The 57,671-nt window shown below is 42.0% G+C and carries 48 protein-coding genes, 1 pseudogene and 1 CRISPR repeat array (2 of these 50 running past the window's edge); of the genes and pseudogenes, 26 read left to right on the top strand and 23 right to left on the bottom strand.

Annotated elements, in window-relative coordinates; all coding sequences use genetic code 11:
* From CDC37_RS14425 to CDC37_RS14405, 5 genes are all read left to right on the top strand, one after another.
* Positions 1-200, top strand: the 3' portion of a protein-coding gene (locus CDC37_RS14425; RefSeq protein WP_096622637.1) for an ArsR/SmtB family transcription factor. Its footprint begins 130 nt before the window's first position; 200 of the gene's 330 nt are visible here — the last part of the coding sequence; its start codon lies off the left edge, out of view; it ends in the stop codon at positions 198-200.
* Entirely contained in the window at positions 197-529 is a 333-nt protein-coding gene (locus CDC37_RS14420) for a cupin domain-containing protein (RefSeq protein ID WP_096622636.1), read from the top strand. The genes CDC37_RS14425 and CDC37_RS14420 overlap by 4 nt, the downstream gene beginning before the upstream one ends.
* Positions 530-1,124: 595 nt before the next feature.
* Positions 1,125-2,438 (top strand): HlyD family efflux transporter periplasmic adaptor subunit, encoded by a 1,314-nt coding sequence (locus tag CDC37_RS14415; protein WP_096622635.1) that lies wholly within the window; start codon positions 1,125-1,127, stop codon positions 2,436-2,438.
* 86 nt (positions 2,439-2,524) lie between these two features.
* Entirely contained in the window at positions 2,525-3,685 is a 1,161-nt protein-coding gene (gene devC, locus CDC37_RS14410) for an ABC transporter permease DevC (protein WP_096622634.1), read from the top strand.
* Between the two features lie 751 nt (positions 3,686-4,436).
* Complete coding sequence (locus CDC37_RS14405) at positions 4,437-5,249, top strand: DevA family ABC transporter ATP-binding protein (protein ID WP_096622633.1); 813 nt, start codon at positions 4,437-4,439, stop codon at positions 5,247-5,249.
* 256 nt (positions 5,250-5,505) lie between these two features.
* On the opposite strand, the gene CDC37_RS14400 is transcribed toward CDC37_RS14405, so the two are convergent.
* From CDC37_RS14400 to CDC37_RS14390, 3 genes are read right to left on the bottom strand one after another with little or no spacing between them, the layout of a single operon-like run.
* The gene (locus tag CDC37_RS14400) at positions 5,506-5,934 is read right to left on the bottom strand and encodes an NUDIX hydrolase (RefSeq protein WP_096622632.1); all 429 of its coding nucleotides are present in this window, start codon (positions 5,932-5,934) and stop codon (positions 5,506-5,508) included.
* Between the two features lie 14 nt (positions 5,935-5,948).
* Positions 5,949-6,410, bottom strand: coding sequence for a DUF3531 family protein (locus CDC37_RS14395; RefSeq protein ID WP_096622631.1), 462 nt, complete (start codon positions 6,408-6,410; stop codon positions 5,949-5,951).
* A 45-nt stretch (positions 6,411-6,455) separates the two neighbouring features.
* Positions 6,456-8,867, bottom strand: coding sequence for a GH116 family glycosyl hydrolase (locus tag CDC37_RS14390; protein ID WP_096622630.1), 2,412 nt, complete (start codon positions 8,865-8,867; stop codon positions 6,456-6,458).
* Between the two features lie 249 nt (positions 8,868-9,116).
* Between CDC37_RS14390 and CDC37_RS24950 the strand changes: the two genes are divergently transcribed.
* On the top strand, positions 9,117-9,281 hold the full coding sequence (locus CDC37_RS24950) for a hypothetical protein (RefSeq protein WP_197707011.1): 165 nt from the start codon (positions 9,117-9,119) through the stop codon (positions 9,279-9,281).
* Between the two features lie 142 nt (positions 9,282-9,423).
* On the opposite strand, the gene CDC37_RS14380 is transcribed toward CDC37_RS24950, so the two are convergent.
* Positions 9,424-12,105 (bottom strand): CHAT domain-containing tetratricopeptide repeat protein, encoded by a 2,682-nt coding sequence (locus CDC37_RS14380; protein ID WP_172892785.1) that lies wholly within the window; start codon positions 12,103-12,105, stop codon positions 9,424-9,426.
* 208 nt (positions 12,106-12,313) lie between these two features.
* Positions 12,314-12,472: a hypothetical protein gene (locus CDC37_RS24385; RefSeq protein ID WP_157780756.1), complete on the bottom strand. Its 159-nt coding sequence runs from the start codon at positions 12,470-12,472 to the stop codon at positions 12,314-12,316.
* 27 nt (positions 12,473-12,499) lie between these two features.
* Between CDC37_RS24385 and CDC37_RS14375 the strand changes: the two genes are divergently transcribed.
* The 7 genes from CDC37_RS14375 (at position 12,500) to CDC37_RS14345 (ending at position 17,144) form a co-directional block, all read left to right on the top strand.
* A complete protein-coding gene (locus CDC37_RS14375; RefSeq protein WP_096622628.1) occupies positions 12,500-13,315 on the top strand; it encodes an MlaE family lipid ABC transporter permease subunit in 816 nt (271 codons plus the stop codon).
* Between the two features lie 42 nt (positions 13,316-13,357).
* On the top strand, positions 13,358-13,555 hold the full coding sequence (gene rpmI, locus CDC37_RS14370; RefSeq protein ID WP_096622627.1) for a 50S ribosomal protein L35: 198 nt from the start codon (positions 13,358-13,360) through the stop codon (positions 13,553-13,555).
* A gap of 165 nt (positions 13,556-13,720) precedes the next feature.
* On the top strand, positions 13,721-14,077 hold the full coding sequence (gene rplT, locus CDC37_RS14365) for a 50S ribosomal protein L20 (RefSeq protein WP_096622626.1): 357 nt from the start codon (positions 13,721-13,723) through the stop codon (positions 14,075-14,077).
* Between the two features lie 57 nt (positions 14,078-14,134).
* The gene (locus CDC37_RS25815) at positions 14,135-14,383 is read left to right on the top strand and encodes an HAD hydrolase-like protein (RefSeq protein WP_096622625.1); all 249 of its coding nucleotides are present in this window, start codon (positions 14,135-14,137) and stop codon (positions 14,381-14,383) included.
* A 185-nt stretch (positions 14,384-14,568) separates the two neighbouring features.
* On the top strand, positions 14,569-15,393 hold the full coding sequence (locus tag CDC37_RS14355; RefSeq protein WP_096622624.1) for a transporter substrate-binding domain-containing protein: 825 nt from the start codon (positions 14,569-14,571) through the stop codon (positions 15,391-15,393).
* 170 nt (positions 15,394-15,563) lie between these two features.
* On the top strand, positions 15,564-16,094 hold the full coding sequence (locus CDC37_RS14350; protein ID WP_096622623.1) for a tetratricopeptide repeat protein: 531 nt from the start codon (positions 15,564-15,566) through the stop codon (positions 16,092-16,094).
* A gap of 153 nt (positions 16,095-16,247) precedes the next feature.
* Positions 16,248-17,144, top strand: coding sequence for a prohibitin family protein (locus tag CDC37_RS14345; protein WP_096622622.1), 897 nt, complete (start codon positions 16,248-16,250; stop codon positions 17,142-17,144).
* 180 nt (positions 17,145-17,324) lie between these two features.
* Here CDC37_RS14345 and CDC37_RS14340 read toward each other — a convergent pair whose 3' ends face one another.
* From CDC37_RS14340 to CDC37_RS14330, 3 genes are all read right to left on the bottom strand, one after another.
* Positions 17,325-19,739: a hypothetical protein gene (locus CDC37_RS14340; protein WP_096622621.1), complete on the bottom strand. Its 2,415-nt coding sequence runs from the start codon at positions 19,737-19,739 to the stop codon at positions 17,325-17,327.
* Positions 19,740-19,840: 101 nt separating this feature from the next.
* Entirely contained in the window at positions 19,841-20,758 is a 918-nt protein-coding gene (locus CDC37_RS14335) for a histone deacetylase family protein (protein WP_096622620.1), read from the bottom strand.
* A 279-nt stretch (positions 20,759-21,037) separates the two neighbouring features.
* Positions 21,038-22,231: an AI-2E family transporter gene (locus CDC37_RS14330; RefSeq protein WP_096626231.1), complete on the bottom strand. Its 1,194-nt coding sequence runs from the start codon at positions 22,229-22,231 to the stop codon at positions 21,038-21,040.
* 412 nt (positions 22,232-22,643) lie between these two features.
* Positions 22,644-23,390: a CRISPR direct-repeat array (repeat unit 36 nt; unit sequence GTTTCCAATCAATTATTTCCCCTCATAAGAGGAGAC).
* Between the two features lie 369 nt (positions 23,391-23,759).
* Here CDC37_RS14330 and psaX point away from each other — a divergent pair.
* Positions 23,760-23,894 (top strand): photosystem I protein PsaX, encoded by a 135-nt coding sequence (gene psaX / locus CDC37_RS14325; RefSeq protein ID WP_096622619.1) that lies wholly within the window; start codon positions 23,760-23,762, stop codon positions 23,892-23,894.
* 92 nt (positions 23,895-23,986) lie between these two features.
* Here the strand turns inward: psaX and lipA are convergent, their stop codons facing one another.
* Positions 23,987-24,868, bottom strand: coding sequence for a lipoyl synthase (lipA, locus tag CDC37_RS14320; RefSeq protein WP_096622618.1), 882 nt, complete (start codon positions 24,866-24,868; stop codon positions 23,987-23,989).
* Positions 24,869-25,120: 252 nt separating this feature from the next.
* Here lipA and CDC37_RS14315 point away from each other — a divergent pair, with 252 nt between their 5' ends.
* A complete protein-coding gene (locus CDC37_RS14315; protein ID WP_096622617.1) occupies positions 25,121-25,534 on the top strand; it encodes a hypothetical protein in 414 nt (137 codons plus the stop codon).
* Between the two features lie 25 nt (positions 25,535-25,559).
* On the opposite strand, the gene CDC37_RS14310 is transcribed toward CDC37_RS14315, so the two are convergent.
* From CDC37_RS14310 to CDC37_RS24380, 7 genes are all read right to left on the bottom strand, one after another.
* Entirely contained in the window at positions 25,560-26,060 is a 501-nt protein-coding gene (locus tag CDC37_RS14310; protein ID WP_096622616.1) for a hypothetical protein, read from the bottom strand.
* A 686-nt stretch (positions 26,061-26,746) separates the two neighbouring features.
* The gene (locus tag CDC37_RS14305) at positions 26,747-27,778 is read right to left on the bottom strand and encodes a DUF6263 family protein (protein ID WP_096622615.1); all 1,032 of its coding nucleotides are present in this window, start codon (positions 27,776-27,778) and stop codon (positions 26,747-26,749) included.
* Between the two features lie 195 nt (positions 27,779-27,973).
* Complete coding sequence (locus CDC37_RS14300; RefSeq protein ID WP_096622614.1) at positions 27,974-28,558, bottom strand: Uma2 family endonuclease; 585 nt, start codon at positions 28,556-28,558, stop codon at positions 27,974-27,976.
* A gap of 207 nt (positions 28,559-28,765) precedes the next feature.
* Positions 28,766-29,350 (bottom strand): Uma2 family endonuclease, encoded by a 585-nt coding sequence (locus tag CDC37_RS14295; RefSeq protein ID WP_096622613.1) that lies wholly within the window; start codon positions 29,348-29,350, stop codon positions 28,766-28,768.
* A gap of 95 nt (positions 29,351-29,445) precedes the next feature.
* Entirely contained in the window at positions 29,446-30,249 is an 804-nt protein-coding gene (gene pgeF, locus CDC37_RS14290; protein ID WP_096622612.1) for a peptidoglycan editing factor PgeF, read from the bottom strand.
* A 212-nt stretch (positions 30,250-30,461) separates the two neighbouring features.
* Positions 30,462-30,971 (bottom strand): allophycocyanin subunit beta, encoded by a 510-nt coding sequence (gene apcB, locus CDC37_RS14285; RefSeq protein ID WP_096622611.1) that lies wholly within the window; start codon positions 30,969-30,971, stop codon positions 30,462-30,464.
* Positions 30,972-31,167: 196 nt separating this feature from the next.
* The gene (locus CDC37_RS24380; protein ID WP_157780754.1) at positions 31,168-31,338 is read right to left on the bottom strand and encodes a hypothetical protein; all 171 of its coding nucleotides are present in this window, start codon (positions 31,336-31,338) and stop codon (positions 31,168-31,170) included.
* On the opposite strand from CDC37_RS24380, the gene glnA reads away from it, so the two are divergent.
* A complete protein-coding gene (gene glnA, locus CDC37_RS14280) occupies positions 31,337-32,755 on the top strand; it encodes a type I glutamate--ammonia ligase (protein ID WP_096622610.1) in 1,419 nt (472 codons plus the stop codon). The genes CDC37_RS24380 and glnA overlap by 2 nt on opposite strands.
* Positions 32,756-33,023: 268 nt before the next feature.
* Here glnA and CDC37_RS25250 read toward each other — a convergent pair whose 3' ends face one another.
* Positions 33,024-33,224 carry a hypothetical protein gene (locus CDC37_RS25250; protein WP_096626229.1) on the bottom strand — a complete coding sequence of 67 codons (201 nt, stop codon included), beginning with the start codon at positions 33,222-33,224 and terminating at the stop codon, positions 33,024-33,026.
* On the opposite strand from CDC37_RS25250, the gene CDC37_RS25810 reads away from it, so the two are divergent.
* From CDC37_RS25810 to CDC37_RS14260, 4 genes are all read left to right on the top strand, one after another.
* Positions 33,207-33,263: a hypothetical protein gene (locus tag CDC37_RS25810; protein ID WP_442861094.1), complete on the top strand. Its 57-nt coding sequence runs from the start codon at positions 33,207-33,209 to the stop codon at positions 33,261-33,263. The genes CDC37_RS25250 and CDC37_RS25810 overlap by 18 nt on opposite strands.
* A 470-nt stretch (positions 33,264-33,733) precedes the next feature.
* Positions 33,734-34,639 carry a ferritin-like domain-containing protein gene (locus CDC37_RS14270; protein WP_096622609.1) on the top strand — a complete coding sequence of 302 codons (906 nt, stop codon included), beginning with the start codon at positions 33,734-33,736 and terminating at the stop codon, positions 34,637-34,639.
* Between the two features lie 301 nt (positions 34,640-34,940).
* Positions 34,941-36,347: an anthranilate synthase component I gene (locus tag CDC37_RS14265; RefSeq protein ID WP_096622608.1), complete on the top strand. Its 1,407-nt coding sequence runs from the start codon at positions 34,941-34,943 to the stop codon at positions 36,345-36,347.
* A gap of 224 nt (positions 36,348-36,571) precedes the next feature.
* A complete protein-coding gene (locus tag CDC37_RS14260) occupies positions 36,572-37,930 on the top strand; it encodes an IS4 family transposase (protein ID WP_096620005.1) in 1,359 nt (452 codons plus the stop codon).
* Between the two features lie 59 nt (positions 37,931-37,989).
* On the opposite strand, the gene CDC37_RS24370 is transcribed toward CDC37_RS14260, so the two are convergent.
* From CDC37_RS24370 to CDC37_RS14250, 3 genes are all read right to left on the bottom strand, one after another.
* On the bottom strand, positions 37,990-38,247 hold the full coding sequence (locus CDC37_RS24370) for a hypothetical protein (RefSeq protein ID WP_157780753.1): 258 nt from the start codon (positions 38,245-38,247) through the stop codon (positions 37,990-37,992).
* Positions 38,244-41,360, bottom strand: a complete 3,117-nt coding sequence (locus CDC37_RS14255) for an efflux RND transporter permease subunit (protein ID WP_096622607.1) — start codon at positions 41,358-41,360, stop codon at positions 38,244-38,246. Before CDC37_RS14255 ends, CDC37_RS24370 begins: the two co-directional genes overlap by 4 nt.
* Positions 41,361-41,653: 293 nt before the next feature.
* Positions 41,654-43,186: an efflux RND transporter periplasmic adaptor subunit gene (locus CDC37_RS14250; protein WP_231943066.1), complete on the bottom strand. Its 1,533-nt coding sequence runs from the start codon at positions 43,184-43,186 to the stop codon at positions 41,654-41,656.
* A gap of 591 nt (positions 43,187-43,777) precedes the next feature.
* Between CDC37_RS14250 and CDC37_RS14245 the strand changes: the two genes are divergently transcribed.
* Positions 43,778-44,914 carry a PP2C family protein-serine/threonine phosphatase gene (locus CDC37_RS14245; protein ID WP_096622606.1) on the top strand — a complete coding sequence of 379 codons (1,137 nt, stop codon included), beginning with the start codon at positions 43,778-43,780 and terminating at the stop codon, positions 44,912-44,914.
* A 358-nt stretch (positions 44,915-45,272) separates the two neighbouring features.
* Here CDC37_RS14245 and CDC37_RS14240 read toward each other — a convergent pair whose 3' ends face one another.
* Positions 45,273-46,820 carry a DGQHR domain-containing protein gene (locus CDC37_RS14240; RefSeq protein WP_231943065.1) on the bottom strand — a complete coding sequence of 516 codons (1,548 nt, stop codon included), beginning with the start codon at positions 46,818-46,820 and terminating at the stop codon, positions 45,273-45,275.
* A gap of 342 nt (positions 46,821-47,162) precedes the next feature.
* Here CDC37_RS14240 and dndC point away from each other — a divergent pair.
* The 3 genes and pseudogenes from dndC (at position 47,163) to CDC37_RS14225 (ending at position 52,363) form a co-directional block, all read left to right on the top strand.
* A pseudogene (gene dndC, locus CDC37_RS14235) lies at positions 47,163-48,837 on the top strand (DNA phosphorothioation system sulfurtransferase DndC).
* A 438-nt stretch (positions 48,838-49,275) separates the two neighbouring features.
* Positions 49,276-51,264, top strand: coding sequence for a DNA sulfur modification protein DndD (gene dndD, locus CDC37_RS14230; protein ID WP_096622604.1), 1,989 nt, complete (start codon positions 49,276-49,278; stop codon positions 51,262-51,264).
* Positions 51,265-51,754: 490 nt separating this feature from the next.
* Positions 51,755-52,363: a Uma2 family endonuclease gene (locus tag CDC37_RS14225; RefSeq protein ID WP_096622603.1), complete on the top strand. Its 609-nt coding sequence runs from the start codon at positions 51,755-51,757 to the stop codon at positions 52,361-52,363.
* Positions 52,364-52,392: 29 nt separating this feature from the next.
* On the opposite strand, the gene CDC37_RS14220 is transcribed toward CDC37_RS14225, so the two are convergent.
* A complete protein-coding gene (locus tag CDC37_RS14220) occupies positions 52,393-53,106 on the bottom strand; it encodes an esterase/lipase family protein (protein ID WP_096622602.1) in 714 nt (237 codons plus the stop codon).
* A 417-nt stretch (positions 53,107-53,523) separates the two neighbouring features.
* Here CDC37_RS14220 and CDC37_RS14215 point away from each other — a divergent pair, with 417 nt between their 5' ends.
* Together CDC37_RS14215 and CDC37_RS14210 are read left to right on the top strand one after the other, a co-directional pair.
* The gene (locus CDC37_RS14215) at positions 53,524-55,746 is read left to right on the top strand and encodes a CHASE2 domain-containing protein (RefSeq protein WP_096622601.1); all 2,223 of its coding nucleotides are present in this window, start codon (positions 53,524-53,526) and stop codon (positions 55,744-55,746) included.
* Between the two features lie 1,132 nt (positions 55,747-56,878).
* Complete coding sequence (locus CDC37_RS14210; RefSeq protein ID WP_096622600.1) at positions 56,879-57,202, top strand: hypothetical protein; 324 nt, start codon at positions 56,879-56,881, stop codon at positions 57,200-57,202.
* Between the two features lie 8 nt (positions 57,203-57,210).
* Here CDC37_RS14210 and CDC37_RS14205 read toward each other — a convergent pair whose 3' ends face one another.
* Positions 57,211-57,671: the 3' portion of a carbohydrate ABC transporter permease gene (locus CDC37_RS14205; protein WP_096622599.1), read on the bottom strand. Its footprint extends 436 nt past the window's final position; 461 of the gene's 897 nt are visible here — the last part of the coding sequence; its start codon lies off the right edge, out of view; the stop codon is at positions 57,211-57,213.

Genomic DNA, 57,671 nt, shown 5'->3' with positions numbered 1-57,671 from the left:
GTTTGATTGCAGCCCAGCCGAATCGGGAAGTATGTGCGTGTGAATTAGTAGAACCGTTAGGGCTTTCCCAACCCACGGTTAGTCACCATTTGAAAATCATGCATGAAAATGGTTTACTGGAACGGGAACGAAGAGGTACGTGGATTTACTATCGACTGGTTCCGGAAAAATTAGCCATGTTGCGAGACTGTTTAACATGAAATTTACATCCCTTCATGATTTAGCCAGTGAATCCGTAGTTCACAACCCAGCAATCAAGAAAAAAGTGATGTTGCGTAGGGGAGACTTACCGCATCTGACGAATTTTTCCCAAGCGAGATTTGCTCCTGGACAGTCAGCCCCATCCCATGCTCATGATGACATGTATGAGGTGTTTTTTGTGGAATCAGGAAGCGGGAAAATTTGCATTGATGGTGAAGATTATCCGTTATTACCAGGGAACTGTGTTGCTGTGGAACCAGGGGAATTTCACGAGGTGAGGAACGATGGAGAGGAGGAATTGATTCTCACCTATTTTGGTTTACAGTAACCCAAGTTGCTAGTACCCGCCAACCATTTCCCTAATTCCCATGCTCCGCGTGGGAACTCAATCAGGATTTCTCACGAGTAATTTGTAAGCCTTGAGTAACGGATTGATTTTCCTTCTACTCCCGTCACGGACTATTCCCTGTAAGTTTTAGGGTTTTGTGAGAAATGCTGGTCAAGGGTGTGAATGACTACCCAGAGCATAGTCACCAGATAACATGGTCTAGATATATCCGCCAACTTGTACAGATAAATTCAGAAATGAAAGAGGATTGCTACATTATTTTGTTTGTAATGAGCAAACCTACATAAACAAGAAGATTAATATTCACAATATAAACTCAATTAGTTGGGGAATTTGAGAGATTATCCAGCAACTAAACCCATTTTTGCACTTTCCTGTATCTGCCGAGATTTCTGGATCAAAGTCTCGGAGGTTGTTTTAAAAGTCGTCTTTAATAAGTGGTTGATAAAGTATTTATTGACACTTGGCAAACATCCTCTCAAAAAAATATCAAAAATGACCCAGAATCGGGAGGCAAAAATACTTTACCCATCAAGGAATTATGAAATCGAAAATGGTCTAAGGGGAAGATTAAATGACAAGACCAGGAGAAGAACAAAAAACGGGTGGAGACTCTTTGCGACCAGAGATTTCATGGGGTGTAGCGATAATTGTACCCCTAATTATTACGGCTGCGGTGTTAGGAATTTCTCGATTACAACAAACGCAAACAAATAATAATCCACCCCAAATTCGCACATTTACTGGAGATACGGTGAATGTTTTAGGACGACTGGAACCACGGGGAGAAGTGATTCGTTTATCCGCTCCTGCGGGTGGTTTGCAGGGTGCATCGCGGGTTGAACAGGTGATTGTCAAGGAGGGAGAACTAGTCAAAGCAGGACAAATTATTGCCATTCTCGATAACTTTGCTGGGAACCAAGCGGCTCTTGAACAAGCTAAATCACGGTTAAAAGAGTCACGTGCTAGCCTAGCAAATATACGGGCAAGTACACCACGGGATATAGAAGCTCAAGAAGCCGTGGTCAAGCGGTTAGAAGCGCAATTACAGAGCGATCGCGTGGCTTCACAAGCAACGGTGAATCGTTTGCAAGCGGAAATAGAAGGACAACAAAAAGCCCTGCGAGCAAGTGTTTCTCGGTTAGCAGCTGAAGCACGCAACGCTCAAATAGACTCCCGTCGTTACGAAAAGTTATTTTATCGTGGTGCAATTTCCGAACAAGAACGCGATCGCCGAGTATTAGGAGCGCGCACAAGTACGGAACAATTGAATGAGGGAATAGCGAACCGTCGGCAGACCATTGAGACCTTAGAGCAGCAATTAAAGGAAGCACGTGCGAACCAGCAAAAAACCCTAACCACTCTCAAGCGTCAACTGGACGAAGAGCGATCGCGTTTAGATAAGTTGCGCAATGTTAGCCCTAACGAAATCAAAGTAGCTGAAGCACAGGTTAGTAATGCGATCGCCAATGTACGCAAAGCGGAAGCGGATTTAAATCTCAGTTATGTTAAAGCTCCCTTTGCAGGCGAGATTATTAAAATAAATACTAAAGCTGGGGAAAATATTGGTACTAATGGAGTCGCAGAAATCGGTCGAACCGACGAAATGACCGTCATTGCCGAAGTTCCAGAGGACAGCATCAATCGTATCCGACTGGGACAAAGAGCTGCCGTAACTAGCGATAGCAATGCATTTACCGGTTCTTTAACTGGTACAGTTACCGAAATCGGTCGCAAAATTGGTAGACGGGAAGTTCTCAACAACGACCCCGCAGCAGATGTAGAAGCGAGGGTTGTAGAAGTTACCATCAGCCTTACCCGCGAAGACAGTGAACGAGTTTCCGGTTTAACCTTTGCTCGAGTCTCCGTAGAAATTGACACAAATTAGACAAGGAGCAACAGGAGGCAGAATAAAAAATTTACATTTACTTCCCCTGCATCCCCCGCTCCCCCTGCTCACCCTTCTCCCCCAGGATGTTCAACTTTAATAAAATTCCCCTAGCTTGGTTACAACTGACACGCGAACGCACGCGTTTACTAGTTGCATTAGCAGGGATAGCCTTTGCTGATATTTTGATGTTCATGCAACTTGGATTTCAAGATTCTTTATATTTTAGTAATGTGCGTTTTCATACCAGTTTAGATGCAGATTTGGTGATGATTAGTAGCCAATCGACATCTTTGATTGCGATGGAATCTTTTTCTCAACGTCGTTTGTTTCAAGCTTTAGATGTGAATGGTGTGGCTTCGGTGCATCCAATTTATATTGATTTTAATACCTTTAGAAATCCGGTGACGGGTATTCCTCGTAATATTTTAGTGTATGGCTTTAATCCCGAAAGTAATATCTTTAATTTAGCTGGTGTACAGGCAAATTTAGACCGGATTAAAATTCAAGATACGATTTTATATGATAGTGCGTCCCGTACTGAATTTGGACCGATTGCTGAAAATTTTCGTCGCGGTACTTTACCTCCTGTCCGGGTTGGTCGTCGGTCGGTACGGGTGGTGGGATTATTTGAGTTGGGAGCTTCCTTTGGTGCAGATGGAAATTTAATTACTAGTGATACTAATTTTTTAAGGTTGTTTATTGGTCGCTCTCAAGGGTTAATTGAATTAGGGGCGATTCGTTTACGTCCTGGTGCAAATCCCCAACGGGTTGTTCGTGAATTACGGAATTATTTAAATCCGGATGTTAGGGTATTAACAAAACAGGGATATATCGATTTTGAACGGGATTTTTGGGCAGATAATACAGCTATTGGCTTTATTTTTACCTTGGGTACGGCGATGGGTTTTATTGTCGGGATTGTGATTGTGTACCAAATTTTATATACGGAAGTGGCAGATAATTTGGCAGAATATGCCACTCTGAAAGCCATTGGTTATACTCAAAATTATTTATTAAATGTGATTTTACAAGAAGCTTTTTTACTAGCCATCTGGGGATATATACCGGGTATTATTTTTACTTTATTTCTCTATGAGCAAACCCGGATTGCCACCTTGCTACCGATTTTTATGACTGTAGAAAGGGGCATATTAGTTTTGGTATTAACAATACTGATGTGTTTTATTTCGGGTGCGATCGCTGTCCGCAAGTTACGCTCGGCTGAACCGGCGGATATCTTTTGATGATTCAATTAAGAAGTAATGTACAAAACTAGTAGGTTATACCATTTCACTCAAATGTTGATACATTTTCTTCCCCTGCTTCCCATCAAGTATCAACTCCAAGGTAAAAGGGTATTACTGCACATTTTCTTGATGGCACATTCTCAATTTTTAGCTACAATTATAACTAATTATTTTCCCAAATAATTTTGATGGGTAAAATCCTGTTTATATCCAGTTTACTCGATTTGGAAAACAAATATTTATAAATAGCAATAATAGTTACATTATCTATTCTCTTCAGGTTCTAAATTAATAAAAGCGACTGTCTAAAAATTAGTTAGAGCATTGGAAATGAATTTGCATAAAAGTTTCTATAAATAATCCTATTACCAGTTAAAGCGAATTTTATTTAGTTGATAAGACATGATGATGATTGTTGATAAAGATATTCAAAATAGTTAGATATATTTATGAATATAGCGTTTCCGAATCCTATAGAATATACCCCACTCGCCCAATAGAACATCCTTTCCACAATGGGGAGGGTTATTCGGCAATTTATTGGAGTTTGAAAGTCTATAAGCAAGATTTTCTTTTTATCTCAAATCTCATCTATACATCTAAAAAATCTATCTAATTTTACCAATTTGAAAAAAGAATAGGATAGACGGAAAAATGAACTCCTAATACAACAAAGAGTCCCCAATCCAAAATCCGAAACCTCAAATAGTATTCTCTCCACTAAAGTAATCACTAGTAAAAAATCACTATGCTTGGAAGTGAACCCGTAATTTCTATCACTAATCTAAATCATTATTATGGACGAGGTTCGTTACGTCGGCAAATATTATATGATATCAACTTTGATATTTATCCTGGTGAAATTGTGATTATGACAGGACCATCTGGTTCTGGAAAAACCACTCTACTTAGCCTAATCGGGGGATTACGTTCCGTCCAAGAAGGGAGCTTAAAATTTCTCGATCGCGAATTATATCGAGCTAGTCAACGTAAATTAGTACAAATTCGTCGTAGTATTGGCTTTATCTTTCAAGCCCATAATTTACTCAGTTTTCTGACTGCGCGTCAAAACGTGCAAATGGCAGTCGAATTAAACGAACATATTTCCCAATCAGAAGCGATCGCGCGTGCAGAAGCCATGTTACGTGCAGTCGGATTAGGAGCGCAAATCAATTCCTTCCCCGATAATCTCTCTGGGGGACAAAAACAAAGAATTGCGATCGCCCGTGCTTTGGTTAATAATCCCCCCCTAGTCCTTGCTGATGAACCAACCGCAGCTTTAGACCGACAATCTGGACGGGATGTGGTGGAATTAATGCAACGTCTAGCAAAGGAAAAAGGGACATCAATTTTATTAGTCACCCACGACACCAGGATTTTAGATATTGCCGACCGCATCGTCAATATGGAAGACGGAATTCTCATGTATGACGAAGAAAGACCAATACGGCAAATTTCCTCTTCTCCTTCTGCACCCGTTACCAGTTACGAACCAGAATTTTCCCATCCCACTAACTCCCATTCCCATCTGGAAAATAAACGCGCTGGAATCGATTTATAAGTAGGGTCTGGGGAAAAAGTCTTTTCGTAAGGGTCGAGAACAGGGAGTCGTGGGAAACTCAACCTGTTACCCAGAGGATGTTGGTCAAGTATTAATTATCACTATTTTGACTATCATCATGACTCTGGACATGGGGTTATAAAGCTGATTTTTCCTTTGAGAGTACAGACGCGACATGTCGCGTCTCTTCCTATTCCCAAAAACGATAATTCAAGTATAAAAAATGACTTTTCAAACAACCTCTCAAAATGCAGGTTTATAAATACTGAAGAACAGATTCAGGAACCAGACGTAATTCCCCAGACTTACAACGATTTATATCCACCCAAACTGCCGTTTTTTTCCGTTCTCCTTCCCAAAATTCAAACCGTTCGGATTGATAAAACTTTGGGTCAACAAAATCACACATATACAACTGAATGATTTCATGACCGGGTTTACCATTGTAGGTAAAAATATTTTCTAAACATCCCAGATAACGGATATTTTTTAACTCCGCTTGGATTTCTTCTTGGAACTCTCGTTGTAAAGCAGCAAAACTAGTTTCCCCAAAATCGATACCCCCTCCCAGAGCGCGATAGAAATAACTGGACTTGCTAGGGTCATACCCTTCAGAGACAAATATTCGATCACCATCACGAATAATCCCTAATGCGATCGCGCGAATTTTTCCTTCTTCATACATAGCTATTCTCCTAATTAGTTTTCTTCATAGTCATAAAGGGACAGGGGACGGGAATCGCTATCTTCAATTGGCCAATCCTCGTTTTCACCGCCAATATAAAGTTCTTCAATCACCACGTATTCTTGGCTGAGTTGACTGAGAGCGTTAATCAAGACATCAAGCGCGATCGCATCGGATGTTCCTAAATCAAACCAACATCTAGCCCAAGTTCCTTCATATTCAAATTCCCCCATATTGTGCATTAAGGCTTTGAGACTTTGTTCGTAACCCTCCTGCTCATAGTTCATATAACTTAACTCGGAGCCAGTTTCTTGTACCTGCATGTTTTCGGCGTTAAACCCTCCTAATTTCCCTAAATAAAACCAGGAGTCAAATACTTCCTCTACATATTGACGTTCATGGGTAGAAGGAACTGTACTAAATTTGAGCCAAATCCACACATCAAAGGGATTAAATTCACGAAACTGAACTATCATCTCGCGTCCACAAAACCCGACAATAGTCCATCATACATTCCTTGTTTAGGCTTGTTGTAGAATTTGTTGATAAATAGCCCAAATTGCCATTGCTCGGAGGTAGGTGCTAGCGCGGAATGTACCCACCGATGTAATTGCTTCCGGGGTGCGAAATTGTAATCCGTTGTTGTAAATTTGCTTGACTACGGTTTCGGTAATTTCCATTGCTTCGGCTTTCATCCCCATTTGTACCATGAAGGCTGCTAAACCAAAATTTATCCCTGTCCAAACTTCCAGGGGATGGGTCGCATTGGGGTTTTCTGCGGAACCATCGGGACGTAAACCGTTGGCAACTCCGAATTCACCATTGTGGAAGTTACGATAGCAAGCTGTATAAATTGTTTTTAGGGTTGAGAGGATACACTCTTGGGGAACTATGTCTGCCAATCCTAATAAACGGGCATAAAATTGACCACAGAGTTGGTCTGCCATAACCACATCGGAACCACTATTACTATCAAGTCGGTAATACTGACCGTTCCAGAGTTTTTCGTGATATCTTGGTAATGCTTGATGCAGCCAGGATTGCCAGATTGCTGACTGTTGGGAAAGTTGCTCTGGATCAATATCTGTAGTGGCCACTTGGAGAATAGTAGCGATCGCGATCGCACTTTGGAGGGCTGCTAACCATAATCCGCCACAGTAGGCGCTAATACCGGATAAACGCCAATCATCAAAGGTTTGGTCGGGTGCGCCGGAGTTTTCGGGGATACCGTCCCCATCGAGGTCAAAGGTTTTCAGGTAATCCAGGGTTTCCACGATGGCAGGCCAGCAGGTGATTAAAAATTCAAAGTCATGGCCGCCAGTGTAGAGGAAATCACGGTAAACCTGGAGGACAAAATCGCTACCCAGGTCTTTCCACAGGTTACAGTCTTGGTAGGCGGTGTAATTGGTTTTTTCCCACACATGTTCGTTGGGCGCGCCTAAATCGTGGGGTGTTGCCCCTTTGACTTTACGGGGGGCTTGGGGACTTTCCGCACCGATGGTATAGTAGTAACCAATTACACGGGTGGTGGGGTCTTCATGGGGAATTGCCCTAGCAAAGGCGCGGATAACGGCTTTTTCTAATTCTGGAAATAGCATCAACAGGGCAAAGGAGCCATACAACCGCACATCTAAGCTTTCATACCAGCGATAATCCAAACATTCTAAAACCGCAAATTGACCGATGGGGTCCCGTTCACTAGCTGCACTCCAGAGGGTTCCCCCCGCCGTTAAGTCGTATAATTCGTTGAACAGGGCCATTTTGAACCAGTTAGGTAAATCACCACGGTTGAGGAGGGGTTGTTGCCAAGCGATAATTTGCTCTCGCCATTGTTGATACTCCTTCAACCCTGTAGAAGCGATCGCCCATCCACTGCGTCCACTTTTACCAAAAAAGTCCGTGTATCTGCGGTAGTATTTTACTCCTTGAGCAAATTCGGTGATGGGGAAGTTCCAACTCAAGATAAATGGGATTTCCAGACTTTCCCCTGGTTGGAGGGTAAATTTAACAGCGATCGCGGCTGCCACCTGTTCGTTAGCATCGGCTGGTGTAGCATCTAAAGTTTGACCGAGGTTGCCATCAAAGGCAAACTTTTCCCAGATATCCCGGCCATTACCGACGGGATTCCAACGTGTATGGTAGGAAACTTCCAGATTTTCCCCTTTCGGTACGGCGATACACCATTCCCCCTCCCCTTCCTCACTGGGGATAGTTACTCCTTTACGGGCGAGGACACAACCCAAATGTTCCGGATTTTCCACTATATAATTGTAATTATCTTGACTTTCGCCTATCCGGGGTTGGTATTCGTACACCGGACTCCCGTCATCCCGCAGTTTGACCTGGGGAGATTTGGAAGCATTGGTAAACCAACCTGTGAGATTTTGCCAAGTTAGCATAATACTCAAGGTAAGGGGTGCATCGGTGGGATTTTCCACATACCAAGCAAACACAGCCACTGGATAACTGGATTCCTGGTAATTATCTGCCCAAATCGGGGAAAATTGCTCACAGGTTAAATTAGCTGCAAATACCCCCTCATACACAAACCAACTGCGGGGGTACAAAGCATGGTACGTACCCTGGGAATTCGCTGGATACCACTTCCAAGCCGATAAAATGTCATCTTCCGGAGGTTGGGTCGATAAGGCATAGGCTTGGGAATATTCCGTATTGGCTTCAAAGACACTAAATTGACAGCTAGGAATCGATTTGAACACATGTTCCCCACCATCAATATGCCACAAATTAAAATCACCTCGATGCGATCGCCCAATACATCCTGCACCAAATCCACCTAAAGGCATTCCTGTATAGGGACCATCATCAATATTACTGGCATAGCGCACTTGATAGGGTTTTTCCCAACCAACACCAATACCACGACTCCAGGTACAAGCTACAGGAATGTTTGCAGAGGATGATTTTTTCATATTTTCGTTCGTCGCATCGATTTACGCTCAAAAAGCCTAACGTGAGTCAGGATTTTTCTCAAGTCGTTTTTTCGACAAAAATAAAAATCCGGTCTTCCCGCTCCTTTAGTTACAACATGGTCGTGTTTTACGGAAGCGATGTACTTGCTAGGTCGATATGGTGGGTGGTCGGTACAGCAGGAATTATGGGGTTACATTGCTGATCAGATCCTTGTGCTTTATTTCAATGGCAAAGATGAGCTAATCAGAATGCAAGTATTGATGGAGCAGTATCGAGATTTACTAATGGATTTAGCAGATGCATCCCTAGTCGCAGCCGCTGAAACTCTCAATCAAAAACGAATTTTTACCCTTGATCGAGATTTTCAGGTTTACCGTTTACAAGGGGATCAACCCTTTGATGTTGTTCCTTAAACGCGGACTTGCAGTTGACAAGGGCTAATGATGACTATTAATTTTAATTATTAGTACTTATGGACTTGTGAGCGCTAGGGGGCAGAATATGGGTTTTACCAGAACCCATGAAAAACCTTCTTTCCTCCTCACCCTCTACAATTCATCGCCATTCCCCCTGCAAGGAAAAAGCCCCCCAATAGAAAGGACTACGCCATTGGGGATTTTCCCACAACCGACGTTGAGCTATTTGTAAAGCTTGGGTAGGAGTCTTTTTCTCCTTGAACATCTGGCGATAAAACTCCTCCATTAACACTGCTGTCCCCGCATCACTAACTTGCCATGAGGACACCAAAACCCGTGCAGCTCCAGCATACATTAATCCCCGCGTTAACCCGACTAAACCCTCCCCACTAACATTTTTTCCTAATCCTGTTTCACAGGCACTCAATACAATTAATTCTGCGGGATAATCCTGATTAAATAAATCCCCTAAACGCAGATACCCCGGAATTTGATTCCCTTGCGGGTCTAACAGGGATAAAACGATTCCCGATAATTCCGGTTGCTGTTCATTTACAAATCCGTGGGTAGCAAAATGTAAAATTCGATACTGATTTAAGTTTTTGCTGGTTGCCAGATTGTAATTGGCATCAAAACCGAAGGCAGATAGGGTTTGATCTCCTGGAACCATGTTTAAAATCGCCTTGGCTTCCTGTTGTGTACCAGGTAATCGATCCCAGCCATTCCGGTTTAAGGTTTTGGCAGAACGTTGTAGGGCAGTACGTTCCAGTTCTAGTTCCGGTGCTAGGGGATTATTGCCGGGTTTTCCAGTCAACCGTTCATCATTATGATTGTACACTGGGTCAGCGATAATTGCGATCGCCTTTGGTGCGGGTCGGCGTTGAGCAAGTTGACGACGTTTAATGGCGATGGTGGAAGCGGAGGGTAACTTTGCTATTTCGTGATTTAACATTAGGGGTTGGTATTCACTAGACCGATTCCGAGGATCAGGTAGGGTAGCAAAGGGGATATTTTGCAGGATACCATCGGCGACGATTATTAAACGTTTGCCAGCTAATTTGTCGGCAACGGGTGCTAGTATAATATCACTTAGTTTTTTCCCCGTACCCATTGCCAAATCATTTGCGGTAGTAGCCTGGGATAATTGAGTGTGAAATTGTTGGGCAATGTTTTCAATTTCCTCTGCTTTGGGAAGTTCGTAGCTAGTCAGGGAGTTGGTTGTGACTAACCATAAATAACTGCGGTTTTTACCGAGGGAATATTGGAGTAAAACTGTATCTTGATCTAGTTGTTTTTGGATTTCTGGTAATTTTAAAATTGTTTGGGGATTGGTTAATTCTCTCCGTTCGGGATTTTGTTGATTGATTTGGGTTTGTAAAGCTTTTTGTTGTTGGATAATCTCGTTAATCTTATTTTCTGTGGCTTTAATTATTTCTGGGTCTGGTTGGGGTTGATTTTGGTATTCTCCTAATAGCTTTTCTTGTATCTGTCGCTGATTCTGTAGGGATTTTTCCTGTGCCAATAAACTTGGGGGAATATTTTTAGTTAACCGGACATTTGCCTGGGCTAATAATTCAATTAAACTCCTGGCACGGGAACGTTCACTTATATGTAAAGCTAATGCATCATAACCCCTTTGAGGTTGTTGTTGATGGAGACGCATTAACAAATCAATATACAGGTTATAGGTATGTTGTTGAGTCGCAAAATAGGAGGTACGCAAGTCCTCATGATTAATTTTTGTCCGTAAATCTTCGATAATTGCTATCGCCTTTTCCACATTCTGAATAGCCGCTTGTAAATTACCGCGATCGCGTTCCACAAAACCAATATTATTCAAAGTAGTCGCTTCCCCACTTCTATCACCGACAGAACGATATAAAGGTAAAGCTTGACGATAAAAATTCAGAGCTTTTTCTGGCTGTTTAAGTTCATCAAAAACCCGACCCATCCCCACAAGAATATTTGCCTCTTCCCGTTTGCGACCCCCTTGACGAAACAAAGGTAAAGCCGTTTCAAAGGATTTTAAAGCCTCTTGCGGTTGACGTTGTTCTAAATAAATTGCACCAATATTCAGTAAAACAGTCCCCTCTCCCACCCGATCCTCAACTTGACGACGCAGAGACAAAGATTGACGGAAATATTCTAAAGCCTTGTTAAAATCAGCTAAATCACTATAGGCTTGACCAAGATTATTCAAAACCACCGCCACACTAGTTTGCTTATTAATCGCTTTAAACAAAGGTAAAGCCTGATTGTAATAGGTAATAGCCCTTTCTTTATCGCCTAAATCTGCATATAATAAACCAAAGTTACTTAAAGTTGTCCCTTCCCCATCCTTATCCTTAACTTGTCGATACACAGGTAGAGCTTGATGATAATATTCCAAAGCTGTTTGCTTTTCACCTAACTGGGAATAAATCAAACCCAAATTATTCAAAATATTTCCTTTCCATCCCCGTTCCCCAGTAGCTTCCGCTAAGGGTAAAGCTTGATTATAATACTCAATCGCCCTCTGGGTATCCCCAAAATCCCCATAAATTTTACCAATCGTAGCCAAACAGAGCATTTGTCCCTGCTGATGATTCTGTTGTCGAAAGATAACCAGGGCTTCTTGGAACTTTTGTCGAGCTTGTTGCCGAGATTTAACCGTATTCTGTTGAAATAAATTTAACCCTTCCTGACTTAATTGAGTCGCTTTACGTAAAGCGATAACAGAAGATTCATCAAGTTGTTGCGCGATTTTTAAAGAATTAGTTGTCGCAGTTGCTGGTAAGTAATGAGTAATAGAAAATACAGCAATGAAAGAGATGAAACTCAAGAACTTTCTCTGTAAAATCATCAATCTTTACCCAGAAAAAATAACATCATAACCCAATTCCAGATTGTACAAGAAGGTGTTATAGACACTTTGGAGAGGTGGTTTCAAAGCGATTTTTCATACCTGAATTATCGTTTTGTTGGGAGTAGAGACACGACACGTCGCGTCTGTAGGGAATATAGTTGTAGGTTAGATTCCCGCGCATAAATCAGGATTCAGCGATATTTGCAATTATTTTTTCCGGGTAAATAAATTCCCAATCCAAAATGTAGAGACGACCCGACGGGTCGTCTCTACGGAAATCCAAAATTGCCGACGGGTTGTCTCTACGGAAATCCAAACTCCAAAATGGGTGTAACATAGCCATAATTGTACAGATGGAGGAAGGAGTGAGTTGCAACCAAAACATAAACTTGGTAAATCCTGGACTTCACGGTTACTTGCAGCACTACTTTTAATCGGTCAAGTTTGGCTGCACTTAGTACAAGGTAGAATTTACCATCGTCAGATTTTAGAACAAATGGTAGCTGCTGGTCCGGGGGCAATTGTGCCAGCATTTTTGGTAAATTTTTTTGCTGGGATGATTTTTACGATTCAAACAGCGCGGGAATTATTCAAGTATGGTGCGGAAAATACGATTGGGGGTGCGTTTGCACTCGCTTTTTGTCGCGAGTTAGGGCCAATTTTGACTGCAAGTATCCTATCGGGTCAAGTCGGTTCCGCATTTGCTGCGGAATTAGCCGAAATGCAAGTAACTGAACAAATCGATGCTTTGCATGTTTTGCGAGTTGATCCCATCGACTATTTGGTATTACCAAGGGTGATAGCTTGCTGTGTAATGGTTCCAGTGATGACGATTTTAGGCATAGTTATCGGTGTCACCGGTGGGGTCTTGATCGGTTTTTATGTATACAGAGTAGCACCGGAAGTATTTTTAGAATCTGTGCGCAAGTCTTTAGGAATATCAGACATTTTTACCGTGCTTTTTAAGAGTTTCATATTTGGAACTGTGATTGCAGCGATCGCCTGTAGTTGGGGTTTAACTACCGTTGGTGGTGCAAAACAGGTCGGTGAGTCGGCTACTGCTGCGGTTGTCACGACTTGGATTGCAATTTTTGTGATTGATTTTCTCCTTTCATTGCTGATTTTTGAAAAACTGGCAATTTTTGCCATCAATATTTTTCCTGTCTTGGGGTTAAACTTGGGATAAATTCGTTTATAATTATGGATCGTGTCGTTTTAATCAAAAATCATGCCGAAGCTCAAAACGCGGAAGGCTGCGGCGAAGCGATTCCGTGCAACTGGTACTGGTAAAATCGTTCGTCGTAAAGCCTTTAAAAATCACTTGCTAGAACACAAGTCATCCAATAAAAAGCGCAATTTGTCAAAAATGGCAATTGTGAATGAACGCGATGAAGATAACGTCCGGGGAATGCTCCCTTATTTGTAAATTGGTAGTAAATTACCTGGATTGAGCAAAAATCCCTAAAACCTGTAGGGAGTGGGGAGTTGAGAGTAGTATGAAATAACGACCTGTTACTCAAGGCTGATCACCACTTCTGCAAAATTCAGGATTAGACAACAACATCACAAACTAATTAGGAATATTTAATTTATGGCACGGGTCAAACGTGGTAATGTGGCACGTAAACGCCGCAAAAAAATCTTAAAACTAGCGAAAGGTTTCCGAGGTTCCCATTCGACTTTGTTTAGAACGGCGAATCAGCAGGTAATGAAGGCTCTACGCAGTGCCTATCGCGATCGCAAAAAACGTAAGCGCGATTTCCGTCGTCTGTGGATTACCCGGATTAATGCCGCAGTTCGTCTACACGGAATGAGCTACAGCAAGTTTATGGGTAATTTGAAGAAAGCAAATATTAACTTGAATCGGAAGATGTTGGCTCAGTTAGCTGTGTTAGATCCGGATGGATTTAGCAAAGTAGCCCAAATTGCAAGTCAGGTACAAGGCTAAATCTTGGCTTGGGAAAGGAATTAGTAATATTATAGTTAGACGACAACGGACTTCTAGGTGAACATCTTGTTTGACCTCGACGGCACGCTGACAGATCCTCGGGAAGGCATCATCACCTGCATTAACCACGCTTTGTCCACTTTGGGACAGAGCGTGTCTCATGACTCTGAACTGACGAGATTCATTAGACCACCACTGGGTGACTGTTTCCGTGAGTTGCTGTCATCGGCCAACAGGGTTGACACGGCTATTGCCGCGTATCGCGAGAGGTTTGCCGTAGTCGGTATGTTTGAGAACTCAGTGTAAGACGGCATACCAGAAGCACTTGAGTCGCTGCTATCAAACGGCGCTAGCTTGTTCGTGGCAATCTTATTCGTAATAAGGCCTTTAAGTCTAACTGAACTGTATTGCGTTAAAGTCGGTTTAATTGCGTTGCTTTTAGCTGAATGGCTTGATATTTTGGGTATGAACAACGCCGCGATAGTAAGCAAATGCGATGCACTCGTTTATTAATTCTTGTTCTCCTTCTATCTTTTGCCTTGTGGTTGTTGCCTGATTATGCTCAAGCAAGGGAACTAAAAGAGATTCGACATCAAGGTTCCCTACGAATCGCTGTTAAGGACAATATTCGTCCTTTGGGGTTTAGAGATGGCAAAGGCCAATTACAGGGCTTAGAAATCGACTTAGCGCGACGTTTGGCAGAAGATTTACTGCAAAAACCCCATTCACTCCAACTTCAACCCGTTAATAATCGCGATCGCTTGGCTTGGGTATTGGAAAATCAAGTCGATATTGCTATTGCTCGTGTCACCGCAACACCAGGGCGATCGCGTCTAGTTAATTTCAGTATTCCCTATTATCTGGATAGTACGGTTTTAATCACTAAAAGTCCCTCGCTTCAGCGTTTAGTTGATTTAAAATCCCGAAAAATAGCTGTTTTAAGGGGTTCTAGTACGGTTGACCGAGTTAACTATTTTATACCCAATGCCGAAATTGTTGGTGTGAATTCCTATCAACAAGCCTACCAGAAACTGGAACAAAACCAAGTGGATGCCTTTGCTGCTGATGGTAGTATATTAACAGGTTGGACGCAATTATATCCTGGCTATAGACTCTTACCCATAAGACTTTCCACCGAACCCTTAGCCGTAGTTATCCCCAAAGGACTACAACATGACCAACTGCGACAGGAAATAAATCAAGCGATCGCTCGTTATTTGGAAACAGGATGGTTAAAAGAACGGATTGAATATTGGGGACTTTTACCATCACAATTACAAATTCCCATTTCCGAATCAACCACAAAAGACCGATAATAGGTATGTAGAGACGTAACATGTTGCGTCTCTAGTACAGACGTAATATGTTACGTTTCTACATGTTTGTCGGGTCATCAACCGTCAACATCCAATATTTTTTCTCACCGAAATCGGATTACTATATATCCTGTACAAACAGCCATACTCGTCAGCGTTTAACAACAACAATGGATAACAAACTTGCAATTATTTATCTAGGAGTCTTCGTTGGCTTACTGACTTTTACATTAGTGAGTGTACTGCGTCAAATTTGGAAAACCCAACGAGTTGAACGCAATTTTTCCAAACTACGTAACAAACTCTCCAAGGAAAAGGGAACAGCACAGGAATACTATGAATTAGCTAGTATTTATGCGGACAAAAAACTCTATTCCCAAGCAATTAGTCTGTTTCAAAAAGCTATTAAAGCCGCAGAAGCAGAAGGGGAAGGAGAAGATTCTATTAGTATTATTTACAATGGTTTAGGGTATGCCTATTTTGCCCAAGAACAGTACGATTTAGCAATTCGTCAATATAAAGAAGCCCTAAAATACCAGCCGAATTATGTCGTTGCGATGAATAACTTAGGACACGCTTACGAACGGAAAAAACTCAATTCCTCAGCTTTAGAAATGTATGAAAATGTTCTGAAATTAGAACCAAATAACAAAATTGCTAAACGTCGCTGCGAATCCTTGAGAAGATTGGTTTCTGTTTAAAGAAATCGAGAGTGGAGAGTCTGGTTTCATCCCTAATTTTTAAGAATTTGTTTGATTACAGATCACATCTTCTTAATTTAGTAGATATACAGTGACACCAGTGTCAAAAGTTACACCAAGAATTAACTATATCTACTCATAAACCAAAATCCCATGAGTTTTATTTTCTCCCTATTAACCACCCTAGTCGCAATACTTGTCTATTTTAGTTCTAGCCGTCTTGAGGATCGACGTACTGTTTGGATAGTGCGTGGAGTATCCGGTTTAATTGGTGCGATCGCATTATTTAGTTCGATTATGAGAGTATTTGTGATTGTTCCCCCCGGAAATGTCGGAACAGTTAATGTTTTTGGGAAAGTCGCAAATAATGCTTTGGAACCAGGTGTTCACGTCATGAATCCCTTTGCCAATATCCTATATTTTTCTACCCGTCTCAAAGATGTAAAGGAGAATGTAGATGCTACATCCCAGGAAGGGTTGGCTTTGAATATAGACGTGAGTCTCCAGTACAAACTTGACCCTCGCAAAGCACCGGAAGTATATAAAAATATTGGTACGGATGAAAAACAATTGGTAATTTCTCGTTTCCGTTCCATCACGAGAGCAATTACTGCCCAATATCCGGCTATGGAAATTTATTCTAGCAAACGTCAAGAAATTGCTCAAAAAATTGAACAGCAATTAACTGAATATCTATCGAGCTTGGGTTTTATTGTCGAGGATATCCTACTACGTAATGTGAAAATGCCAGAGAGCTTACAAACCGCAATTCAACAGAAACTCCAAGCTGAACAGGAAAGTCAAAAAATGAAGTTTGTTCTCGAAAAGGAACAAAAAGAAGCAGAGCGGAAAAAAATTGAAGCTCAAGGAATAGCCGAATCCCAAAAGATTATTTCCAGTGGTTTGACCAATCAAATTTTACAACTGCGAGCAATCGAAGCGACTCAAAAATTAGCTACATCCCCGAATTCCAAGGTCGTTGTCGTTGGTGGAGGACAAGCTGGAACACCTATTTTCATTTCTCCTGATAATAGCCGGGGAAATCAATAATTAGGGAATGGGGGATATTATACCAATTTGAACAAAGAATGTGACAGATGAATTTTGTAGAGACGTGGCAATGTTACGTCTCTTATTGAGTAGGTATTGCAAACATTTTTTGAATCGGTATTAAAACCAAAATTACTGTAGAGACCACCCGTCGGGTCGTCTCTAGGAAATAAACGGAAATCAAATCACAATTTCTCGCATCACATCTGAAAACGGATATTGTTCATCGTCAAAGTTGAGAGAAATATCACATTGACTGAGGGGGAAAGGTTCGAGTAAAGTTTGTTCATCCCGACTTTCAAGTCGCCACCATAGGGTTTGCGTGGCTATTTGTTTTTCTTTACTAAATTCAAAGGTAATTTCTCCAAAGTTATTAACTCCTACCACTTCTTGGTATTTCTGCGGTGGTTTTTTGGCGTTACCCAGGTAAACAGCTAAAGCTTGCTGACGGGGTTGTTTGGGTAGGGGAGCAACGACGGGAAGAATCTGCGAACGACGGAGCGGTTCAACTGGTTCCCGTTTACCGGGGAGAAAGTCGATTCGATAGTACCATTGGGGTGGACGGGTAATTTCTAAAACTCGAAACCAGGCGCGATCGCATTCTAGGTTAATTTTCGCCGGATTACCACTAATTACCCAGGGGTGGGACACCATTCCCCCATCATTAAAATGACTCACATAGCCAATTTTAAGTCTACCACGGTCGGGGTTTTCCCAACCGAGGATTTTACTTTGGGGTGAATGACGAATTTGTTCGATGGGGATAAATCCTTTATGATGGAGGGCATGGCTACCACCAATACTACTATCTTCGTTTTTGAAAGAGCTACTAGTAAACTGTGCTACCACTATCTGGGTATTAAATCGGTGTTTACCCACGGTTTGGCTGATGGCATATTGCATCCTCGCTCCAAAGCTGTAGTGAACATCTCCCGATAGGATTACGATGCGAGAATTTGCACCAGCACCTTGAGCTAATGCTGCTAAAAACCGTTCAAAGGCTTCCGTTTGCAAAGCCCAAGCTTCCGGGTCAAAAGCCCAAGCAGCCACCCCAAATTTCCCAGTGATATTTTTGGCGACACGTTGAATTCCCTCCAAAAATGGTAAACCAATCACCGGAGAGGGTGAAATAATAATGGTGACATCCACATGGCTGCTCAGGTATAAATCGGCTAATTGTTGTTTACACCCCTCCTGACTAATCAAACCGGGAAAATCAAAATCTTGTCCGGGGAAATCCCGATTGGTTCTAGTATCGAGAACCAGCACACAATAGCTAGGTGTTAATACGGTATAGCTCCAGCGAATCGCGTCTGGTGATACAGGTAAACGTCGAGGTTGGCTAGCTTGAATATCCGCGAAACTGGCAATACCCAGACGATGGAGAATTTCTTGATTGCAAGTATCATTATTACCCTGCAAAGCACACCAAGCCTTCACGGCTGTTAGTAGTGCTCCCCCCGGTTGGTCGCGGTCAAACTGTTCTGGAGTATTTCCCCAAGCTTGGAACAGAGCATAGGCCAACAAACCATTTTGAATTACCCTGACACCTAAAGGTTTCCTCAAAACGCGATCGCACCAGGCAAAATTGAGATACCAATCATCGGTGACTTCGTGGTCATCAAATATCATGTAGGTGGGGACATTTGCCAAACTGCGGCGTACAGATTTGAGAGCGATCGCAAATTTTTTTAAATCCTCTACTTCCTGTTCAAACTCATGCTGTTTTGTGTTTGGTGCTAAGGGATACACCTGGGCACGAGTGGGAAAATCCAGTCTGTCAACCCATAACACATCACTCCAAGCAAACAAATACATGCAAGCGAATTCTGAAAAACGCATTAAATGGCTTTTTGCCGCCTGGGAAATTCGATTTAATTTGGTGATACTAGCAGTCAAACCGGCAGTTTCAGTGGCGACACGGTTGCGTTTTCCCGGAGCAAGTTCGGTTATATCAGTCACATCCGGTAACTGTTCTTGCCAACCGAACAAAGCCTCCCCCGCATCCAGCAACATAAATAACAGCGCATCCGCAACATCATCGGCATAGATTTGATCGCCAGTCAAAAACAATTGGTGGGGACGTTGAGCCGGATTTACCTGTAAAGCCTCGCGAATCATTTTATCTATACCCGCAAAAGCATCCAAACTTTCCCCGTGGGGTTTGCGACAGGAACCATGTACCAAGCGGACATCATTTAAATTCCTGGGAACCAGAGCAAAACTGGGTAACTTATAGGGTGGATAGGCGATGTCTGCAATATCACCATTCCCATTAATTACACCTGGATCACCCAGACCCTTACCACCAGCAAACTCCAAATCATACAAATAGGAATTACCGTATACCAGCAAATCCCCAGGAACAGCAGCAGTCACCGCCACCACATGTAAGTTTATACCCAACTGTACAGTTTCGCGATCGCCCTGCAAAATTAATTGACCATCCAAATCAAAAACCTTGAGAATAACGCGCTGACTTTGTTTTAAAGCCACCCAAACCGTCACCGACCTACTATCAACCCGTCGCACAATCGGTCCTGCAAGTACGAGTGGCAGATTATCAAGCCGTTCTCGTAAAGGTTTCCATCCCATGCGACTTTTTCCTAGTTTTACTCATCATTTTCTATGATATTTCCTCGCCAAGGGATTTTGGATTTGAGATTTTAGATTTTGGATTAAATTTCGGTCGGTGATCAAAACCAGCGCTGCTGATAAACTTGGGTAGCAGCGCGATGGAGGATAGAATGGCGATAAACCAAAGCAGCCATATCCGTTGCATAACCACCACCAATTACACAAGCAACAGGAACTCCCACCTTTGTACAGGTACTTAAAACTTGCATCTCCCGACAAAATAAACCCGTATCAGTCAGTTGTAACTTTCCCAACTTATCATCCCTATGGGTATCTACTCCCGCATCATACAAAACCAAATCGGGTTTGACATGACTTAATAAATCCGGTAAATAACTCCCCAGGGTTTGTAAATACTCATCATCACCCATCCCCTCAGCTAAAGGGACATCCAAATCACTTTTTTGCTTAATTCCGGGAAAATTCACCTCACAGTGCATCGAAAACGTAAACACATTTGGGTCATCCCGAAAAATATAAGCCGTACCATCACCCTGATGCACATCCAAATCAACAATTAAAACCCTCCTCACCAAACCTTCCTGTAGGAAAACACGACAGGCGATCGCTAAATCATTAAAAATACAAAAACCAGACCCATAATCGGGAAAAGCATGGTGAGTTCCCCCAGCTGTATTACAAGCTAAACCACATTCTAGGGCTAATTTTGCCGTCAGAATTGTCCCCCCCACCGCAACACAAGTTCGATTAACTAAAGCCTCACTCCAGGGTAAACCAATCCGTCGCTGCTGTTTTCCATCCAAACTTCCCTGACAATAGGCTTCCACATAACCAGGGGTATGTACTAATTCAATTAATTTTACGGGAGGACGCACAGGTTGATGGAACTGTTCTGGCTTCCCAACCCCATCATTAATCAGCATGTCATACAACATCCCAAATTTCTGCATCGGGAATCGATGACCTGGGGGTAAGGGTGCTACATAATCTGGGTGGTAGATAATCGGTAAGTCCATTTTGAGTGAGTCGGGAGTCGGGAGTCGGGAGTAGTGCTTTGTACCATTGATTTTGATGGGTAAAGAAGGGTTCGTAGTAGCGCTATTCTACAACAACCCTGCGGGTTAGCGCCTTTGCATAGACTGTTGATTTTGTGGAAATTTACCCATAAGTTCACACAGTTTTTGTGATGATCTCGTCCCGATGCTCCGCGTGGGGACGCATTCCACGAGGGCTACTTACTGCCTCAAATTAGGAAGCTCTGCTTCCCTATATGTATCAAGAGCCTTCCCTGTTCCCTATTTTCCAAAACCAGTTTCCTTAAAAATATCATTATCATCATTGGGAGGAAGATCGGGTTTACTGGATGGATCAATGGAGGGTTGGGAATTCGTCTCTGGATAATTGATTTCCACATTCGCTTCTTTTGCATCCGTTTGCACCACAACCTGCATTGATGCTGGTGATTGTTTATTTCCCCATTCGTCCAAGATATCCTTAACCAGGACTTCCTGCACCCAGATTTTCGTAATTACGGTGAGGGGAAGGGCTAAAAATAAACCTAAAAATCCAAATACATTAAAGAACAGTAACTGGGAAATCAAGGTGACAGCAGGTAGCAAAGATAGCTGATGTGCCATGACCATCGGAGTGATAAAACTACTTTCCGCCTGTTGGATGAAAAAGTAAAGAATCAATACAGCTAAAGACTTCCAAGGGGCATCCAGGAGTGCGATCGCCATTGCCGGAACCACACTTAAAGTCGGGCCAATATTGGGTATAAAATTAAAAAATCCAGCTAAAACCCCCAAAGCTAAAGCCGCAGGAACACCCAATAAAGTCAAACCTAAAACACTCATCAATCCCACCACCCCAGAAGCAATAATTGCACCAATGACCCAACTTTCCAGGGAATTTTCACACAGTTCTAAAATCCGATCTACACGCCGACGGTAGAAGGATGGAAATAAACGAATCAATAATTTACGATACTGTTGCGGGTCTACTAAAAACATCCCTGTCAGTACCAAGACCAGTAGCGTTTTTAATAGCACATCCAGAGAACCAGACACTAACAGTAAAGAGCTACCTAAAACACTTTGAATCCAAGGTTCAGCTTGCTTAATTAAACTGTTCAAGTCTGGTCGATAGGGTGCAAGTTGGGGGGGAATACGCGTTTCTAGTTGTTCTAGCCAAATATTAAAACGTTGCAAACCTTGGGGAACCTTGCGGGTCAACTCCTGAAATTGATCGGCAAAGGGAGGGACAATTAGCCAGAAAAACCCGACAATCAAGCCAAGAAAAATCGCCACAGCCAATAATATCGCAAATCCGCGACTAGCTCCCATGCGCTGAAATCTACGAGCTAATCGGTTTAATGTCGAAGCTAGTACCACTGCTGCAAAAGCTAGTAACAACGCTTCCCGAATTTGCCACAGGGTATAAAGGGATAAAATAATGGCTAATAACCCAATCCACTGACCAAGATTCACTACAAACCCCCTGTAATGCCCTAACCAATCAATATTGATTGAAAATTTTTCAAATGTAAAGATGTCTTGACGTAAATGTCGCACCCGGTATGAATGCACTGGGCTTTCAGCTAGGAGAGACGCGATATATTGCGTCTGTACGCCGAATAATTGGTTACATTGTGGTTTTATGTTTAATTGCAGCTACCTACTTAGGGGATGTTTTAAAAGTCGATTCTTGAATTATCGTTTTTGGGAGCAGGAAGAGACGCGACATGTCGCATCTGTACTCTCGAAGGAAAAATCAGCTTTATAACCCCATGTCCAGAGTCAGGACGATAGTCAAAATAGTGATAATTAATACTTTACAAACATCCTCTAACCGAACCGTATTCTGAGGTGTGTAGTTTCCTATCAATTTCTTCTTTTTGGAGTTTCCAATCAATTATTTCCCCTCATAAGAGGAGACCGGGTCTTGAAGGGGAGAAGCAGGGAAGCAATAAGCTGTTTCCAATCAATTATTTCCCCTCATAAGAGGAGACTTGATAATGGCGGATATTTCGCCTTCCTGTGCAAGGTTTCCAATCAATTATTTCCCCTCATAAGAGGAGACACAATTATATCTCCGCAAAAGAAAGAGATATACTCTGCTCTTCAAGTTTCCAATCAATTATTTCCCCTCATAAGAGGAGACCTCTACTTCGATTCCATAAGGGATGGATCCTTCTCAGTTTCCAATCAATTATTTCCCCTCATAAGAGGAGACCATCTGCTGACAATCCAATCAGCGCCAAACTTAAAAGTTTCCAATCAATTATTTCCCCTCATAAGAGGAGACGACCCGTTCTTTACTACCAGAACTACAGGCACAGGATTAGGATGTTTCCAATCAATTATTTCCCCTCATAAGAGGAGACGCGCTCGTGGCCCGCATCTGGTGCGAGCACATGGGGTTTCCAATCAATTATTTCCCCTCATAAGAGGAGACTTAAGTCTCATGTAACCAGTTATTTCAACGATTTAGGTTTCCAATCAATTATTTCCCCTCATAAGAGGAGACACAACTAGTGGATACTCTACATTTGGCTGGTCAGCACGATAAGATTTTCGCCAACATGACTTCGTATACGCTTAAATATTTAGCGTTTCCAATCAATTATTTCCCCTCATAAGAGGAGACCCCTTCATTTTAAACCCTGATACAGCAAGGTGTCCAGAGGCGGATTGCGAGGGGGTCTAAAAAATTGTCGTCGAAGCAGTAAAAATCCATGAGAAAAATCCTTCAAACCCTTACACAGCAAGGCGGCGAGGGGGTCAACGAAAAAAATAGTCTTTCAGCGATTTCCCGACCCCCTCGCATTATTGGTGTAGCCAGCTGAAACAAGTACAGGGGTACGGGCTACTTCTGCACAAAACAGACGGCCAGCTTTTTCTGCACTTATACACAATACCCTATTCGTGCCAAACAAAAATATTTCTAACGAGTTTTATAATAAAGGACAGATATTTGGTATTTCTTAATAATGCCATTCATTTTGGAGAGAACACTATGAGTAAAGTTGGAGTGGATGTCCCCCAAAGCGGAGCTAAACCACCTTTCACCTTCCGGACGACAGTAGCCATTGCCTTATTAGCTGTCAATATCCTAGTTGCGGCCATGTATCACCACGTGATTAACCCGTAATTTAATTTACAGGGAGTAGGGAAATCGGAGGAAATGAGGAGAAAAAATCTCAAAAATTGCCTATCCCCTCCGCTCCTTTGTTTCTTTACTCCCTAATCTTCCTCTCCAGCATGGTAGGAACTGCGTACTAAAGGACCAGAGCGAACGTGACTAAAACCCATTTGTTTTGCGATCGCACCTAGTTCATCAAATTCTGTGGGTGTCCAATACTTCTGGACAGGAAGATGCTCTAAGGAAGGACGCATATACTGACCGATGGTCAGGCGATCGCACTTCACGCTGCGTAAATCCTGCATGGCTTCGATGATTTCCTCCACCGTCTCCCCATGTCCCACCATTAAACCGGATTTTGTGGGAATATTTGGATTAATTTCCTTCACCATCCTTAATACTTGTAGCGAGCGGTCATATTTTGCACCCCGACGGACTGGGGGTGTCAGACGACGCACAGTTTCAATATTGTGGTTATAACAAGCAGGTTCGGCCTTAACAATAACTGCGATCGCATCTCTTTTGCCATAAAAATCTGGGGTTAACACCTCAATTTGTGTACCCGGATTCCACTCTCGAATTTTCTGCATCGTCCGGACAAAATGACTTGCACCACCATCAGCTAAATCATCCCGTGCAACGGAAGTTAACACCACATATTTCAAACCCAATAATTGCACAGATTCCGCCACCTTTATCGGTTCATCCTCATCAATTGGCATTGGTGCATGACCCTTATCCACTTGACAAAACGCACAGGAACGGGTACAAGTTGGCCCCATCAACAGAAAAGTCGCGGTTTTTTGCGCGTAACATTCCCCCCGATTCGGACACCGACCCTCTTCACAGATAGTATGAATTTGTCGTTGTTTAATAATTTTTTGTACAGTTGAAAGTTCACTAGCTTTACCAATAGGACGACGCAACCAAGATGGCATCGCTTGAATTTCTGTTTGTAATTGTGTCCGATGAGTAGATGTCATGGAGATTTTAGATTTTGGATTTTGGATTGGGAATCAGTCTGTACACAAGGAGAAGGGTATTGGTAGAGATGCGACATGTAGCGTCTCTACTTTCTTTCAAAATCATTGATTTACTGAGATTGTAGCGTTTACAACCCGTCGAATTCACGTCAATTTAACTCTCGATCTCGTATATTTTGTCTTCTTTCACCTGTCAACTCTCTCCTAACCCCTGTATTCTTTATATATAAAATAAAATTTTCCAGAGTAACAATGGGACAGTACGAACGTTTGATTTTGATGGCTGAAGATGAGTTGACCGAGTATAGCACCGATGCGCGGAAAATCGAGAAATTGCGGCGGAAAATAGGGCTTTCGGTTTCGCCAGAGGAGCAAAAACAGGTTAAGGAAACTTTACTTGCAAAAATACCTCAAGACCCGATCAGTAAACTAGTTGAAAATCAGCGTCAAACAGTTGCCTTACCCTTTTGGGGAATTGCAGGTTTAGGTTTGTTGCTGGGAATCTCTTTTATGCAACCACTGGATTTTATTGCCACAGTTTTAGGGGGTGGAATTGCGATCGCACTCCAAAAATGGGGTTGGAGGTTGCAAGCTCAACGTCTGATTTTACAAACCTTGGAAGATATCGAAAAAAGAACCCAGCACCCAAATTCAACCAATAACTAATAACTAAAGTTCTATCTCCTGTCTCCTAATCATTCGTCGCGTAACCTTGCAAATTTTCCGGATCAAAGCCACGTAGAATTTTAGTCGCTTCCCGCGTTATGCTTTCCGAACCTTGGACAACTACCAAATATTTACCTGCATTGATCCGGTTGCGATATGGTAAAGCATCACCACCACCGACAACTAAACCGACTCCACCACCGACAAACACACTCCCCATTCCCCCACCTATTGCACCTAATAAGCCTCCAATAACATGATTGCCAATTTCTCCAGCCCAAGCAAATGTATCTAAACCGGTGACAAGACTAAAGCCAAACCCAGCAAAAAAGCCGAAGGGAACCAACCAAATCGCCATGAGAATTGCTTGCTTACGAGCTTGCTCCTTGGGGTCGATTAAACCAAATTCATCAGCACTTTTGTAACCTTTACCAAGTATGGTGCTATTGATATTTTGCTTTTCCAAAGCGACACTTGCAGCTTCGGCTTGGATGCGGTCTGGTAGTACGGCAACAAGGTAATTCATGCTCTTTTCAAAGTAATTCCATCAAGGGTGATAAAAAGCAGTGCCATTATAGCTGGACTATAAACAGCCACAGGGATACCGAATACCCTATCCCTTAATTTAACACCGATGGGAATCCTTTTTGATTATGTTTGATTATGCCTCATAATATTTCACTATAATAATCAATGTTGATACACTTTAATAATCAATGTTGATACACTTTCTTCCCCTGCTCCCCGTTAGGTATCAACTCCAAAGTCAAACGGTATTAAAAATACTCCACCACATTAATATTAATTTTGATGGATGAAGAAAGGCACATAGTAGCGCTAGTCTAGGACAACCCTGGGGGTATAGCGCCTTTATAGTAAAGCTTGTTCTATACTAAACCCCCATTTCTCACAAAACCCTAAAACTTACAGGGAATTAGGGAGTAGGGATAGTCTGTAGAAGGAAAATCAATCTGTCACCCAAGACTCATAACTTACTTGTGAGAAATCCGGTTAAAGCACTACCATGAACCCCTCATAACTTAACTTAATTTGTCAAGTATTAATTATCACTATTTTGACTATCGTCCTGACTTTGGATATGGGGTTATGAAGCTGATTTTTCCTTCGAGATTACAGACGCGACATGTCGCGTCTCTTCCCGCTTCCAAAAACGATAATTCAAGTATTAAAATCGACTTTTAAAACATCCTCTTACTTTGATTCAATTCTCATTCTCATAGACATTTCCTGATCCATTACCATCGGTTCTTTTAAATCGGGACTAATTGCTTGCATCTGAGCAGTTGTTTTCATATTGATTGATGTGCTTAAAGGCATAATTCGACCCAGGCTAATTTTTGTTTGTCCGGTTCCGGTGGCATTGTAGGATTGCAAGGTCATGGTCATTCCCGGTGGCATTTGCGGTAAAATCATTTTTTGAGCGCCGGGTATTTGTTGAGCAAAGCTAACATTCATTGTCACCACACCATCTTGAATATCAACCAATTCGTAGGTGGCAGTTTGTTCGATATTTATACCATTCATGCTGACTTGGGAGGTGACTTGCCATTTAGCACCTTTACCGATAGCTTCCTGGGGTACTTGGGCTGACATTTGCTCAATGGAACTAGCCATTTGATCCATCATCTGTTTCAGGGATGGATCAAAATTTGGGGGAACGGTGAAATTTGCCTTCTTGGTGCGTCCCATTGAATCAACAATGGCTGTCCCCTTGAAACCTTCCATTTTTTTCATTTCACCGCGCATACTTTCTAAAATCGCGGGTGGTAAGTCGCTTTCTCCCACAACATCAACATTGCTATAGGTAAACTCGTACTGAAAGTCTCCATTCGGTTGTACTTGGTTGACAACGGCGTTAAGTTGAATCTTGGTTCCAGGTATTTTTACGGATGGGGCTGAATTACCGTTGAGTGACATGGACATGTCCATATTCATCTCCATATCGGCGGTTTCTTTTTGACCGACTTTTGGAGAAAAGCGTAACTGTTGTCGGGGTTGGATACCTGGTGTAATTAATTTAACAGTGGTGGATGGGGATGGCTGTGGGGAAAGGGATCGAGTTCTTAAGCGTCTTCGTAGTTCGGTTGGTTTGGTATTTTGTCTCTGATTCTGGGCTATCGTAATACCGGGGTTTGCGGAAGCTGAAGTTATAACGGGTTCGATTCCTGTACCAAAGATGGTGCAGAGCAGTCCCGTAACTAATAGGCTTTTTTTTATGGTCATTATTTTTGCCTAAATGGGTATATTTATCTTCTTCAGTTATACCAAGTTAGATTTCTGACTGGAGGGAGTAGGGAATGGGGAGTAGGGAGTAGTAAGGGACTATTTAAATTTTGACGGTTGACTGGTGATTCCCACATCCCGATGGAAGTTGGTTTTCTATGCTTTTTGTTTCCAGATTATTTTCGATGGGAAAAACTACCAAATTTTCGCCATATTTAGGACAAATCCTGGTAAAACAGGTTCCCCACTGACGGTAGCTGGATTTTCCAAACATTCCACATCCATTCCTGGACGGTAAATATAAACACGACGATGTTTCCGGTCAATCAACCAACCCAATTTTACTCCTGGTTCCTGAATATATTCCTGCATTTTCTCTTGCAGGGGTTTTAATTTATCGGAAGCAGAACGCAATTCAACCACAAAATCGGGACACAGGGGTGGAAACTTTTCCTGTTGTTCGGGGGTGAGACTGTTCCAACGCTCTAAACTCATCCAAGCTGCATCGGGAGACCTTTCTGCACCTGTTGATAAAATAAATCCGGTGCTGGAATCGAAACAAATTCCTGTACCGTCCGCTTCTGACCAGATACCTAATTGCAAAGCAACATTAAAATTGCGGTTTCCAGTTTCTCCCCCCGTTGGTGGCATAATGGATATTTCCCCTTTGCGATCGCGCTCAATTCGATAATGGCGATTAATCTGACAGAATTGGTAAAATTCCTCATCGCTCATTTGTAAATTATCCGGCATTTGTAACACTATCGGTGGGGAAAACATGGGAAATTGGAAACTAGGGTTAGATTACAAGAAAATTTCCAGATTACATACGTCTATTTTATTTGAATATTTTATTTGAATATTTTATTTGAAAGTTGATTTATTTTAAATTTTGACGGTTGACGGTTGACTGTTGATTCCCAAATCTCGATGGAAGTTGGTTGTTTGATGCTTCTATAATCTCCAGATTATTTTCGATGGGAAAAACTACCAAATTTTCGCCATATTTAGGACAAATCCTGGTAAAACAGGTTCACCACTGACGGTAGCTGGATTTTCCAAACATTCCACATCCATTCCTGGACGGTAAATATAAACACGACGATGTTTCCGGTCAATCAACCAACCCAATTTTACTCCTGGTTCCTGAATATATTCCTGCATTTTCTCTTGCAGGGGTTTTAATTTATCGGAAGCAGAACGCAATTCAACCACAAAATCGGGACACAGGGGTGGAAACTTTTCCTGTTGTTCAGGTGTGAGACTGTTCCAACGCTCTAAACTCATCCAAGCTGCATCGGGAGACCTTTCTGCACCTGTTGATAAAATAAATCCAGTGCTGGAATCGAAACAGATTCCTGTACCATCCGCTTCTGACCAAACCCACAATTGTCCACTTAAATTAAAATTGCGGTTTCCAGTTTCTCCCCCCGTTGGTGGCATAATTGATATTTCCCCTTTGCGATCGCGCTCAATCCGATAATGGCGATTAATCTGACAGAATTGGTAAAATTCCTCATCGCTCATTCGTAAATTATCGGGCATCTGTAACACTATCGGTGGGGAAAACATGGAGAATTCAAAGTTCTGAGTAGGGATTGAAGTCAAAGAAAATTTCTCGGTTATATCCCAATATTTTAATGTTGACGGTTGAGTGTTGACACAAATTAAATACTGGCAATTCCCGACCATTGCACCTTCTTCTCCCTTTGGCGACGGTAGGAAAAGAAATGTTCCGGATTTTGATAGGTACAATAGGGAGCGATCGCAATTTGTTCTGGACTAATTCCCATATTTTCCATTTGCATGGCATTAATCCGACGTACATCTAAACGCACTTTCCCCACTTCTGGATCGGGTAATAAAGGGGGATTTTCCCCGTCCATCAACATTCCCATCATCTCCTCTGGTTCCTTTGCTGGACAAATAGTTGCACCCACCTCCATCGCTGTCTCCAGGGAAACCTGATATACCTCACCCGCGATCGCTGGACCTAATGCTATTCTCAAATCTTGCAAACGACTACCATGATTTTGCATCATGGCGATCGCAACGGGAATAATTTTCTGTGCAGTTCCTCGCCAACCTGCATGAATCGCTGTCACCTGTCCGGTTTGAATATCCCCAATTAATGCTGGTGTACAATCCGCACTCGCTACCCATACCGATTGTCCTTCTACCGATGCATCACTCATCACCCCATCACCCATCACCAATGGCGGATCAAGTTCATCATCCACATGTTCACCACCATTTTCCAAGTTCTCATGAATTTGTTGCGGTGTTAACACTCGATTCCCATGCACCTGTTTTAAGCGATATGCCTTCATGGAGGATGCAAACGCCTTGGTCAACTCCTGGGGAGGAGATTGCCAAAAATGCTGTGTAAAAAAACCGTGGGGAAATTTTTCTAAAATACTACAAGCTAAATAGGGCTTATTCTCCCAAGTACGCCAGTGCCAAGTATGCATAATTTAAGTATATTTAGATATTTAGCGATTTACAACCTTACCACCTGATAGTAACAAAACTTTAACTGACTTCCCAGTCCTGTGGTCTGTCGGATTCAAAATCAAGAGACGTAGCAATGCTACGTCTCTACACAACGTCAAATTTTCAATTCATATTCTGTATTCAGCAACGACCAAAATCCAAAATCTATAATCCAAAATCCAAAATAATATTAAACGTCAGTCTCGCTGAGTTCGCGGGTCATGTAATCAAAGGGTTCATCAACGAAACCGGAATTACTAATACCCGCAGCTTCAACTTGGGATTTCACAATATCCTTCATAATTTGGATACCGCGTACAGTGGGGGCAATAGGTACACCCAAGGAGTTATAGGTTTCCCGTAAGCCTTGCAAAACCCGCTCATCCAGCACGTCCATACTACCTGCGACGATTGCGTAGGTGGCATAACGCAGGTAATAATCCATATCCCGCAAACAAGCTGCATACCGACGGGTGGTGTAGGCATTACCACCGGGACGGATTAATTCTGGCAATTCGTCAAACAAACTTAAACCCGCTTGCTTGACGATTGCAGCTGCATTCCCATTCACTACAGCCGCAGCTTGTACCCGTGCGCTACCTGTCTCAAAATACTTTTTCAGGTCGTCAATGGCGTTCCGGTCGAAGTACTTGCCAGCAACGTCATAATTCTTAATTAAACTCGTAACTGCGTCCCGCATTCCTTGTATCTCCCAATCATTCCTATTTATGGTTTGATATTTTATTGGCAGGTTTATGCAATAAGTGCATTCAAAATATTTTTGCACCACATAAAATATATGGGATACAAAAACATCTACTATTAATGGATTCTATGTCAAAGTTGCTCCCAACGAAATCTAGTGTGTAGTTTTGTAGCGTGGAAACAGGAAAAAGTTAATATAACTGAGAAAACTGATATTCTGTAACTTTTGTTACAAAAATTTCCGATTCCTTTTCTTTAGGATATTCCAGGTGTGTCAAAGTTTCAGTTTCACCACGCAGGGTCAGCAATGCTTTGAATAGTACGGATTGATGGTAGTAAATCGGTAGATAAGGAGTAACCATGACAACCCCGCAAGAAGTTCTGAAAATGATTCAGGACAAAGATATTCAGATGATTGATCTGAAATTCATCGACATGTTGGGAACTTGGCAGCATTTAACTGTCTTTAAAAACCAAATCGATGAAAGTAGTTTTACTGATGGTGTTCCATTTGATGGTTCTAGCATCAGGGGTTGGAAAGGAATTGAAGCGTCCGATATGGCGATGGTTCTAGATCCAAACACTGCTTGGATTGATCCATTCATGGCGGAACCCACACTGAGCATTATTTGTAGTATTAAAGAACCTCGGACTGGTGAGTATTACGACCGTTGTCCCCGTTCTATTGCTCAACGTGCGGTCGATTATGTGATTTCCAGTGGAATTGGTGACACTGTTTTCTTTGGTCCAGAGGCAGAATTTTTCATCTTTGATGATGTCCGTTTCGACCAAAATGCTAGTTCCGGTTACTACTTTGTCGATTCTGTGGAAGGAAAATGGAACTCTGGTAGGAGCGAAGCTGGTGGTAACTTGGGTTACAAACCCCGCTACAAGGAGGGTTACTTCCCTGTTCCCCCCACCGATACCTTCCAAGATATGCGGACGGAAATGCTGTTAACAATGGCAAAATGCGGTGTCCCCATTGAGAAACATCACCACGAGGTTGCAACGGGTGGTCAGTGTGAATTAGGTTTCAAATTTGGTAAGTTAATCCAAGCTGCGGACTGGTTGATGACCTATAAATATGTCATCAAGAACGTTGCTAAAAAGTACGGTCGTACTGTCACCTTTATGCCCAAACCCGTATTTGGTGATAATGGTTCGGGTATGCACTGTCACCAATCAATTTGGAAGGATGGACAACCGTTGTTTGCAGGTGACAAGTATGCTGGTTTGAGTGAGTTAGCTCTCTATTACATTGGTGGTCTGCTTAAACATGCACCTGCGGTATTAGCATTTACCAACCCCACAACCAATTCCTACAAACGTTTGGTTCCTGGTTACGAAGCACCTGTAAACTTGGCCTATTCCCAAGGAAACCGTTCAGCTTCGATTCGGATTCCGTTGTCGGGTACTAACCCCAAAGCCAAGCGTTTAGAGTTCCGTTGTCCCGATGCTACCTCTAACCCCTATTTGGCATTTTCTGTGATGCTGTGCGCTGGTTTGGACGGGATTAAGAATAAAATCGATCCAGGTGAACCTTTGGATAAAAATATCTATGAGTTAACTCCAGAGGAATTGGCAAAAGTTCCTTCTACCCCTGGTTCTCTGGATGCTGCATTGGAAGCCTTAGAACAAGACCACGAATTTTTAACTGCTGGTGGTGTGTTTAGCGAAGACTTTATCCAAAATTGGATTGCCTATAAGTTGGATAACGAAGTTAACCCGATGCGTCTGCGTCCCCATCCCCACGAGTTTGCCCTTTACTACGATTGCTAGAGAAATAATTCCTGGGAGGACTAATACCCTAAATTGGATTTCAGATTTGAAAGTAGACGTAGCATTGCTACGCCTCTCTTACCAGACAAGGGTTCCATCTTTCCGTCTGTGGTAATTCTCTTTGCAAAATTGGTATCAGTTGAAATACTAGTCCGGGTATTTCCATGAAGCCTTGTGATTAATTTGTGTAACTTTATATAAACTAAGCCACCCCTCAAGGGTGGCTTTTTTTTGCTAGTCTTTGATTGCTAATTTTCAAGTTACTAATTTAACTCATTGATGCATTGCTGCGATCGCATATTTCTCTCTTGGTGGGATCGATTTTCCCTTGGATCGGTTGCCAATATTGGGATACTTCTCCTTTTAACCCAACTTCTTCTCCGGCACGTTCTAGCATCGATAACTGACGATTTCTAACTAGGTGGTGGTGACGCATCATCAATGCTCTTGCTTGTTCTTGAGTAGACATAATCCATGCCTCCATGTGTTGGGGATTTATTCAATCTAGTCTGCTTTGACTTTCAATTATTAATGTATCACGAAATTTCTGTAACGGTTGTTACCATATGCTACTTTTTCATAAAAATTTATATTTTTCTCATTTTGGGATAGGGAGTGGGGAATAGGAAGTGGGAAAAACCTCTTTTATCGGTTGTGGTGTAAGTAATATTTATGCTACTTTCTACTGGTCTGTCCATAAGTTATGAAGGGTTTGCAGTAGTGGCTCTAGTATAGAAAAAGCTTGATTAGAAGGCGCTATGAGCGCTACTACCTGCCTTTCTTCACCCATCAAAATTAATGGGACAGACCACTACTCCCTACTCCCTACTAACTTTCAAGTCTTCACCATAGACTCCAAAGTCTATCTCAATTATCAAGACTTGCAGATAAAAATGCATGGAGACAAATGCCTAAACCTAGAAGTGCTTACGTTAAGATATTTATGAATTTACTTTACAAACAGTAATCATCACCACCATGACCGTCACATATCCGAAGAAATTCCAAAATGCTTTAGGAGCGAGGGAGATATTAGCGCAGATAGTGCGCGATCGCGAAATTCATGCGATTACGCTGAATCGTTATCGTTACAGCGAACAGCGCAGTTGTAAGGATTTAACGAATTTGATTGAGCAACTAGATGGGAAATCACCGGAATTAATTCGGGATTTGTCCCGTCATATTGCCGACGAAGCTCGTCACGCTATGTGGCTAACTGATTTGTTAGTGGATATGGGTGTAAGCGTAGGAACCCCACCGGGAATGTCTTACATCAACGAATTTGAGAGGTTATTGGATAGTGAAACCAAAGACCCAGCGAAAGACCTAGATGATTTCTTGATTTCCTCTCTAGCAGCAATTAACGTTACGGAAAAACGGGGTTGTGAGTATTTTTCTGCCCATATTTATGCTCTCAAACAAGCATCCCAAACGGCAGAAAATATTAAGATTCGTGAAACCATCGAAAAAATCTTACCGGAAGAAGCAGGACATGTGCGCTGGGGGAACCGTTGGTTAGGGAAATTAGCTGCTCAAAGTCCAGAACACAGACAAAAAGTTGAACAAGCCAAGAAAAAATATGCTGCAATTGAACAAGCTGCATATGAATCGGGGATGGATATTACCTTGGGTGCGGAATTGCGCAGAGTTGCTAATTTAGTGGAAGTAACGAATAATATGCCTTTGTGGGAGCGTACCCAATATCTGATGGAGCGTTTACCGCAAACTTTGCTTGCACCCGAATTGCAGATGACTAGACTGCAAGCAGCACAGAGAATTTGGAACCGTAACCCCCAAGAGTTTATGGAAAAATTCGTCCCCATGTTTATTAATGGCATTAAGGGGTTGGAATCATCTGCAAAACCAGTCAAAGCCACTAAATAGACAAACTAAATCAAACAAATGGAAAAAGGGAAATGGAAAGGTGTTGTGTACCCTTTAATTTCCCTTTTTTCTCCCTAAAACCGCAAGAAGTTCATGGTTTTGTTTTACTATGTAAAACCAGTAACAATCATCCTGTTACCAAAACTGTAACGGGTAATTGCGAAATCAATTTTTACTCATTATTCTAGACGAACCGTCGCGACGAACCGTAGAGACGACCCGACGGGGACGACCCGTAGAGACGACCCGACGGGTCGTCTCTACCACAATTCAAAATCCCAAATCTCAAATCCTAAATCGCATGGCATTTTCCTGGTACTGGCGATCGCAACCTCTCCACCAACAAACCGCATCAGATATTTTTGCCAAATTATATATTCGCACAAACAGTGCGATCGCAACCCTACTGGAAAGTCCCTATCCCATCCCCACAGAAAACCCCTACCTCGCTAGATATTCGATTTGTGCTGGGAAACCTCGTCAAATTCATCACATCCCTCAAATATTCACCCCATCCCTAGGACAGGTATTTACCCAGCTAGAAACAGTATTTTCCGCAGCAAACCAGGAGCAAATCCATCCCGACATACCCCAGGAACTCCCCTTTATTGGTGGGTGGTTGGGTTGGTTCGGTTATGATTTAGCAGGGGAAATAGAAAAATTACCCTATACCAAACCGGATTCCCTCCCCTTCCCCGTCGCGTTTTGGTATGTACCGGAAACCTTCGCAATCCTCGACCACCACCAGCAAATCCTTTGGTTTGCAGCGAGTGAACCACACCAACTCGACCAAATGCAAGCTTTAATTTCCTTACCCTTACAGACGACCCAAGGAGTCGTCTCTACTCCTTCTCCCCTCAAATTCCTCTCCCAGCAACTGGATTACGAAACTGCTGTGATCAAAGCCAAAAAATACATACTCGCTGGGGATATTTTTCAAGCTAATTTGTCCCTCCGCTTTAGTACCTCCACCACCACATCCGGATGGGAAATTTACCGACGTTTACAGCAAATAAACCCCTCCCCCTTCGCATCCTATTGGCGTACACCTTGGGGAGAAGTGGTATCCTGTTCCCCAGAACGTTTAGTCAAATTACAGGGGAACCAAGCCGAAACCCGACCCATTGCTGGAACCCGCAAACGGGGAATCACTCCCCAGATGGATGGGGAGTTGGCAGCAGAATTACTCAGCAATACTAAAGAACGAGCTGAACATATCATGTTAGTTGACCTGGAACGCAATGATTTAGGTCGGGTTTGTGAATGGGGGAGCGTGGTTGTGGATGAGTTATTGATCATTGAGCGTTACAGTCATGTCATGCACTTGGTGAGCAATGTCAAAGGTAAATTAAAAGCCAATGTCAAACCAATTGACCTGATCAAAGCCATGTTTCCCGGTGGAACGATTACCGGATGTCCCAAGGTGCGGTGTATGGAAATTATCGAAGAACTTGAACCTGTACGACGCAGTTTATTTTATGGTTCCTGCGGTTATGTGGATGTGAGGGGAAACCTGGATTTAAATATCCTGATTCGGACTTTATTGTTAACAGCAGATAATAGCAGTAATATACCCCATCAAAAAACCGTCTGGGGACAAGTTGGTGCAGGAATTGTGGCCGATAGTGACCCGGAACGGGAATGGATCGAATCCTTGCATAAAGCGCAAGCACAGATTCAAGCAGTGTTTGGCGATTTGGGATTTTAAATTTATGAAAACTTTTATCTAGTGACCATGCTCTGCGTGGTCATATAGTGAGTTGAAGGCTCCGCCTTCATTCACGAGGTAGGAACCTCGCAGATTCTGCTCCCACGCTCCCCGTGGGAGCTATCCATTACCCGGATCTTTCTTAACAAAAAGTAAAAATACTTAAAAGAAGACGAAAGGCTTGATAGGTATAGTTTTGAGAGAGGAAAGATAGGGTGTAAAAAATGGAAAAATGGGCAGCAAGGGAATTGAAGCACTTGGATTTGGGAGATAAACGGCGAAACAAGCGTTTGATAAAGATGGTAGAAGATTTAGCAGCACAACCAACATCGAGTGTACCTCAAGCATGTGGGAGCGTAGCAGCGACAACAGCAGCATATGATTTGTGGAGTTCGCCGTATATAAAACCATCAGATATAAGCAATGGACATATCAAAAGTACAATCGAAAGGGCAAAAGAACACGAGATAGTATTAGCAATACAAGACACAACAAATATGGATGTAACAAGTCATCCAGCAACAGAAGGAATTGGATATCTAGACCAGAGAAAAAGTTTAGGATTAAAAGTACATTCAACGTTATTATCAAGCATAAAAGGAGTTCCACTGGGAGTAATAGACCAACAAGTATGGTCAAGAAATATCGAAGATTTAGGAATAGCAAAAACACGTAGAAAAAGACAAACAGAAGAAAAAGAAAGCCAAAGATGGTTGGAAGGGCTAGAGAGAACAAATAAATTACTACCAGAAAAGATAAAAATCATAACAGTAGCAGACTCAGAAGCAGATATATTTGATTTATTTAATCAGGAAAGACCAGAAAATAGCCACTTACTAATCAGAGGAACTCATAATAGAAAAGTTAGCCATACAGCGAATTATCTACATGAGGCGATCAGGTCAAGTCCAACTCAGGGAGAAGTAGAAGTCAAGGTAAGAAGAAATCCAGAAAGACCAGAAAGGATAGCAAAACTAACAATTAGATACGAAACAGTTGAAATAGAAGTACCAAAAAATAAGCTCGGGCGTTCGCTTTGTAAACCAGTAAAACTACAGGTGATATTAGCAGAAGAAAAGAGTCCACCATCGGAGATAAAACCAATCAGTTGGTTATTGTTAACGACATTGGAAATTAATAGCCTTGAAGATGCGGTAAAATGTGTTGAATGGTATACATATCGTTGGTTAATCGAGCGTTATCACTATACATTGAAAAGCGGTTGTCGAATCGAGGAATTACAACTGGAGACAGGAAAACGCCTATCAATGGCATTAGCGACATATTCGATTGTGGCATGGCGATTATTATGGTTAACTTACCAAGCAAGGGATAATCCAGAACAAAGTTGTGAAACGGTTTTAACTACAGTTGAATGGCAATCTTTATGTGTAAGTGTGAACAAAAACCCAATTCCACCAGATCAGCCACCAACATTAAGAGAAGCTGTACGAATGATTGCTCGACTAGGTGGTTTTCTGGGTCGTAAAGGTGATGGGGAACCTGGAGTCAAGACGATTTGGAGAGGGTTACGACGATTGCACGATATCGCCGTAACTTGGAAGCTAGCCCATCAAATCTAAATGCATACTTTCTGAGTTTTGTCTAATCTTAATGCTTAATCCCTCTACTGAAATCATTTCTATAATCGCTTTTCAGACTTTGTTAAGAAAGATGTGACTAATGGATAGCCGTGGGAGCGAGGGGAATAAACCTGAGTTCGTCTCGTCAGTGGTCTTAAGCCTAGTATTTGGGATTGGGGGAGCATTGGTTGGTTGGGGTTTGAGTTGGGGATGACAAGCGATCGCTGCACGTAAAAATCGAGTGTGGAGACGACCCGTCGGGTCATCTCTCTGGTAACTCCATGTGGTAAAAGTGGGGAAACACTTTGAATTTTCATGATGATTTGGATTCGGACACTGGTAAATCCCTGGTTTTCCGTTGAGCGATCGCAGGAGTTTTTCTCTCGTTGCTGACCAGGGGTGATAATATTTTAATCAACCAGTTGTTAAAGCCATCGATATAGGTAAATAGGACGGGAACAACTACTAAAGTTAGTAGGGTGGAAGTGATAAAACCACCAATTACAGCTACACCCATTGATTGACGCACTTCTGCACCTGCACCGATTCCTAACGCGAGGGGAACAACACCAGCAATAGTGGAGAGGGAGGTCATTAAAATTGGTCGTAGTCGGGAGATTCCTGCTTCCATTAAAGCTTGACGTTGGGGTTTTCCGGCTTCTAGTCCCATAATTGTGTAGTCCACCAGCAAAATGGAGTTTTTGGTGACAATCCCAATCAACAGGACAATTCCAATTAAGGCGTATAAACCCAGGGCTTTTTGAGCTATCATCAAGGCCATCAGTGTACCACCTAAACTCAAGGGTAGGGCAACCATAATCGTGATGGGGTGGAGAAAATTGTTATAGAGAACCACGAGGATGGCATAAATCATTAGTACTGCCAGACCAAGTGCAGAACCAAAGCGACCGAAAATTTCCTGCATAATTTCCGCATCTCCAGCGGAACGTCGGGTGACACCCGCAGGAAGGTTTTGCATGGTTGGTAATTGATTGACCGCTTGGACTGCATCTCCCAGGGAAATACCTTGCAAATTTGCTTCAACGGAAACCTGACGCATCCGGTCAAAGCGGTTAATAGCAGCAGAACCACTACCAAAACGAATATCTGCAACAGCAATCAGGGGAACTAATCCGCCATTTTGACTGGGTACTTGTAAATTGCGCAGGGTGTTAATATCTTGTCTTGCTTGGGGGTCGATTTGTACACGGATGGGAATTTGTCGGTCTGGTAAATTAAACTTGGCTAAATTTGCCTCGTTATCACCAATGGTTGCTAAGGAAGCTGTCCGAGCGATCGCCTGCACACTCACACCTAAATCTGCCGCTCTTTGGGGGTCGGGAATTACTAAAATTTCTGGTTTGACTAAACTTGCAGAAGAGGACACCTCCACCAAACCATTTATAGTCCGCATTTCCTGCTCTAGGGAATTAGCCGCTTGGGTGAGAGCTTGGGGATTTTCACTTTGCAATAGGATAGTGACATCCTTCCTACCTCCCACTGCTCCCGTACTTTGGAAACTAACCCTTGCACCGGGAATCGAATTAAATTGCGATCGCACTTGTTGTTCAAATTCGGCTTGGGAAATATTCCGGTTATTTTTTTCTTTTAAACGGACGGTGAGGGTGGCAGATCCCAGTTCTTCTGTGGAGAGAATACTCGCAACTGCGGGGTTTTTGGTGATGATTTCCCTTGCTTGGTTAACAACCCTTTCCGTATCGGCTAGGGTGGAACCGGGTGGTAATTCGATGGATACGGTGGAAATACCGACATCAGCACTATCCACTAAACCCTTGGGAATTAGGGGTACTAACATCAAACTAAAGACGAAAAAGGCAAAGGCTATTCCTAGGGTAGTAATGCGATGACGCAGGGCAAACTGGAGAATGGAAGCGTAGGGTCGAAAACGACGGCTTTTTTTGGGTTGATTTGTTTGCGGTTTGGGGGGAATTTTCTTCAGTAAATAGGCTCCCATCATGGGTGTCACCATCCGAGCCACTGCTGTGGAAAATACGGTGATGGTAGAAACTGTCACACCAAAGGGCTGGAAGAATTGACCGGGAATCCCCCCCATAAATGCCACTGGTAAAAAGACGGCGATAATGGTGGCGGAAGTAGCAATTACAGCCAAACCCACCTCCCCAGAGGAATCAAGAGCCGCTTGACGAGGGGTTTTACCCATGCGTAAATGCCGCTCCATGTTTTCAATTTCCACCACGGCATCATCGATTAAGTTCCCAACGGCTAATCCTAACGCCAGTAGGGTCATGTTATTCAGGGTATAACCGAGGGCAAACATCACCCCAAAGGTGGGAATAATAGATAGGGGTAAGGTGACGGCGGTAATTAAAGTTGCTCGCCAATCCCTTAAAAACAGTAAAATTACTAATACTGCTAAAACCGCAGCCGATAATAATTCACCCATTGTCCCTTCATAGGACTCTCGCACAAAGGTTGCCCTGGTAAAAATTAATTCCAGTTTCACATCATCGGGAAGAGTTTTTTTCAACTTCTCCACTTCCCTTTTAATGCCTTCCTCCACGGTCACCATCACACTACCAGTGCTACGTAAAACCTGGAAACTGACAACTGGTTTACCGTCAAGACGAGCATTTTGCCGTAGGTCTGCAAACCCATCTTCCACAGTACCCAAAGCCGAAAGGGGAACAGAACCTCCCCTGGGTAAAACGATTTCGTAATTTTGTAACTGCTGCACACTTTCCGCACTACCCAAAGTCCGGATAGTTTGTTCACTGCCACCAATTTCTGCCCGACCACCGGGTAAATTAATATTAAAAGCCCGCAATTGGTCATTAACTTGGGTCGCAGTAATTCCCAAAGATTCCAACCGTTCCGGGTTTAGATTCACCCGAATTTCCCGATCTACCCCTCCAACCCGTCGAATTTGAGCTACACCCCGCACCGACAGAAGAGCGCGACTGATGGTCTGGTCAACCAAATTGCTCAATTCCTCCACAGAACGCTGGTCAGAACTGACCACATAGGTCATAATCGGTCCACCAGCAAACTCCAGACGTTGGACAATCGGGTCATTAATATCCTGGGGAAGACTTTGACGAATCTGGGCGATCGCATTCCGTACATCATTGGTTGCGCGGTCGGAATTAACCCCTAAATCAAAGTTAATTACCGTGGTCGAAACCCCGTCGGTAATGGTGGAACGTAGTTCGTCTATGTTCCCCAATCCCGCAACCGCATCTTCGATTTTTTTCGTCACCTGAGATTCCAACTCATTCGGTCCTGCTCCCGGTCGAGTGACGGTAACTTGCACCGTGGGAATATCGATGTTGGGGTTAGTATCAATCCCCAACAAGTTAAAACAAAACCAACCGACCAAGGTAAAAATCAAAAATAAAATTATCGTCGGTACTGGTTTTTTGATAGTCCAGGTAGAAACATTAAATGACATAAATCAGTAGTCGGTAAGTATAAAATTATCGGCGAAAGTCATCTTGACCACAAAGACAAGCAGGGATGCCTGTTCCACAATCGAAAATGGGATAATTATTAATTGGATCATCCTGAGCAGAGAGAGGGGTAGAAACGACCTGTAAACGCACGTAACGCAGTTTCTCATCGAGTCAAGTTCTGTGTACGCTAAGGGGGAAGTAGTCGCAACAATCCAAAATCCATAGACGCACGTAGTGCGGATCGACCGAAGAGTAATCCAAAATCTAAAATCCAAAATCGAATAATCCCCAATCACTTACTGACAATCTTCACCCTATCCCCATCCTTGAGATATCCAGCACCTTCAACAACCACTCGCTCACCCGGTTTTAAACCCTCTTTAATCTCGATGCGATCGCCATTGATGGTGTCACCCAGTTCTACTCTCCTGGCTTTGACTTGACCAATATCCGGTTGACCGTCTCCGGAAGGGACAAAAACGACTGCATTCCCATCGGGTTGGACTTGTACTGATTTTTGCGGCACTGCTACACCTAAACTGGTAGATGTATCAATCGCTGCCCTAGCAAACATTCCTGGTTTCAGACGAGTATTGGCGGGTAGGGAAATTCTCACTGTTGCTTCCCGACGCTGTTGGTTGATAATCGGCTCGATTTCCCGCACCGTTCCTTGGAAAACTTCCTGGGGCTTGGTTTCGGATGTCACACGCACGCTCGCACCGACGCGAATTTGTGATAATTGTACTTCCGGTACTAATGCCTGTAATTCCAACTGACCGTCTTGAATAATGGAAAATAATTTCTGGGAACCACCCATCACCGTTGATACTTGGGTTTGGGGGGGTACACCTGCCACATCCCCTACCCGGACTAGTTTTTCCGCTATTACCCCAGAAACGGGAGCGCGAACTAGGGTTTGATCCCGTTGGGTTTCAATTTGAGCGACGCGAGCCATGCTGCTACGGACGTTGGCTTCGGAAATACCAATGTCAGCACGGGCTGTTTGGACGTTGGCTGCGGCGGTACTGACGCTTGCTTGAGCGCTTTTGAGGTTGGCTTCGGCGCTACGAATATTCGCTTCCGCTTGACGGACGGCTTCACGGGCTGTAATGAGGTTGGTTTCGGCTGTTTCGGCAACTTGACGACTCACCGCACCATCTGCTGCCAATTTTTGGTTCCGTTGATAATTGCGTTCGGCTTCCACTAATCTGGCTTTGGCTTGGGCTAGATCCGCTTGACGTTGCTTGACTTGAGCTTGACTCGATTCCACTGCTGCTTGACTGGAAGCTAAAGCTGCTTGACGGGAAAGTAAATTCGCCTTTTTCGAGCTAACATCCGCTTGACGGGATTCCACTTCTGCTCGCGCTTGCAGGATTTGGTCTTGAATCAGAGAATTGTCTAAAACTGCTAAAATCTGCCCTTGTTTGACATAATCACCTACATTGACGCGAACTTCTTTGATTTGTAAACCGTTGGCTTGGGGTAGGACGGGGGTCAGACTCCTAGCTGTGATGTTTCCACTCACATTTAAACTACGGGTGACGCTCGCTGATTCCACCGTTGCTAGTGTCACCGTCATCACTGGTGGTGTATTCGCCTGTGCTTCCTGTTTTGTCGCGGTGGGTGTGGAAGCCGCAGGACGATTGCCAATTAACCGCGTCCCTCCAAATGCGATCGCAAGTCCCAAACCAATGCCTACTACTAATGGCTTCAACCAAACTTTCGACGCTGCTGTCTGTTCCGGTTGTTCTGTTCGCTCGTGGTTTTCCCAGTCTACGTCTTCCCTTGGCGATAATTCAGCTTCCAGAAAATTTTCCTGATCCACGCTGACCCCCTCAACTTCATTACTGCGCACTTCAACGCTGATTTTGTTACAAAAATTTGCATTTTATCTCTGTATTCCCAATATGCCCTATTTTGGAATCTTTTGCTCGTGCCATTGGAAGTTTTATTCGTGACTAAAGTCATGTTTTGTGAATCGGGAACATTGGTGGTAGTACTAAGCTAAAACTCACATAACTACTTGATCTACTGTTGACTGCTAACAGTTGACAGTTAACTGTCATCCACCAAAAGTTGTGAATATACAACTTAAATGTTAAATGCGCAGCAGCTTATCTCCTTATATCCCTAACGATAGAGTTTTTTGTACTACATTTCTCCTTATATCCCTAACGATAGAGTTTTTTGTACTACATTATCCCAACTATACAGAAAAGTGTCATAGTTGTATTGACTCTTATTACCTGATCCGCTCCGTCGGCTTGACACAACCAAATACGTCGCGAGTTCATAATTGTTTGCACCTAAATATTTCCTATCTCCCGCTCCATACTTTCTTGCTAGAAATTATGGAATCATTAACTAACCACAAGCATTTATTTTTGTTGTCGAAATAATTTAGCTACTACCTCCCATGTTTCAAATTCTTGTCATCGATGATGATTTAGCGGTTCAGATACTACTCAAGCGCATGTTAGAAAATCAGGGATACCAGGTAGTGACAGCAAGTAATGGTGGGGAGGGGTTAGCGAAAGCTGCTGCTTCTCCTCCGGGGTTAATTATTTGTGACTGGATGATGCCAGGAATTAACGGGATTGAGGTGTGTCAACGCATTAAAGCAGACCCGCAGTTATCGACAACTTTTTTTATTTTACTCACTTCCTTAGATTCCGTCGCCGATCGGGTCAAGGGTTTGGATGCAGGTGCGGATGATTTTATTACGAAGCCGATTGAACAAAATGAACTCAAAGCGAGGGTGAGAGCGGGGTTGCGTTTGCATCAATTGGGAAGGGATTTGCAAATGCAAAAACAGATTCTGGAAGCAGAATTAGGGGAAGCAGCTGAATATGTGCGATCGCTGTTACCTCCACCGATGATTTCCCCGGTTCAGGTGAATTACCATTTTATCCCGTCCCTGCAACTGGGGGGCGATGTGTTTGATTATTATTGGCTTGATCCAGATTATTTGGCGATTTATTTGCTAGATGCTGCGGGACACGGACTCAAGGCGACTTTACCATCCATTTCCGTATTTAATTTACTGCGATCGCGTGCTTTGCAAAATCTCAATTATTATCAACCGAGTGAGGTATTACGGGCATTAAATGAAACGTTTCAAATGAGTCACCAAAATGATAAGTATTTTACCATTTGGTACGGTGTTTATAATCTCAAAAAAAGGCAATTGGTCTATTCTAGTGCTGGTCATCCTCCTGCTGTATTAATTACGGGAAAGACAGCCAATAATATGGAAGTCAAGTTATTACGGACTACGGGAATGCCTGTGGGAATGTTCCCAGAAGCTAAATACACGGATGCAGTTTGTAAAATTGAGGAACCAAGTACTCTATATATTTTTAGTGATGGGGTCTACGAGATTACCCAAGCTGATAATACCCTGTTGGGTTTAGAAAATTTTATTCAAATTTTAACCTACGAACACCGTTCCATCAAAAATCACTTGGATAAGTTTATTCGTCAACTTCAGTCACTGAATTCGCGAGAACGATTTGAGGATGATTTATCAATTTTACAAGTTCAAATTCAATGATATATTTTGTACACTGATGGATTTACAGTTTGGTTTGTTGACAGTTGACAGATGACTGTAGAGATGAGGGTATGCTAAACTTGTCCTTTTCTACAGGAAGTAGGAAGTAGGGATAGTCGGTACAGAAGACCTGTCGGGTCGTCTGTACAGGGAGTAGGGAGTAGAAGGAAAATTAATCCGTCACTCAATACTTATAACTTATATCGATTATCTTGTACTTTGAAATAAATGAAACTAGAATAATCAACGGTTACAGACCCTGATATGTAGCAAGCATTAGCGTAAACGATATTAACTTGTGAGAAATCCGGATCAATATCTCTGCACCGTAACCCCACAGGAAATCTTTTTTGGACAATCACAATAAATCGGGTAATCCAACTTCTTTTGGTTCCACAAACTCCCCATAAAAATTAATAGTCCGATTCTCAAAAGTTCTGGCTTTTGCTAGGGCTGTTCTAATTTGTGCCCTTTCCATTGAGTCTTTCACTCCTCCTAAAATATAAACTAATAATTTGGCGGCTAAATCTTTACCGGAAACCACAATCCGTTTACGGTTGGGGTCGTACAGCACTCCGTACCAAATAGATTTGGGAAATTCCATCCCGCTAAATCCACCTTGTTTATCGAATTTACTCAGCTTTTTAAAAATGGTTTCTAGGGATATCCCTTTTTTAAAAACCAATATTCCTAATGCTTGAGCTAAGGCCACTTGTCCGACGGGACGAAATAACATATTGCCAACACCTCCTTCTTTTTCAAAGCTAAATCGACGTAATGCGGGGGTATCCATATCTTCTAAAATTTTGTAGCTGGGAAGATTGGCGAGATTATCAAATAGTCGGGTAAATTCTTGAATGCCGGTGTTTAATTCTGCATCATCAGGACGCATGGAAATTAATCCTTTTTCCCGTTTCCAATGGTCATATTTTTCTCCTAAATATTTTTCTGACATGTCTTTGAGAGCTTGTAATGTTGTTAAAACTGTAGATTTAGATGCGATGGTGGCACTATTCCAATTGACGCGGGGTTTACGATTTTCCTGTTGAGCAAATAAGGGATGGCTAACGGCAATTTTTCTGGCAACAATGGAAAATCCATCGTCTTCATCTAACTGGGTTAATTGACCTTTGGTGAGGGGAACTGCCATTAAATTCACATGGACAAAAATCGAGCGAATTCTTCTACTTGCATCCGCATGGGTTTCACCTTGAGCAACTGCGGGAATAAATTCGATGCCAATTTTTTCTTGGGTTAAATTTTCTAAATAGGTGCTTGATAAATGATGTTGCTGAATGAAGTCGGCTATTTTCATCACCGATTCATAGGGAGTTTTATCTTTTTTATATCGGGGAATTTGACCGTTTTTTAGTAGTTCCATTAAACCCTGTACACCCATAAGACGATGTTGACCATCTAGGGCATAAATTGTGATATTCTCAGGAGATATATTTAATAATCCAAAGCTACCTTGACTATCTAGGGGTGTGAATTCCGTTGTTGAGGTGATTGCTTTTCCCTGTTTATCCCATTCCTGCGCACGGGAGTTATTTGTCCAATCTTGGTTAATTACCACTAAAACTGGGGGAAATTTGTGATTTTTCCGCGATAATAAATACTGGACTAAAGCTGCTTGACGAGACCAATCCAGGGGACGTTGTTTAATCTCATCAATACTTTCGGCATCGATTTCAATATTATGGGTTGAGGGGTTATATTTACTGTTGATTAGGGGTAGATAGGAAGCAAAATTAACTCGATTGGCAAACCATTCTAAACTAACTGACCCGATATAGGCTTCAGTCCCACCCATTTCAGTTTTTTGCACTGCGATCGCATTCTCGTTACTTAACTGTTGATCCAGCAAATTTGTCAATTTATCAAGATTATCTTTACTTTTTTTCATGTCCAGTTTACGATTTATGTCGGATTTTTGCGAACTCATACGGAATCATTAAAAGTTAAAAAAGATGCATGAATATCAGCATAGATTAACTATAAACAAAATGGATTGTAGATAAATTAAGTTTTTAAAAACCAATTCTAGAGTAAAATTATGCAGTACCCGGATTCTCACAAACTCCTAAAATTTTTAGGGAGTAGGAAATAAAAAGAAAACTAAGCGATTACTCAACGCTTACCGTTAACTCGCTCCAAATGCAGGCTATGACGGACTCCCTCAATATGACTTGTATGATATGACTTGTATGAATCCGGGAGAACGCGGAACTCAATTGGTAGGTAGGGAATGACTACAGCACAGCAGGTAAACGCGAAAAATCAAAATAAACGCACTGTCGCGGAGTTAGTGGCAGATATTGAGTTGCTGACGCAGGAAATTCAGGAATTATATCTCCAGGATAGGATTCCTTGGGTGATTGGCTATTCTGGAGGTAAGGATTCAACTGCAATTTTACAATTGGTTTGGAATGCGATCGCCCAACTTCCAAAACAACAGCGTAGCAAGACAATTCACGTAATTACCACGGATACGCTGGTGGAAAATCCCTACGTGTCGATTTGGGTGAAAAATTCTCTAAAACAGATCGAGGTTGCAGCGTACGCTGGTGGAAAATCCCTACGTGTCGATTTGGGTGAAAAATTCTCTAAAACAGATCGAGGTTGCAGCGAAGGAGCAAGATTTACCTTTTATACCCCATTTATTACAACCGGAGACCAAGGATACCTTTTGGGTGGGGTTAATTGGTAAGGGTTATCCACCTCCGAAAGGAAAATTTCGCTGGTGTACAAATCGCTTGAAAATTGCTCCTTCCAATCAATTTATTCGGGATGTAATTCGGACAAATGGGGAAGCAATCCTGGTGTTGGGTATTCGTAAAGCCGAAAGTACTCAACGCGCTAGTCGGATGAAGGAGTGGGAAAAAAAACGAGTCCGCGAACGTCTTGCTCCCAATGTACATTTACCCAATTCATTGGTATATAGTCCGATTGAAAATTGGCAAAATGACGAGGTTTGGTTGTATTTGATGCAGTATGCAAATCCCTGGGGATATAGTAACAAGGATTTATTTTCCATGTATCGTGGAGCAAGTGCAGATAATGAATGTCCCCTAGTGGTGGATACGACTACTCCTAGTTGTGGAAGTTCTCGGTTTGGTTGTTGGGTGTGTACTTTGGTCAGTCATGATAAGTCTTTGTCTGCGATGATTCAAAATGACGAAGAGAAGGAGTGGTTACAACCTCTGTTAGATTTTCGTCAGTTGTTAGATGCGGAGGAAAATCGCGAAAAAAGAGATTTTCGTCGTCGCAATGGAGATGTACAGTTATACGAACGGAATGTATCTGGGGAAATATCTGTAGAACCAATTCCTGGACCTTTTATAAAGGAAGCACGGGAAGATTGGTTACGCAAGTTGTTACAAATGCAAAAAACCCTGCGGGAAACAGCACCACCAACAATGGCAGATATTACCATAATTACACCGGAAGAATTGAGTGAAATTCGTCGGATTTGGTTGGAAGAAAGACACGAGTTTGATGATAGTTTACCTCGGATATATAAAGAAGTGACTGGTGAAGATTTTCATGACCCGATGGGAAGTGCTGATTATAGTTTATTGGGTCGAGATGAGTGGGAAGTGTTGGAAGAAATTTGTGGTGATGATGCAATGCATTTGGAATTGATGGCAAAATTATTGGATACGGAGCGTCAATTTCGGAAAATGTCCCGTCGAGTGGGAATTTATGAAGCGTTAGAAAAATGCTTTGAAACCAGTTCGCGATCGCAACAGGAAGCGATTGAAAATGCTCACCTGAAACGGGATTTAAAGGATGCGGTGACGAAGGGTGATATTGATAAGGTAAAACAGTTAACTTTAGGGGATGTATCCTATACTCCAACGGAAATTGAACAACAAAAACCAAAAAGTTGGCAGCAACGGAAGTTTAAAAAGGATTTTTAAGTATATTGGGAACGGTTAGCAGTTTAACCGAAATTAAAGCATTCGTGACAAATCCACATACAATCGCTTGTGTCAATGATAATTTATGGTGAAACAATCAGGAGTAGTTCAGGAAATAAAATTAGCTGTGTACAGAGGGGTTGGTGCAAATTAACCAAAAAATAGTTTTTTCGACCACGGTTTTTGCTCAATTTCTCATCCTATGGAAAGATTGATAAATGCATGATAACCTGAAATTATTGCCAATGAAATCAAGGGAATTGTGGTAATTTGGAAAGTTAAATTACCCAGCATTTTTATTGCAGAAGACGCATTTTTAATTATTCCTAATACCCTATTTCCCCTCTCCGGTATTCTTTGTATATGAAGACGTATTTCTATTATTCCTAATACCTTGACTCCTGTATCCTGTATTCTGACGACCGTATTCTCAAAATAATGAAATTTTTAGAATTAGTTTTACAAAACTTTGGTCCCTATGGAGGGAAACAAATAATTAATTTTGATCCAAAACCCAATCATGAAGATAATTGTCCCATCGTTCTCCTCGGAGGGATGAATGGTGGTGGAAAAACCACGATAATGGATGCAATTCGACTAGCATTATATGGACATCGCGCTCAATGCTCAACACGGGGTAATTTGAGCTATGGGGACTTTTTAACCCAGTGTGTACATGGTCAAACCCATCCTGGGGAAAAAACCCGCTTAGAACTAGCGTTTGAACATATAGAAAATGATAAACCCATTCGCTATCGAGTGGTGAGAACCTGGGAGCGAAATCCCATTATCGGTAAAGACCATTTAGGTATTTTGGATATTCGGGATGCGGATGAATGGTTGGATGAGGGTTTGGTAAATATCTGGGACGAATATATTGAAAATTTACTTCCTTTAGGGATTTCTAATTTATTTTTGTTTGATGGGGAACAGGTTAAGGAATTAGCTGAGTTGGAAAATCCTCCAACTTTAGTAGTGGATGCAATCCGTGCTTTATTAGGTTTAGAATTAGCGGAAAGATTAGCTATTGATATTGATATATTAGCTAACCGTAAACGAAAGGAATTAGCGGATACTCAAGAGTTAGCTAATTTAGAGGAAATAGAACATAAATTAGGTTTATTGCAACGGGAACGGGAAGTTCAAGAGCGAAAATTAGCTGGGGAAAGGGAAGCACTTTTGACCGCAGAAAAACGTCAACAGGAAGCTTTTGATAAATTTGTCTCCCAAGGGGGAAAAATCGCCGGAGAACGGAAAAAGTTAGAAGATGAATATCAACGTAAATGCACAGAAGTTGAAAATATACGTCAAGGTTTAACCGAGTTAGCAACAGGTTTTTTCCCTTTATTATTCATTGAAAATTTATTACTATCTGCACAAACTCAAGCGGAAAAGGAATGGAAGATTCAGCAAGCACAAATTGCTAGGGAAATTATTTTTGCACGGGACGAACGTTTACTCAATTGGTGTCGTTCCCAAAAAATTAGTAATATTGAGAAAATCCAGGAATTCCTTGCACAGGATGTGACAACTTTAAATGCAAATCTACTCCAACCAGAAGAACCCTGGTTAAAACCAGATGCAGATGCGATCGCTAGTCTCGGAAATATCCTTTATTATCTCAAAAACTCCCAAAATATCGCCAAACAACAACTAAAATTACTCCACCAAAAAGAAGATGAAATTATTCAACTAGAACGTCAGCTACAAACTGCTGCTTCTCCAGAAGAGTATCAACTACTTACCCAAACCCTCAAAGATGCACAAAATATCGTCATCCAAGCAACCGCAAATTGTCAAACTACTAAAGAACGGATTCTAGCACTAGACGCAGAAATTGCTGCCTATAAAAAAGATTTACAAAACTATACAGATACAGCAATCAGTCGTAAAAACACTGAAACTATTTTAGCGACATCCGCACGGGTACAGGACACCCTAAAAGTATTTCGTGAACGCTTAACCCTGCGAAAGTTAAATAAACTGGAAACCGAAGTTACCGAATGTTTTCGTTATTTACTTCACAAATCTGATTTAATCCACCGTATCGCCATTGATACCGAAACCTTCCGTTTATCTTTGTACGATATTCAAGGTCAACTGGTTCCGAAGCACCGTTTATCTGCGGGAGAAAAACAACTGTTAGCGATCGCCTTTTTGTGGGGTTTAGCGCGGGTCTCTGGACGACGATTACCCGTGACAATTGACACACCCTTGGGGAGATTGGATTCATCCCACCGCAGCAACTTGATTGAAAGGTATTTCCCCTGTGCTAGTCACCAAGTGATTTTACTATCCACTGATACAGAAATTGACAAACCAGCAATCGAGAAATTACGGAAGATGAATGTGATCGCCCATGAGTATTTATTAAAATATGATTCTCAACAACGTCGGACTCAGATTGTGCCAGGATATTTTTGGTAATAGGCAAAAGCATATCGGGAATGTAGCAATCTGTTGAGGATTTGTCAAATCTTATATGTAGGTTTGCTGACTATTAACCGTTGACAGTCATAGCTACAGCTTTTTAGCTGGGTACACCCAAAACCGATTTTTTCACTACTAAAATAGAATTGCTATATTTAAAAGCAAAACCTCAAAATAAAGCTATATATTTATATTTAGGGCTTGGGAAAAATAGTAAAACTCTGATACTGCCAGAATTCAAGGATATTTCTAGTCGCAAAAAGTGTTTGCAAAATAGGTATTTAAGGCTTAAAAACCTGGCATTTATAATTTTTACCGCCTGTGAAAAGTGAAACTGGAATGGTTAAAACTATTCCCTGTACAGACGACCTGACGTGTCGTCTGTACCTACTCCCTATTTTCTACCACCACTAAACGACTTTTTTCGCAGACCCTATTTAGTTATTTCCAAAAAGGAAAAATTCATGTAGAGAAAACAGAGAAATTTATGGTGCAAGCAGTCAGTAAAACGATTTCATTTTTAGAGTTTGTCAACTCTTATCCAGAATATAAATCCCAAGAATTACATCACGGAGTGGTAGTAGAAATGGCGCAACCGTCTGGTAAACATAAAAATGTCACGGGATTTTTAGTTGGTGAAATTACCTTTGAATTTAAACAGCTAAAACAACCCTATTTTATCGCTAGCAAGGTATTAGTGAAATTAAGTGACGGGGAATCAGCCTATTTATCCGATATACTGGTTTTAAATAAACCCAATCTCGTCAATGAGCCATTGTATGATAAATATTCGACAGTCACCCAAGCAGCATCTATTCCCTTAGTGATTGAAGTTGTCAGTAGCAACTGGAGTGATGATTATGCCTTAAAATTTGAAGAATATAGTAATATTGGTATACCCGAATATTGGATTGTCGATTATCTGGGATTAGGAGGAAAAGAATTTATTGGTTATCCTAAACAGCCAACAATTACAGTTTGTAATTTAGCCGCAAACATCTACAGACGCAACATATTTAGGAATAGCGATCGCATTCACTCACAAATATTTCCCAACTTGAATTTAATTGCTCAACAAATTTTTGATTCTGCGTGAACTTCAAAGTTGAGGAATTAGGGACAAAATTATTTTTCTCCGTCTCCTGCTTCCTGTTCCAAATATCCCACCCATTTTTTCACAACTTCCGGTGAACCATACCAAATACCGGGGGAACGGGGAGAATGTAAAACCCCTTCCACCGTAATATTTTCAGCACCCGCTAAATGAGCAGAACAAAGCGGTGTAATTCCATCCCCCCAAGTTGCACCATTTCCACAGGTTTGCTGATAACTACTATATGCAAACCAATTACGACCATAGCGCTGACCAAATACACTTTTTCCCCCCACACAAACATAACGAACGTGGGGATAAAAAGCTCCAGGATAATTGGTGTTGACAAAATCTAAATTCCCCCTAGTCCAACGTTCCTGACTGGTGTGGGGAGTTCCCAAAGTTACTAAAGTAGAGATAGTAGGAACTGCTTTGCGGATAAACTGGCGATCGCTCCTCCCATAGGGTATTTCCCCCAGATATATCCTCCCAATCCAACCCCCCGCAGAATGACCAAGCAAATTTACCTGTTCGCTGTTACTTACCCTTTGCACTTGCTGGATGGTTTGATCAAGCTTTTCCAACACCGATACAACACTACGACTAGCAATTGTCTCTAACCAGTCTCGACGACGCATTGCGACAGTCGTCACCGTCAAACCTCTTTTGTGTAATTCCACTTCCAGTGGACGGTAAGCGATCGCATTTTCCAAGTATCCGGGTATGATTACAATCGGTAGGACCATAGAAATCCAAGTTAGATTGATAATATTACCTATCTCATCTATCGCAAGAAATAAAAAATCAAAAGGAATTATAATTTTTGTATAGGTAGTAACTATACAAAAAAGCTGATTTTTGAGTATAAATACGTGTAAATCACCAAAATTATTTTAAATTGTTGATTTTTAATATTTTCTCTTGTCGTCAGTATATCTCTGTGAGTACCCTGGATTCTATCGAATACACACAATTCTCCTAAAGTTTATCGGACACGGTTGTGCAAAGCTAAATATGATTGATTTAATTCCTGGATCAGGACAAAGCCGAACTTAATCGATTGTGGTCTTCCTCAACTGGTAAACTATAATACTCTTGTCCTGGTGAATTCCAGGTAAATCATAATATCAACAATACTTTACTTTATGAACGAATAGCTGGGTATGCATCTAAACAGCACTATATTAAAGCTGAGACATATATCTGCTGCTATCAATCGAGAAATACTAACAACACTCGGTGTCGCAGGTTGTGTTTTAGTGGTGCGAGCATTAGGGTTGTTACAATTTCTGGAGTTATTTTTATTCGATCAATTTTTTTTATTACGTCCCCAGGAAACATCGGAACAAAGAGTCGTAATTGTCACAATTGATGAGGGCACATTACGGAGACTAGGTAGTTGGCCACTTTCAGATAAAAAGATTCACCAGAGTCTAGAAAAACTTCAGAAATATCAACCCAGAGCAATTGGTTTGCATATTTTCCGTGACTTACCAGTACAACCAGGAACAGATGAATTAACGGCAACTTTAAAGACGATGCCGAATGTTGTGGGTATTGAGAAAATTTCTGAACAATATAGCGATCGCATTCCTGCTCATCCAGCCTTAAAACCCCAGCAGGTCGGCTTTAATAACTTGTTGTTTGATGCTGACGGCAAAGTCCGTCGCAACTTGCTGTATCTACACGATAGTCAAAATCGCCGTTATGACAGTTTTGCTCTGCGGGTAGCCCAATTATACTTACGTCAGGAAAATATTTTACCTACCAGTGGTAGAAATAACTACCTACGGATGGGGGATACCCTATTTGAAAGATTTCGCAGTCACAGTGGTTCCTACGTGAATGCGGATGCAAAGGGATACCAAATTATTGCCAATTTTCCCAAACCCCAATGTTTACCAGCATGGAATGAGCAATGTGGAAGACATGGATGGGGGTTTCGTCAGGTTTCCCTCCTGGACGTACTAGAGAATCGAGTCGCTGATGATTGGTTTCGCGATCGCATTGTTTTAATCGGCACAACGGCATCAAGTTTGCAGGACTTTACCTTGATTCCCTATTCTAGTCGATTGATGGGACAGGCGGAAACTTTTGCAGGGGTAGAATTACAAGCCTTTTTCATCAGTGAATTACTTTCTGCGACCCTCGACCAACGTCCCCTGATCAAAGTTTGGCCAGATAGTTTAGAAATCGGTTGGATTTTTCTCTGGTCATATTTTGGCAGTATAACATGGTGGCGAAGTCAAAGCGGTCGTAGCGCTTTTTTTACTGCTATTATTCTATGTGCTGTTGCCTGTGGTGGTGCTTTTTTAATCTTTATCCTTGATGGTTGGTGGATTCCCATTTTCCCAGCAATGTTAGCCTTTACAGCAACTGCGATCGCCACTGGTTGTCAAGTGATTTATGTCAACAATGAACTCAAGCGTTCTACCGATTTTCTGCACCAAATTATTAATACCATTGCCGACCCTGTATATGTCAAAGACCGTCACCATCGCTTGATTGTGGTCAATGAAGCTTACTGCAAGTTAATTGGTTATGCCTACAATGATGTCATCAATCAAACAGATTACAGTCTCTTTCCCAAAACCCAAGCAGAAGTCCTGATTCAACACGATAAATTAGTACTGGAGGGAAATCAACCCAGCGAACACGAAGAAGAAATTACCAATTCCTGGGATGAAACTTTTCTCATTTCCACTAAGCGTTCCCTCCACCGCGATGCAGCTGGTAATCAATATTTAGTTGGGGTAATTCGTGATATCACTGAACGTAAGCAGTATGAGGAAGATTTAATCCGCAAAGCTGAAGAATTACACCGCTCCAACCGTGAATTACGACAAAGTGAGGATAAGTTACGTTTTCTCGCATTTCATGACCCCTTAACCGGACTTCCCAATCGTAAACTATTCATGGAGCAATTGCAGGAATCGATTGAATGGTCAAGGAAAAATAACCTACTGTTAGGATTACTATTCATTGATTTAGACGGATTCAAACAAGTTAATGATACCCTCGGTCACGAAATGGGCGATCGCTTACTGATCACCGTCGCTGGAAGAATGAACAATGTCCTCCGTTCTAGTGATACCGTTGCTCGTTTAGGTGGTGATGAATTTACTATTATTTTACGCTCCATCCCCAAACTGGAAGTAGCGGCTAAAATCGCTGACAAAATCCTGACGGTGATGTCGGAACCAATTGTATTAGATAATAACATCGCCCGTGTTTCCGCCAGTATTGGTATCAGTATCTATCCCCTCAGCTGTTGCGGTGCTAGGGTCGAAACCACGGAAGAATACCGCGATACCCTCATTCGTCAAGCGGATACGGCTATGTATCGAGCAAAACACTATGGTAAAAACCGTTACGAGTTTGCCTAGTTTGGCTTTATTTGCTATTTGTGTATTTCACAAGGGATTGAGAAGATTTTAGTCGCCAAAAGTGCTTTCCAAGTAGGTATGTAAGGCTTAACCCTGTTTTGTCACTTTCGGAAAACAATAATCTTAGCCTGATTCTGAAACTTTGATTTCATTAAGGTTTGAGGCTTTATTTTCTAACAGAAACTAAAATTTATAGACAAAACGTGGAAATTAAAGCCCTGTAAGCGTTTGGGCGATTAGATTCTCCCAATCTGACAAAAGAGGGTTAAAACTATTCCCTGTACAGACGCGACATGTCGCGTCTCTCCCTGTTTCCTACCCTCACGAAAATACTTTCTCCGCAGACCCTAATTCATCTGAAGATTTTCACACACCACCTGTAATTAAATAATCCGATTTACTGATAGAGTTTTAATAGTTCAGTGGTTTTGCTGATATTTATTTGTATGTTTTGTTTGTTTTGCACATTTTAATTGTTCAGCCAGCATCAGACCAGACTGTATAGGTTGTCCGCGAAGAGATTAGGCTGGGTAAATAAAGTTTAGCACTTGGAATATTCCTTGTGTTTGCTCCCAAAAATTTTAGTTTCATGAATGGGGATACATATTAGTTATGCAAATAACATATATAAATTTACTCACTGGTTATTCCTCTATTTGATGATTTCAGGGAGTTGTAATCTAACAGGTTGCTGTCACCTAGACACGTCACAGAACGATAGTCAAAGATGTGATTTACTCTTGATAGTGAAGGAATTCTAAATTATCAAGTGTGTAAGTTTTCACATCATTACAACGGTCAGAAAAGTAAAGAAAAAGTAAAGATTGCCAGATTGGCAACATGAGGGATAGGAACCCAGTATTTACTACTAAGTAGATGTACTTCTTTTCTAGAAACTCCTGGAAAAAATCAGTAATTAGTTATCAAAACTACACCGAATATATACCCATTAATCTTAAGATATTATGAAAATTTAACCATGACACCATTATGTCAATGGTATTTATAACTAAACTACTACTTTTGGATGATGCCATCCTACAGCATTAAGGAATAAGACTGAACTACTTGGTAAATAAGTTGTTAAAGATACATAATTTTTCACAAAATTTTCCAAAACTTAGAAAAAATCATGATTTCTGCTAAATCGGATCAAACGGGTCAATCTCCCAATTCTCTAATACAGATGAATAATCCGGGAAATTCCCCAGACAATTTAAAAATCACCTTCAAAATGATTGCCGCACTAGTGATGTTGATTAGTGCGCACTTGGTGTTACCGAGACTAGCTGATTTGACGGTCAACTTACAAATCCGCAAGGAGTATACCCGTCAGATGCTTGAAGTCAGTCACGAAGAAGTAATTACTCCAGGAGAGCAAAAACCTTTATCAGATAAATACGAACCACCTAACTTTGGCGCACCGGACAGTAATCGCGGAAGTGGGACACGCTGACAGTTAATCTAATCCATTGTCCGACGCTGAATTAGGGTAGCCACAATGATAATTGCCGCCAATAAAAATGCGATCGCGGAACCATATCCCAGTTGCAGATGGCGGAATACGGCTTGATATATCAGTAATACCACTGTTAACGTCGCATTATTTGGACCACCCGTACCCCCAGAAAAGATATAGGATTGGTCAAATAACTGAAATGTGCCAATAATTCCCATCGCCACTACAAAAAATGTCACCGGACGTAACATGGGAACTGTCAAGTAGATAAATTTTTGCCATTCATTGGCTCCATCTAAAGTCGCTGCTTCGTACAGGGATTTGGGGATATCCTGCAATGCAGCTAAATAAATCACCATGAAAAACGGTGCTGTTGACCAAATATTCATCAACATAATTGCCTTCAGAGCGACCCCTGGGTCTCCCAACCAATTGTAGGTAGGTAAATGCAACCACGCCAAAAAAT

The organism is Calothrix sp. NIES-3974, assembly GCF_002368395.1.
Classification (GTDB): Bacteria; Cyanobacteriota; Cyanobacteriia; order Cyanobacteriales; family Nostocaceae; genus NIES-3974.
Note: the sequence above shows the minus strand (reverse complement) of the source record. Positions and strands in the feature narration are given on the sequence as shown.

Coding starts and splice junctions, on each gene's coding strand:
- CDC37_RS14420 (WP_096622636.1), top strand. CDS start 197: ATGAAATTTACATCCCTTCATGATTTAGCCAGTGAATCCGTAGTTCAC.
- CDC37_RS14415 (WP_096622635.1), top strand. CDS start 1,125: ATGACAAGACCAGGAGAAGAACAAAAAACGGGTGGAGACTCTTTGCGA.
- devC (WP_096622634.1), top strand. CDS start 2,525: ATGTTCAACTTTAATAAAATTCCCCTAGCTTGGTTACAACTGACACGC.
- CDC37_RS14405 (WP_096622633.1), top strand. CDS start 4,437: ATGCTTGGAAGTGAACCCGTAATTTCTATCACTAATCTAAATCATTAT.
- CDC37_RS14400 (WP_096622632.1), bottom strand. CDS start 5,934: ATGTATGAAGAAGGAAAAATTCGCGCGATCGCATTAGGGATTATTCGT.
- CDC37_RS14395 (WP_096622631.1), bottom strand. CDS start 6,410: ATGATAGTTCAGTTTCGTGAATTTAATCCCTTTGATGTGTGGATTTGG.
- CDC37_RS14390 (WP_096622630.1), bottom strand. CDS start 8,867: ATGAAAAAATCATCCTCTGCAAACATTCCTGTAGCTTGTACCTGGAGT.
- CDC37_RS24950 (WP_197707011.1), top strand. CDS start 9,117: ATGCAAGTATTGATGGAGCAGTATCGAGATTTACTAATGGATTTAGCA.
- CDC37_RS24385 (WP_157780756.1), bottom strand. CDS start 12,472: ATGGCTATGTTACACCCATTTTGGAGTTTGGATTTCCGTAGAGACAAC.
- rpmI (WP_096622627.1), top strand. CDS start 13,358: ATGCCGAAGCTCAAAACGCGGAAGGCTGCGGCGAAGCGATTCCGTGCA.
- rplT (WP_096622626.1), top strand. CDS start 13,721: ATGGCACGGGTCAAACGTGGTAATGTGGCACGTAAACGCCGCAAAAAA.
- CDC37_RS14355 (WP_096622624.1), top strand. CDS start 14,569: ATGCGATGCACTCGTTTATTAATTCTTGTTCTCCTTCTATCTTTTGCC.
- CDC37_RS14350 (WP_096622623.1), top strand. CDS start 15,564: ATGGATAACAAACTTGCAATTATTTATCTAGGAGTCTTCGTTGGCTTA.
- CDC37_RS14345 (WP_096622622.1), top strand. CDS start 16,248: ATGAGTTTTATTTTCTCCCTATTAACCACCCTAGTCGCAATACTTGTC.
- CDC37_RS14340 (WP_096622621.1), bottom strand. CDS start 19,739: ATGGGATGGAAACCTTTACGAGAACGGCTTGATAATCTGCCACTCGTA.
- CDC37_RS14335 (WP_096622620.1), bottom strand. CDS start 20,758: ATGGACTTACCGATTATCTACCACCCAGATTATGTAGCACCCTTACCC.
- psaX (WP_096622619.1), top strand. CDS start 23,760: ATGAGTAAAGTTGGAGTGGATGTCCCCCAAAGCGGAGCTAAACCACCT.
- lipA (WP_096622618.1), bottom strand. CDS start 24,868: ATGACATCTACTCATCGGACACAATTACAAACAGAAATTCAAGCGATG.
- CDC37_RS14315 (WP_096622617.1), top strand. CDS start 25,121: ATGGGACAGTACGAACGTTTGATTTTGATGGCTGAAGATGAGTTGACC.
- CDC37_RS14310 (WP_096622616.1), bottom strand. CDS start 26,060: ATGAATTACCTTGTTGCCGTACTACCAGACCGCATCCAAGCCGAAGCT.
- CDC37_RS14305 (WP_096622615.1), bottom strand. CDS start 27,778: ATGACCATAAAAAAAAGCCTATTAGTTACGGGACTGCTCTGCACCATC.
- CDC37_RS14300 (WP_096622614.1), bottom strand. CDS start 28,558: ATGTTTTCCCCACCGATAGTGTTACAAATGCCGGATAATTTACAAATG.
- CDC37_RS14295 (WP_096622613.1), bottom strand. CDS start 29,350: ATGTTTTCCCCACCGATAGTGTTACAGATGCCCGATAATTTACGAATG.
- pgeF (WP_096622612.1), bottom strand. CDS start 30,249: ATGCATACTTGGCACTGGCGTACTTGGGAGAATAAGCCCTATTTAGCT.
- apcB (WP_096622611.1), bottom strand. CDS start 30,971: ATGCGGGACGCAGTTACGAGTTTAATTAAGAATTATGACGTTGCTGGC.
- glnA (WP_096622610.1), top strand. CDS start 31,337: ATGACAACCCCGCAAGAAGTTCTGAAAATGATTCAGGACAAAGATATT.
- CDC37_RS24380 (WP_157780754.1), bottom strand. CDS start 31,338: ATGGTTACTCCTTATCTACCGATTTACTACCATCAATCCGTACTATTC.
- CDC37_RS25250 (WP_096626229.1), bottom strand. CDS start 33,224: ATGTCTACTCAAGAACAAGCAAGAGCATTGATGATGCGTCACCACCAC.
- CDC37_RS14270 (WP_096622609.1), top strand. CDS start 33,734: ATGACCGTCACATATCCGAAGAAATTCCAAAATGCTTTAGGAGCGAGG.
- CDC37_RS14265 (WP_096622608.1), top strand. CDS start 34,941: ATGGCATTTTCCTGGTACTGGCGATCGCAACCTCTCCACCAACAAACC.
- CDC37_RS14260 (WP_096620005.1), top strand. CDS start 36,572: ATGGAAAAATGGGCAGCAAGGGAATTGAAGCACTTGGATTTGGGAGAT.
- CDC37_RS24370 (WP_157780753.1), bottom strand. CDS start 38,247: ATGAAAATTCAAAGTGTTTCCCCACTTTTACCACATGGAGTTACCAGA.
- CDC37_RS14255 (WP_096622607.1), bottom strand. CDS start 41,360: ATGTCATTTAATGTTTCTACCTGGACTATCAAAAAACCAGTACCGACG.
- CDC37_RS14245 (WP_096622606.1), top strand. CDS start 43,778: ATGTTTCAAATTCTTGTCATCGATGATGATTTAGCGGTTCAGATACTA.
- CDC37_RS14240 (WP_231943065.1), bottom strand. CDS start 46,820: ATGAAAAAAAGTAAAGATAATCTTGATAAATTGACAAATTTGCTGGAT.
- dndD (WP_096622604.1), top strand. CDS start 49,276: ATGAAATTTTTAGAATTAGTTTTACAAAACTTTGGTCCCTATGGAGGG.
- CDC37_RS14225 (WP_096622603.1), top strand. CDS start 51,755: ATGGTGCAAGCAGTCAGTAAAACGATTTCATTTTTAGAGTTTGTCAAC.
- CDC37_RS14220 (WP_096622602.1), bottom strand. CDS start 53,106: ATGGTCCTACCGATTGTAATCATACCCGGATACTTGGAAAATGCGATC.
- CDC37_RS14215 (WP_096622601.1), top strand. CDS start 53,524: ATGCATCTAAACAGCACTATATTAAAGCTGAGACATATATCTGCTGCT.
- CDC37_RS14210 (WP_096622600.1), top strand. CDS start 56,879: ATGATTTCTGCTAAATCGGATCAAACGGGTCAATCTCCCAATTCTCTA.